This is a genomic window from Reyranella sp., from assembly GCF_052439685.1.
In the GTDB taxonomy this organism is placed as follows: Bacteria; Pseudomonadota; Alphaproteobacteria; order Reyranellales; family Reyranellaceae; genus Reyranella.
The window spans coordinates 112640-167558 of record NZ_JBQVQG010000002.1; the positions used below are offsets into that span (position 1 = coordinate 112640).

The window sequence follows — 54919 nt, forward strand, 5'->3', positions numbered from 1 at the left end:
TCGCGATCGCGGGTATCGCCAGCACCATTCCCGACTATCCTGCCGGCGTCGCCGAATCGATGATCAGGAACGACTTCGCCTGGGCGTCGGAAAACCGGGCGCGCATTCTCGCGGAGTGGACGAAGCGCTACGAGGGCAAGGCCGCACGGAAGTGATCAGGCGGCCTTCTTGCCCTGGCCGATCTTGGACTCCGTGCCATTGAGCAGGCGCGCGATGTTCTCGTGGTGTCGCGCCCACACGAGCGGTACCAGCAGGGTGAGCAGCATCGCCGCGCGCGGATCGGTCAGGAACCAGGCGGCGATCGCGGCGACCACCACGCTGAGCAGAGCGGCCAGCGAGGAGTAGCGGAAGGCGGCGGCCAGCACTAGCCAGGCGGCGCAGGCGATGGCGCCGACCGGCCACGAAAGGCCCCACATGACTCCGAGCGTCGTCGCGACGCCCTTGCCGCCCTTGAAGCCCAGCCAGACCGGGAACATGTGACCCAGCACGGCGCCCGCAGCGGCGCCAACCGCGGGAAGCTGCCCCACCTGGTCGGCGATCAGCACGGCCGCGACGCCCTTCAGGGCATCGAAGAGCAGGGTGGCGGCGGCCAGGCCCTTGCGCCCGGTTCGGAGCACGTTGGTCGCGCCGATATTGCCGGAGCCGACGTTGCGGATGTCGCCCAGCCCGGCCGCGCGCGTCAGCAGCAGCCCGAAGGGGATCGAGCCCATCAGGTAGCCCATCAGGAAAGGGCCGGCCATCAGGATCAGGGTCGAAATCATCGCCGCGTCCTACGGGCTGAGCAGCCTGCAGTTCGTCGAGTCGACATAGGCCGTGGTCGGCGGTCCGATCAGTTCCGTTGAGATCTGTTCGCCAGGCTGGATCAACACCGGGCCGTAATAGGCGTCCTCCAGTGCGCGACTGCCGTTCATGAAGGTGCAGACCGCCTGGGTTTCGACCGCGCGCTGGATGTTGGATTTCAGCACGATCGTGACCTGCCAGTAGCGCGACGGCCCGTAGGTCAGGTTGTTGGCGCCGATGGTGACCAGCGGCTGAGGCGTCGCGAAATTCGGCACAGGCCGCGGTCCGCTGCGTCGGGCCTGAGGCTGGGGCTTCGGACCCATCGCCTCCGGGGGCCGGTAGGTCGACCGGCTGGGATCGAACGCCGCGTTGGGATCGTAGGGCGCCGGCCCGGTGGATGGCGGCGCGCCGAGCGGCTGGGGACTGCCAAGCGTCGCCGTGCCGCCACCAGGCACGGCCAGGGGCTGCGGTGACAGCGGCGCGCCGCTGATCGAGGAGCCGGTGCTCGGCATCGGCGAAAGGGGTGTCGGGGTTGCCTGCAGCGGCGTCGGCGTCGGGACGGGGGCCGCCGCAGGCGCGGAGGCCGGAGCCTGCACGCCGCCGACCTGGGTTTGCAGGCGGTCGTAGCAGGACAGCCGCGCCTGGGTTTCGGTCATCTCGCTGCAGATCTGGATATGGCGTGTCAACGCATCCAGAAGGTCGTCACGCGACCCGCCGCGCTGCTGGGCCTGTGCCGTGCCGGCGAGCGCGACAGAGGCGACGCCGAGAAGAAGTGAGTGCCGAAGCATCATCGGTTCCCCGTTTGAAAGACGAAACGACCATATCAGACCAAATGGCCGATTGAAGGCGGCCGTCAGGCGAAAGCGGCCGCCGTCGTGAAGCTGTCGTCGCGGTAAATAGTCCGCCCGCCGACGATCGTCGCCAGGACCCGGCCCTGCACCGGGCGCTCGTCGAACGGCGAGTTCTTGGTCTTGCTCCAGAGATCGTCGCGATCGATTTTCCAGGCGTAGTCCGCCTCGAACAGGACCAGATCCGCCGGCGCCCCCTTGGCGAGCCTGCCGGCGGGCAGGCCGAACAACGACGCCGGTTTGGACGAGAGGAGCTGGAACAGCCGCGGCAGGGTGAGATGGCCGGCGTGGACCAGTTCGAGCGAGATCGGCAGCAGGGTCTCAAGCCCGATGCCACCCGGTTCCGCCTGGGCGAAGGGCACGCGCTTGCTGTCCTGGTCCTGCGGCCGGTGATCGGAGACGATCGCGTCGATCGTGCCGTCCTTCAGCCCTTCCACGATGGCGAGCCGGTCCTTCTCGGCCCGCAGCGGCGGCACCAGCTTGCCGAAGGTGCGATAGTCGCCGACCGCGAGGTCGTTCAGTGCGAAGTAGGGTGCGGCGGTATCGCAGGTGATCTTGAGGCCGCGCGCCTTTGCGGCGGCGATCACCTCGACCGACTCCGCCGTTGAGATCTTGGTGAGGTGCATGCGACCGCCGGTCATCTCGGCCAGCCGGATGTCGCGCTCGACCATCATCACCTCCGCGAGCGGCGGGCTGCCCGACAGGCCCAGGCGCGTCGCCATCGCGCCGCTGGTCATGGTGCCGCCCGACAGCGCAGGCTCCTGCGGCAGGTGGACGATCAGCGCATCGAAGGTCTTGGCGTAGTAGAGCGCCCGTCGCATGACCTGGGCATTGGCGACGGCATGATCTGCATCGGTGAACGCCACGGCGCCGGCCTCGGCGAGCAGGCCGATCTCGGCGAGTTCCTTGCCTTCGAGGCCCACGGTCAGCGCGCCGTAGGCGTACATGTTGGCGAGCTTCACCTGGCGGGCACGGCGCGCCACGAACTCGATCAGCGAGGCGTCGTCAAACGGCGGCTCGGTGTCGGGCAGCAGCACCATCGAGGTGATGCCGCCCACCGCCGCCGCGGTGCCAGCGCTTTCCAGAGTCTCCTTGTGCTCCTCGCCGGGCTCGCCCGTGTGCACGCGCGTGTCGACGAGGCCGGGCGCGAGATAGTGCCCGCGGCAGTCGACCGACTGGATGCCGTAAGGTGCGCCGGAGGCGAAGAGGTTGGGACCGAAGTCGGCGATCTTGCCGTCGCTGATCAGGACCGCACCGAGATACTCGGTGTTTCCGGTCGGATCGACGATGCGGGCGTTGATGTAGGCGGTCGAGCCGGCATGCGGCGGCGCGGTCTTGTCGATCTTTCCGCTCACGCGACGGCTCCGAACTGGTTGCGCTGTCCGCCGATCAGGGCATCGAGACAGGCCATGCGAACGGTCACGCCCATCTCGACCTGCTCGTGGATGACGCTGCGGTCGAGATCGTCGGCGACTTCCGAGTCGATTTCGACGCCGCGGTTCATCGGGCCGGGGTGCATGATCAGCGCATCGGGCTTGGCATATTGCAGCTTGGCGCGGTCGAGGCCGAAGAAATGGAAGTATTCGCTGATCGAGGGGACGAACGAGCCCTGCATCCGCTCTGTCTGCAGGCGCAGCATCATGACGATGTCGACGTCCTTGAGGCCGGTTTTCATGCTGTAATGCACCTCGACGCCCATTTTCTCGACGTCGGTCGGCATCAGGGTCGGCGGACCAACGACCCGAACGCGGGCACCCATGATCTGCAGAAGGTGGATGTTCGAGCGGGCCACCCGGCTGTGCATGATGTCGCCGCAGATCGCCACGAGAAGACCTTCGAGGCTGCCGCGTCGTCGTCGGATGGTGAGCGCGTCGAGCAGCGCTTGTGTGGGATGCTCGTGCTGGCCGTCGCCGGCGTTGATGACAGCGCAGTTGACCTTCTGCGACAGGAGATTGACGGCGCCGGATTCGTGGTGGCGCACGACGATGGCGTCGGGCCGCATGGCGTTCAGCGTCATCGCCGTGTCGAGCAGGGTCTCGCCCTTGCGCACGGAGGAGGTGGCGACATCCATGTTGATGACGTCGGCGCCGAGCCGCTTGGCGGCGACCTCGAAACTCGTCCGCGTGCGCGTCGAATTCTCGAAGAACAGGTTCATGATCGTGCGGCCGGCGAGCCTGTCGCGCCGCTTGTCCACGGACCTGTTCTGGTCGATGTAGGTTTCAGATAGGTCAAGCAAGCCCGAAATCGTTTCAGGCGAAAGACCTTCGATGCCGAGAAGGTGGGGCAACCTCGGCACGCCCGCGCGATTGTTTGTCACTAAAGCGCGACGTTAAGCACGCACGCACGGCGCTCGCAAGGAAGCGTTTTGGTGGATAACCGACGAGCCCGAAATCAGGCGGTCGGGCGCGGCCCCGTATAGCGCGCACGAGGCCTTATAAGCGCACCGTGTGCGGCTTGCTCGATGGCGTGCGCGATCCAACCGACGGTGCGTCCAAGAAGGAACAGGGCCAGCGCCGACTCCTTCGGCAGACCGAGGACGCGGGCCAGTGTGACCGTCGCGAAGTCGACGTTCGGCTTGCGATCGATCTGCTGCTCGACGGCGGTTGCCACGCGTTCGGCGAAGGCCAGTTCTGCGGAGCCGGGGACGAGCTCCCGCATCATGACGAAGAGGGCGACGGCCCGGACGTCGCCGTCCGGATAGAGCCGGTGACCGAAGCCAGGGATGTAGACACGCTCGCTCACCCGGCGTGCGATCTCGGCGTCGATGTCGGGCACTTCCGCAAGATCGGCAAGAAGACCCGCCACGCGGCGCGTCAGGCCACCGTGACGCGGACCGTTGATCGCCACCAGGCCTGCCATCGTCGAGGCATAGAGGTTGGCGCCCGTCGAGGCGACGACTCGCGCGGCGAAGGCGGAGGCGTTGAACTCGTGATCGGCCGACAGGACGAGCGCGGCCCGGATCAGCGGCGCGTGCTCGGTCGAGACGTTCCACGCCGCAGCGACCTGCTCGTGGACGGGGCGATCGGACAGAGGCTGGCCAGCTACAGCCGCCGCCAGCAGCCGCAGGATGCGCACGCCGGTCTCCAGCATGGCGGTGCGATCCTCGACCCAGCTCGGATGATCCCAGCGCGACGCGGCAGGGAGGAGGACGAGGCAGGCATCGACAGGTGGCAGGGCCGACGCGGCCTGCCAGGCACTTCGGAGTGCGGCCGACAGGGGTGGCAGGTTGCGGGCGGCGAAAGGCCGGTCGTCGCAGTCCCACAGCAACTGGGCGACCTGTTCGAGCGAGTTGTTGCGCGCCAGCCGCGCCGCGTCCTGGCCACGATAGAAGAGGCGGCCGTTCTCGATCAGCGTCAGGGAGGATTCAAGCACGGGCGTGCCGAAGTCGAGCGCATTGGCGGCGATCGACTCCGCCTTGCGCCCGACGTCGCGGCGACGTTTGAGCTGGGCGACGTCGTCGGCCCTGTAGCGCCGCTCACGCTGGCCGTTCGTGCCTTCCGAGCGCAGCAGGCCGCGGCTGACATAGGCGTAAAGGGTCGCCGCCGAAACGCCCAGACGCTGCGCCGCTTCCCTGGAGGTGAGCCATTCGATTGCCATGTCTTAGTATGTATTAATTCAGTCAATATTGACAATACATTGCCTCGATCGAATGTTGGGCCCGAACAGCAAGGGGATTTGCGATGCTGCAGACACGGGTGGACAGCGGGCTCGACGGTGTGATCGTGGCCGATACGGTGATGAGCGAGGTGGACGGGGAGGCCGGCCGGCTGATCGTCCGCGGGCAGGCGATCGAGGACCTCGTTCGGACGCGCGGCTTCGAGGGCGTCGCCGCGCTGCTCTGGGCAGGCTTCGCCGTGGGCGGCGGAGACGAGGCGGCGGTGCGGGCGGGGATGGCGGCGGCACGCGTGCGCGCCTTCGCGGATGTCCCGAAGCTGCTCACGGCAGCCGCCGGCCTGAACCCGGTGGAGGGGCTGCGGGTCGGCCTCGGCATGCTGGCCGATTCGAATCCGATACCGCACCATTATCTCGTCTGCGGCGCGCTGCCGGTCTTCCTCGCGGCATTGCTTCGGACAGCCGACTCCAAGCCGGCCCTGGCGCCCGATCCGACGCTCACGACGGCGCAGGATCTCCTGCGCATGATCCGGGGCAGCCGCGCCGACGAGGCCTTCGAAAAGGGTCTCGATACCTATCTCGCGACGGTGACCGATCACGGCTTCAACGCCTCGACCTTCACGGCAAGGGTCGTCGCCTCGACGCGAGCGGGGCTGATCTCGTCGGTGCTGGCGGCGCTCTGCGCCCTGAAGGGTCCGCTGCATGGGGGCGCGCCGGGGCCGGTGCTCGACATGTTCGACGAGATCGGATCGCCCGACCGCGCCGAAGCGTGGCTCGACGATGCCTTCTCCAAGGGCACGCGCCTGATGGGCTTCGGCCATCGCGTCTACAAGAAGCGCGATCCGCGGGCCGATGTGTTGAAGAACGCGGTGGCGGCGCTGCCGCAGACGGCAGGCCGCCTGGCCTTCGCGGTCGAGGTCGAGCGCAGCGCCATCGCCTCGCTGCGCAAGCACAAGCCGAAGCAGCGGCTCGACACCAATGTCGAATACTACACGGCACTCCTGCTGGAAGCGCTCGATATGCCGCGCAGTGCGTTCACCGCCTTGTTCGCGGTCGGTCGCGCAGCGGGCTGGTGCGCACACATTTTCGAGCAGGAGAAGGGCGGGCGCCTGATCCGGCCTCAGTCGACCTATGTCGGACCGCGACCGGACTGAGCCTCAAGCGCGACGCACGGTGGTGCCGCGCCAGGTTCGGGCGCGGGTTCCGGTGGCGTCGAACACCCAGAGAATCACGTCGGCGCCGCCCGACGTGAAGGTGGCCGTGAAATACCGTCGCCAGAAGCTGTCGTCGGCGTGGGCGAACAAAGCCTCCGTCCCGAGCTGGTTCGGCCGCACCGTCAGACTCGCCGAACGCGGCAGGGCGCGCGCATCGGCCGAACGCAGCAAGGCCACGCCGTTCGTCAACGGGCCGAAGAACATCGTCTCGCCCACCTCGTCCGTCTGCATCGGCCCGCCATCGATACGAAGCCACACGGCGGGCCTGTCGTCGACGCGGCGGACAGCGAATTCAACCGCAAAGGGTGTGGCGTCGCCGAATTCCTCTCGCGGCGACGCGGGTGGCGGGAAGATATCCTCCAGCGGGATCGAGCGGTAGAAGCGGGCGCTGCCCGCGTAGGTGCCGAGCCAGTCGGTCCATTGAACGGGTTGAGCGTGCGCACGCGTCGTGGCGAGCAGCAGGCCGGAGGCGGCCAGTGCGTGCCGCCGGGTGATCATGAGCGCGTGATCCTAACCGGCAAGGGCGGGCTGCTCCTCGTAGGTGGCAAAGAACCGGCGACCCGAACCGCGCTGGTTCTCGTAGATCGAGCCCTGGTGATCGGCTGCTGGCAGGGGCATGCGCACCGGGGCGGGGCGCACGCGCGGCTCGATCGTGGGCTCGCCCAGCACCATGCGGCTGTTGAACTCGTCGAAGTCGGCGACGCCCATCAGGGGCCAGGCATCGGCAGCCGCATATTCGTGTAGCAGGAGGCGGCGCTGGCGATTGGAGCGGTTGAGCGCCGAACCATGGACCAGCCGCGCATGATGGATGGTCATCGAACCGGCCGGGCCCATCAGTGGGACGGCCTTCGTGACATCGACGCCGGCCGCCTGCGGATCGAACGCGCCACAGAAGCGGCCATTGGCGTGATGGTCGTGGACCGGGCCGTGATGGCTGCCCGGGACAACCATCAGCGGCCCGTTGGCCTCGTCACAATCGTCGAGATAGATGCCGGTCGCCAGCACGTCGTCGTTGCTGTGCGGATAGAACGCCCAGTCCTGGTGCCATTCGACCGGCGAGCCATAGCCCGCCGACTTCATGTTGAGTTTGCCGCCGTGCAGGCGGATCGACGGACCGATGAGCTGCGCGAGGAGGGACGTGATCCTGGGGTCTCGCGCGAGCGCACCGAAGAAAGCGTGACGCTTGAAGAGCGCGGGCTTCAAGCGGCGCACTCTCGGCATGGTGGCGCTGTGGCTGGGCTCCAGATCGTAGAGTTCGTCGTTGGTCGAGACACCGCGCGCCTCCGCGACCAGCCGGTCGGTGAGCGCGCGCAGTTCGGCGAGCTGCTCTCCCTCGATCAGGCGAGGGATCACGAGATAGCCGTCGCGGCGGTAGGTCTCGATTTGAGGATCGGTCAGCATGCGGAAAACATAGCACGCGATGGCCGCATCATCGATAATCGCGGCATGACGAGCCGCGCCCTTTTCCCGACCCTGGTCTATCGCGAGTCGCTGGTCGACCGGCGCTGGCCGCGTTTCAACCAGGATCTCGCCGACGAGTGCCAGTCACTGGCGGCGTCGGACGCGGCGGGGCAGCGGTGGTCGGCACGGCACTATCTCGGCGGCTATACCTCCTATGGCTCACTCGACCGTCTGCACCTCGTCTCCTCGCTGTTCGACCGGCTGCGCCGTCGTATCGACCCGCATGTGAAGAGCTTCGCGCGCGACCTCCACTACGATCTTTCCGGGCGGACACTCGCGATGACGGATTGCTGGGCCAACCTCATGCCGGCCGGCACCGTCCACTCCATGCATATCCATCCGACCTCGTTCGTCAGCGGCACCTATTACGTGTCGGTGCCGAAGGGCGCGGGGGCGATCAAGTTCGAAGATCCCCGGCTCGGCTACCAGATGGCGGCGCCGCCGCGGCGCGTCGATGCGCCGGAGGCCTATCGCGCCTTCGTGAGTATTGCGGCGCATGGGGGCGATCTGGTGCTGTTCGAAAGCTGGCTGCGCCATGAGGTGCCGCCGGCGCACTTCTCCGGCGAACGCATCTCGATTAGCTTCAATTATGCCTGCCAGCCGAAGGCCGGCCGCTGAAGGAACGACGATGCGCCTCCTTGCCCTGGTCCTTCTTCTCGTTTCCGCTGGCCTGTCGACCGCGCAGGCCGACGAGCTGCCGATCTTCGACGCGCATATGCACTACAGCCACGACGCCTGGTCGGTCGTACCACCCCGGGAAGTGGTCGAGATCCTGAAGAAGGCGGGCATCAAGCGCGCCATGGTGTCGAGCTCGAACAACGAAGGCACCAAGATGCTGCAGGAGGTGGCGCCGGACATGATCGTGCCGGAGCTGCGGCCCTATCGTTCGCGCGGCGAGATCTCGACCTGGGCCAGGGACCCCACCCTGATCCCGTATCTCGAGGACCTGCTGTCGAAGCGCCAGTACAGGGCGATCGGCGAGTTCCACATCTATGGCGCCGATGCCGACCTGCCCAATGTGCGCCGGGTGGTGGAGCTCGCGAAACAGTACGGGCTCTACCTTCATTCGCATTCGGATGCGGATGCCGTGACGCGGCATTTCCGGCAGGACCCGAACGCCAAGGTCCTGTGGGCGCATTCGGGCTTCGAGCGTTCGGAGAAGGTGGGGGAGATGCTGCGCCGCTATCCGACCCTGTGGTGCGATCTCGCCTTTCTGTCGGCGCACGTCTCCAACGGCAAGGTGGTGCCCGGCTGGCGCGAACTGTTCATCGAGTTTCCCGACCGCTTCGTTCTGGGCAGCGATACCTTCACGCCGGAGCGCTGGCACTATGTGGTCGAGAATGCGCGCTGGTCGCGGCAGTGGCTCTCGGACCTGCCTCCCGCCGTCGCGCGCAAGATCGCATACGAGAATGGCGACCGGTTGTTCGGAAGCGGCCCGTGAGATTCGTCGCGGCTTTGCTGGGAGTTTTTCTGGCGACGCCGGCCTTGGGAGATTGTCCGCTCGATCTCGGCCGTGGCACCGGTTGGGTCGTCTTTTCCGGTCAGTATCTGATGGCTTTCCGGCCCGATCCGCTGCGCATCGAAGTGGGCGAGCCGTTCGCGCTGATCGTCAATGTGTGCACCCGGAGCGGCGATTCCGCCGAGTTGCTGGCCGTGGATGCCAACATGCCCGAGCATCGACATGGCATGAACTACCGCGCCAGCATCGTGGACAGGGGGGATGGCCGCTTCAGGGCCGAGGGGCTCGTGTTTCATATGCCCGGCCGCTGGGAGATCACCTTCGACGTGCGAGGGGGCGAGGATAGCGAGCGCCTGACGCACGACATCATCCTCAAGTGATCGTGCGGGCGCTGCTGGTGCTGCTCATGGCGCCGGTGCTCGCGGCAGGCACGATCGGCGTTCAGGCGCAGCAGCTGCTCGACTGGTCGCCCGACGAGATCAGGGCGATCGGGCAGCACGGCCCGTGGCCACCACCGACGGCGCGCGATCCCTCGAACCGGGTATCGGGCACGCCCGCCGGGATCGCGCTGGGCGAGCGCCTGTTCGACGAGCCGCGCCTGTCGGGTGACGGACGCATGAGCTGTGCCTCCTGCCATCAAGCCGGTCGCGAGTGGAGCGACGGTCTCGCCAGGGCGCGGGGAACGGTCGAGCTCGACCGTCGCACGCCCTCGCTGTGGAACATCGGCTATCTCCACTGGTTCGGTTGGGATGGCGCAGGCGATTCCCTGTGGGCTCAGACCATCCGGCCCTTGCTCGACCCGAGGGAAATGAACGGCGGTCCGACGCGGGTCGCCGAGCTGTTGCGCGGCGATGCTGCACTTGCGTGTGGCTATGAAAGAGCCTTCGGCAGCAAGCCCGGTACCGACGACGAGCGATTGCTGGTCGATGCCGCCAAGGCGCTGGCGGCTTTCCAGGCGACACTGGTGAGCCCGCGCACACCGTTCGATGAATTCCGCGATGCTCTGGTGGACGGCGATGGCGATCGCGCGTCGCGCTATCCGCTGGCGGCGCAACGCGGTCTCCGACTGTTCATCGGCGACGCCAATTGCAATCTCTGCCATCTCGGGCCGCGCTTCACGAGCGGCGAGTTCGGTGACATCGGCATCCCGTTCTTCGTCAGACCGGGAGAAGTCGATCCCGGTCGCCTCGGCGGGTTGCAGCGCCTGTCAGTCAGTCCGTTCAACCTGCTCGGCAAGTACAATGACGATGCAACCGGCAGCAGCACCCGCCGTGTACGGCATGTAAAGCGGCAACATTCCAATTTCGGAGAGTTCCGTGTGCCCGGCCTGCGCCAGGTAGGTCGAGCCGGCCCCTATATGCACAATGGCAGCCTCGCGACGCTCGAAGACGTCGTGAGGCACTATTCGGAGGTAAGTCCCGATCGACTCCACAGCGACGGCACCCCGCTGGTGCGGCCACTCGGCTTGGCGCAGCAGCAGAGCGCGGATCTCGTGGCGTTTCTCCGCTCGCTCGACGCCGAGCCACCATCGCGTTCGGTTCCAGCGTCGCTTTGTCCTTAAGGGGCCGGCGCCGGGAAGCGATGGCTGGGTTTCACTTTTGTTTGATGAGAAATGACTCCAGCTTCTTACCGCTCTTGAGTGCGGCCGTGAGCCATCTCGGCCGATTGCCGCGACCAGCCCAGGTTTCGGCGGCGTTCTTCGGATTGCGATAAAGCGGCGCAAGCTCTCTTCCTTTGAGCGGATGCGTCTTGCCCCGGCGCTCAACGCCGTTCTTGCCTGGGACCGTTCCACGAATTTCGGAAATGGCCTCTATCAACTTCATGCGCTGCTTTGAGATGCGTGTTTCGATCTCTGCATCAATCTGCGCACGCATCACGACCAAATCATCAAAGGCCATCGACTTTATCTTCATGCTTACCAGCCCTCTGTCATTGCGTAAGTCACGAATGAAGTACGCGCGAAGAGCGAGCAGTGCAATATGATTGCCTACATTAAGCCTGCCCTGATCATGCAAAGATTTTTGCTGCAATATTGTGGCGATCGCAGTTTGTTTGATCAATGTCAGCGCAATCGCGCGATCAGACTTTCGAGGATCCAGGCCGCTGCTGCCGCATCAACACGTTCGGCGCGCTTGGAGCGTGTCATGTCGTAGTCGTCGATCATGCCGCGTGTCACCGCGGCGGTGCTGAGCCTCTCGTCCTGGAAGACGATCGGCAGGGCGGCAAGTGATGGTGCGCCGTGATTCTGGATGTTCGTCACGAATTGACGCACTGACTGGCAGCGCGGACCTTCGGTGCCGTCCATGTTGAGCGGGAGACCGACCACAAGCGCCGCGGCCTCGTGTTTGCGCGCGAGTTCGCCGAGGGTGGCGAGATCCGCCGCCAGCTTCGTGCGCTTCAGGGTGGTGAGAGGGGTCGCGAGCATTCGCATCACGTCTGACGTCGCGATACCGATCGTCTTGGTGCCGAGATCGAGCGCCATCAACCGGCCGTCGCGGACGAGCAGTGCTTTGAGTTCGGGCAAGTCAACGAGCGGCATTCTCAAAGCACCTTGCCTGTAAGCCAGGCCTCGGCATGCTCGGCAGCACGCTCCCAGCCCGGTTGACCGAGGACCCAGTGTCCCTGGCCGTCAAACTCGACATAGTCGGAAACATGGTCGAACCGCTTTGCGGTTCGCCGCACCACGTCAGGCGGCACCAGCCTGTCCCGTTCAGCGGCGACGAAGAGCAGGGGGACGGTCACGCACCGCGGATCGACGGTCGCCGCCTTCACCCGGTCGAACCAGGGCAGGGCGATCTCCAGCAAAGCCCGTCCCGATTCGTGGACGAATGCCGAATGCTCTTTCACACCCATCGCGCGATCCGCCGTATTAAAAGTGTAGGAAAGTGCTTCGCCGAGGGTTGCCCTGTGCGGTTTCCGCCACCAGCCCCAGCGCGCCTGGATCCGGGCGAAGGCCAGCAGATTGGACGGCCTGATCGCAAGGACGCTCGCGGGCGGGGCAGGGGTGAGCAGGACGCCAGCCCGGGCGAGACCCTTGGCGCACAGGAGGAGCGCCAGCAATCCGCCCATCGAGTGGCCGATGACCACGGGCTTTTCCGGCAAAGCGACGATCGTCCGCTCCAGATCGGCGACATAATCGAGGAGGCTCGTTTCGCCAAGTGCTTCCGGCGGCGCGTCCGGCGGTACATCATGGTGACGGAGCGAGTGTGCAATCGTATGCCAGCCACGTCCCTCCAGGAACGGCCGCCAATGATGCCACACCGCGGATGTTCCCCACATACCGTGAATCAGGACTGCCAAGCGGGCCATTGACAAGGTTATAAGGCGTGAAGCGGAGCGGGTCGACACGGCCCCGATGGAAAGGTGTTCGGACAAGGTGACAGATACTCTCTACGCCATTCTCGCGATCTCGATCGTCCTCACCGTCGTCAGTCTGCTGGTGCCGCTCGCCGAACGCTTTCGACTGCCACACACGGTGCTGCTGGCCATTGCCGGCATGGGCATGGGCTTTCTCGGTTCGTGGATCATAAGCCGCGGCATAAACCTTGGGGTCCTGACCGACGCCTTCGTAGGCCTCGACAAGCTCGAGGTCGGCACCGAGGTCTTCCTTCCTCTCTTCCTGCCGCCGCTATTGTTCACGGCCGGCCTCACGATCGACGTCCGGCGCCTGATGGACGAGATCCACGCCGTGCTCCTGCTGGCGGTGGTCGCGGTGCTCGTCTGCATCGCCTGCGTGGCGGGGGTGGTTCATTTTGCGACCGGCATCGATATCGTGGTCTGCCTCCTGCTCGGCGCTGTCGTCTCGACGACAGATCCGGCGGCGGTCATCGGCATCTTCCGCGACGTCGGCGCTCCCAAGAGACTGTCGATTCTCGCGGAAGGCGAGTCGCTGTTGAACGACGCCGTGGCCATCGCGGCCTTCGGCCTGTTCATGGGCATCCTGGTCGCGCGGGCCTCGGGCGATTCCGCCATGCCGGCCGATGCCACATCGGCCGTCGGCGTTTTCCTGCGCGAGTTCGTCGGCGGCCTCATGCTGGGTTTCGCCATGGCCCGAGTGGCCATGATGATCCTGCCGCGACTGGGTGATTCCGATGCCGCAATCGCCTCGGTCACGTTGAGCCTGACCTATCTCAGCTTCATCGTGGCGGATCGCTACATCCACGTTTCCGGCGTCGTTTCGGTGGTGATGGCTGCGCTCACCGTGGCGGCCTACGGTCCGACACATCTTCACCCCCGGCAATGGACGGCGTTGCGCCAGGTCTGGGCCCAACTCGAGTTCTGGGCCAACTGTCTCATCTTCGTGTTGGCCTCGATGATCGCGGCCGACGTGCTGCTCAAGATCAACTGGCTCTACATCTGGGGGGTTATGGCCGTCGCCGTGGGCGCCTTCTCGGCCCGCGCGCTCGTCGTGTTCGGCATGTTTCCGATCCTCGAGACCCTCAAGCTCGTGCAGCCGGTCAACCGCCGCTACAAGACGATCCTGGTCTGGGGAGGCTTGCGCGGCGCGGTGACGATCGTCCTGGCCATGGTCGCGGCCGGCCACCAGCAGCTCCCCGAGGAGACCCGGGACTTCATTGCCATCTCGGCCGTCCTGTTCGTGCTGTTTACCCTGTTCGTGAACGCAACGACCCTCGGCCTCGTGATGCACACGTTCGGGCTGGACAAGCTCAGCCGCCTCGAACTGGCGCTTCGCGATCGGGTCCTCGCACTCTCGCGCATCAACGTCGACAGGCATCTCAAGGACATCATCCGTCAACACAACGAGCGGACGGACGGCTTTGCCGTCGATCCCGCCTCGGCAGGCGACCCGGCCGTGGAACCGGTGCCACCCGACCTGGCGCTCGACCTGGAGGAGAGGGTCAAGATTGGCCTGGTGACGCTCTGCACGCGGGAAAAGGAACTCTATCTCGAGCTGTTCCAGCAGCAGATCCTGTCGCGCCGCATGGTGGCGATCCTGGCGGCGAATGCCGACCGCCTGATCGACACGGTGCGTGACAAGGGCGTGCAGGGCTACGAGGAGTGGCTGGAGGAGATATCCAAGCCGAATTACGGCTTCCGCATTGCCCTCTGGCTCCACCGTCGGTTCGGGCTGGAGCGCGTGCTGACGGATCGTCTGGCCGACCGGTTCGAGATCCTGATGGTGTCGCTCAGCGTATTGGGCGAACTCGCCGTGTTCAATGCGAATTCCATCGCCGACCTGCTGGAACGCGACGCCGAGAAGCGCCTCGCGGCCCTGATCGCCGCCCGCCAGTCGGGTGTGGAGGGCGCGCTCAAGGCGCTCTCGCTGCAGTATCCGGGCTATTCGGAATCGGTGCAGCAGCGTCAGCTCGAACGCGCTGCGATCCGCTTCGAGGCAGAGGAGTATGTTCGCCGGCTGCACGAGGGCATCATCAGCCGTGAGGTCTACAACGACCTCCGGGACAAGCTCGCCGAGCGGCGCAGTGCGGTGAGCCAGCGTCCGGCGCTGGACCTCGGCCTCGAATTGCAGGCCATGATCGGCCGCGTGTCGCTGTTCGCGGCGCTCGACCGGGAGACCATCGTTCAGGTCGGCCGGCGGCTGCGTGCGCTCGTCGCCTTTCCAGGGGAGAAGATCATCCGGGTCGGCGGGCCGTCCGATGCCATGTACTTCGTCGCCGCGGGCGAGGTTACCGTCCATGTGCGGGGACTGCAGATCACGCTGAAGGAAGGCGACTTCTTCGGCGAGATGGGGCTCCTGAGTTCCCAGCCGCGTAATGCCGACGTGGTCGCCAACGGTTATTGCCACCTGCTGGTCCTCTATAAGAAGGACTTCGACCAGCTGCTGTCGCGCAAGCCCGAGGTGCGGGCGGCGATCGAGGAAGTGGCGGCCCGCCGCGCCTGATGCGGCCCCGACGGTTCGGTTGCCCGCGAAGGGCAAACCGGCTACCAACCGCGAATATTGCTTTGTTTCTGGGCGTTTTGGAGTGCTGTGATGTCGCTCGACAAGGAGACCGTGGCGCGGATCGCGCGACTGGCCCGTCTGAAGGTTCCTGAGGAGGAGCTGGCGCCGCTGGCCGGCGAGCTTTCGGGCATTTTTGCCTGGATCGAGCAGTTGAACGAAGTCGATACCAACAATGTCGAGCCGATGTCGTCCGTCTCCGACGTCACGCTACCCATGCGCGCGGACAAGGTCACCGACGGCGGCATCGCGGCCAAGGTGCTGGCCAATGCGCCGGGTGGCGCGGTCTTCATCGATCCGTCGGACAAGAATGCCGGTGGCTTCTTCACCGTTCCGAAGGTGCTGGAGTAGACGATGGCCGCTCTTACCGATCTCACGATCGCCCAGCTCACCTCGACGCTGGCCCAGAAGGAAGCGAGCGCCGTTGAGGTGGCCGATGCGCACCTCGCGAAGCTCGACGAGCATCGCGCGCTCAACGCCTTCATCACCGAGACGCCGGACAAGGCCCGCGAGATGGCCAAGGCCTCCGACGCCCGCCGGGCCAAGGGCGAGGCGGGCCTGCTCGAGGGCGTGCCGCTCGCGATCAAGGACCTGTTCTGCACCGAGGGCGTGCAAACGACTGCAGCGTCCAACATCCTCAAGGGTTTCGTGCCTCAGTATGAGAGCACGGTGACGGCGAACCTTTGGAAGTCGGGCGCGGTGATGGTCGGCAAGACCAACCTCGACGAATTCGCGATGGGCTCCTCGAACATGACCAGCCATTTCGGCGGCGTCGAGAATCCGTGGAAGCGCAAGGGCGACAACCGCAAGCTGGTGCCGGGCGGCTCGTCCGGCGGCTCGGCGGCGGCCGTCGCTGCCTACATGGTGCCGGGCAGCACGGGGACGGACACCGGCGGCTCGATCCGTCAGCCGGCGGCCTTCTGCGGCATTGTCGGCCTGAAGCCGACCTATGGCCGTTGCTCGCGCTGGGGCGTCGTGGCCTTCGCAAGCTCGCTCGACCAGCCGGGCCCGTTCGCGCGGACGGTCGAGGACACGGCGCTGCTGCTGCAGGCCATGTCGGGCCACGACCCGAAGGATTCGACCTCGGCGCCGCTGCCGGTGCCGGACTTCGCCGCCGCGGCGCGCAATCCCGACATCAGGGGCATGAAGGTCGGAATTCCGAAGGAGTACCGGGTCGACGGAACGTCCGACGAGATCGTGGCGCTGTGGGCCAAGGGTATGGAGATGCTCAAGGCCGCCGGGGCGGAGCCGGTCGAAGTCTCGCTGCCGCACACCAAATACGCCCTGCCGGCCTATTACATCGTAGCGCCGGCGGAGTGCTCGTCGAACTTGGCACGTTATGACGGCGTCCGCTTCGGCCTGCGCGTACCGGGCAAGGACCTGACCGAGTTGTATGAGAACACGCGCGGCGCCGGCTTCGGCAAGGAAACCCGCCGCCGCATCCTGATCGGCACCTACGTTCTGTCGGCCGGATATTACGACGCCTATTACAAGAAGGCGCAGCAGATCCGGGCGCTGATCGCGCGCGACTTCAAGCAGGCCTTCGAGACGTGCGACGTGCTGCTGACGCCGACCGCGCCGACGGCGGCCTTTGCGGCCGGTGAGCAGATGGATGATCCGGTGAGCATGTACCTCAACGACATGTTCACCATCCCCGCGTCGATGGCCGGCCTGCCGGGTATCTCGGTGCCGGCGGGACTCGACAAGGACGGGCTGCCGCTCGGGCTGCAGCTTATCGGCCGTTCCTTCGACGAAGAGACGTTGCTGCGTGCTGCGGCAGCGCTCGAGAAAGCGGCCGCCTTCGGCGCGAGGCCTGCCGGATATTGAGCGCGCGGCGGCGACAGGGCCGCCGTCACATGCCAGTCTTCCCTCAAGAAGCCGTCACGCCTCGAATAGGCGGACGGAAGAACGAGGGGGATTGCAAATGAACACGAAGACGGGTCCGGCGCGCCGCGCCCTTCTGGCAGGGGCCGTCGCGGCACCCTTTCTGATGGCCTCGGCCCGCGCCCAGGCTTGACCCGCCCGGTCGATCACCCTGGTCGTTCCTTTTGCGCCCGGCGGCGGGACCGACACCTTTGCCCGTCCTTTCGCGGCCAAGTTGTCCCAGGAACTCGGACAGCAGGTCGTGATCGACAACCGGGCCGGCGCGGGCGGGACCGTGGGCGCAGCTATGGTCGCCAAGGCGAAGCCCGACGGTTACACGTTCCTGCTGGGCTCCGTGCACCACGCCGTCGCGGTCACGGCCTACAAGCAGTTGTCGTACGACCTGCTGAAGGACCTGGCGCCGGTCACCAGCGTCGCCTCCGTCCCCGACGTTCTGGTCGTCTATCCCGGGATACCCGCCAACACGCTCCAGGCGTTCATTGCCTACTGCAAGGCCAACCCGGGCAAGGTGAACTACGGCTCGGCCGGACTGGGCACGACCCGCCATCTCGCGGGCGAGATCTTCAATGCGAAGACCGGCGCCGGCATGACGCACGTTCCCTACAAGGGATCGGGGCCGGCAACGGCGGCCCTGATCAGCGGCGAGGTCACGGCGGTCTTCGAGGGGCTCGGCAGCGCGGCGCCCTACATCCGCAGCGGCAAGGCACGGGCACTGGCAGTGTTCGCGGCCGAGCGCTCGCCGGCCTTTCCCGAGATCCCGACGGCCGCGGAGGCCGGCCTGCCAGGTTTCGAATCGCTTTCGTGGTACGGGCTGTGGGCGCCGGCGGGCACCGATGCCGCCGTCATCGCCCGCATGCAGGCCGCGGTCTCGACCGCGTTCGCCTCGGCCGACCTGAAGAAGATCTGGGGCGAGCAGGGAGCCGCCCCGGGCGGCGCGCCGACTGCGCGCTTCGCCGCATTCGTCCGGGAAGAGATCGGCAAGTGGGGCAAGGTGGTCCGCGACGGGAACATCACCATCGAATGAGGCGCCAGCCGATGGAACGACGTGGCGTCTCGATCGGATCGCAGGGCGAGAAGCCGGCCCTGCTTCGGGCCGTATGGCGGCATTTCAGCCCGACGTTCCTCTCGTCGCGCCGCCAGTTGCGTTAGACTTCGGGAAACACCGGAGGAACGAACATGGCGGACTTCGATCTCGTAGTGCGTGGCGGCAACGTGGCGGACGGCACGGGAGCCGCGATCAGGGAAGCAGATGTCGCGGTCCAGGACGGCAAGATCGCCGCCGTCGGCAAGGTGAGCGGACAGGGCAGGGAGGAGATCGACGCCAAGGGCATGCTGGTCACGCCCGGTTTCGTCGACATCCATACCCACTATGACGGCCAGGCCACCTGGGATTCCTACCTGCAGCCTTCGAGCTGGCACGGCGTCACCACGGCTGTGATGGGCAATTGCGGCGTGGGTTTCGCGCCGGTGAAGATCGAGGACCGCCAGCGCCTGATCGAGCTGATGGAAGGCGTCGAGGACATTCCCGGCGCGGCGCTCGACGAGGGCCTCAACTGGTCGTGGGAATCGTTCGGCCAGTATCTCGATGCTCTCGATGCCAGGCCGCGTGACATGGATCTCGGCGCGCAGCTGCCGCACGGTGCGCTGCGCGTCTTCGTGATGGGCGAGCGCGCTGCCCAGCTCGAGGAGGCGACTTCGGAGGAGGTGGCGCAGATGCGCGCGCTGACGGCGCAGGCCATGCGCGACGGCGCCATCGGCTTCTCGACCTCGCGCACGCTGAACCATCGCACGGTCAAGGGCGATCCGACGCCGTCGCTGCGTGCTTCGGAAGAGGAGCTGCTCGGCATCGCGCTCGGCATGAAAGATGCCGGCCGCGGCGTCATCGAGTTCATCTCCGACTTCAATACGCCCAATCCCGAGAGCGAGTTCGAGATGCTCGACCGGCTGCTCACCGCGTCGGGGCGTCCGTTCTCGGTGTCGCTGGCCCAGCGGCACTCGCGTCCCGATGGCTGGCGTCGCCTGCTCGGGTTGGTCGAGGGACTGGTCGCCAAGGGCCACAGCGCCAAGGCGCAGGTTGCGCCGCGGCCGATCGGCGTGCTGCAGGGGCTGCAGGCGAGCCGCATCCCGTTCTCGATGTGCGCGGCCTATAAGGAGATCCAGCACAAGTCGGTTGAGGAGCGGCTCGCGATCATGCGCGATCCATCCTTCCGCGCCCGCATCCTGAAGGAGAGCAACGAGCCGCTGCGCTCGGAGATGGCGGCGCGCCTCACCGACTTCGACCGCATGTTCCCGCTGGGCGATCCGCCCAACTACGAGCCACCGCAGGAGAGCTCGTTCGGCGCCCGCGCCGCACGCGAGGGCCGCGATCCGCGCGAGCTGATCTACGACTATCTGATCGAGGGCGAGGGCCGGAACTTCATCTTCGCGCCGTTCGCGAACTACGCCGCCTACAATCTCGACTGCTGCAGCGAGATGATGCAGAGCCCGCACACGCTGATCGGCCTCGGCGATGGCGGCGCGCATGTCGGCCTGATCTCCGACGGCTCCTATCCGACTTACCTGCTGCAGCACTGGGGCCGCGACCGCAAGCAGGGCAGGCTCGACGTGTCGTGGCTGGTGAAGCGCCACACGCAGGATAATGCGAAGGCCGTCGGCCTTGGCGACCGTGGCGTCGTCGCGGTCGGCAAGAAGGCCGACCTCAATGTCATCGACTTCGACAGGCTGCGCGTCGAAGCGCCGATCATGAAGTGGGACCTGCCGGCCGGCGGCAAACGCCTGCTGCAGCGCGCGACGGGTTACCGGGCGACGATCGTGAACGGTCAAGTCACGTATCGTGACGGCGAGGCGACGGGTGCCTTGCCGGGGCGTCTCGTGCGCGGCGCGCAGGCCGGCTGAGCGGCCCGCGCGCAATCGGCATCGAGGGGCGATCAGTCGCCCTTGATGTCGTTGTCCTTGATGACCTTGAACCAGCGCTCCTGTTCGCTCTTCTGGTAGGCGGCGAACTCCTCGGGCGAGGTCGTCAGGATTTCCATGTTGAACTGGTCGATGAACTTCTGCGTAACGTCGGGCGCGAGCACCGCCTTCTTGATCTCGGCATGCATGCGGTCGACGATCGGGCGCGGGGTGCCGGTCGGCGCATAGACGCCCCACCAGGAGTAGGAAGGGAAGGCCTTCACGCCCTGTTCGATCAGGGTCGGCGTATCGGGCAGCGCCGGGGTGCGCTTCTCACCGGTGACGGCGAGCGCACGCACCTTGTTGGCGCGGATATGCGGACTGAAGGAGGTCAGGCTGCCGATCGCGACGTCGGTCACGCCGGCCAGTATGTCCTGGTTGAGCGGTCCGCCGCCCTTGTAGGGGATCAGGTTCAGGTCGACGCCGTTCTCTTTCTTGATGAGCGTCATCAGCACCAGCGCCTGGCTGGCGCCGAGCACGCCGACATTGACCTTGCCCGGCCGCGCCTTGGCGTCGGCGATCACCTCGGCAAAGGTCTTGTAGGGTCGGTCGGGATGGGCGCAGATGGCCTGCGGTGTGCGGCCGATCAGCATGACGTTGAAGAGTTCCGAATCCTTGTAGGGCAGGCTGGGCGCGAAAGCGGGATTGAGGATGTGGCTGTCGAAAGTCAGCATCCAGGTCTGGCCGTCGGGCGGTGCCTTGGCGGCGATCGCCGAGCCGACCGCTCCGGTGCCACCCGGCTTGTTGTCGATGAGGATGTTCCACCCCGTATTCTCGATCATCTTGGCTTGGATGATGCGTGCGACCGGATCGGTCGAGCCGCCCGGCGGGAAGGGGACGATGATCCTGAGGGCCCCCTTGGGCCAGTCGGCCGCGCCCTGGGCACGGACAAGGCTGGGTGCGCCCAGCGCGGCGGCGGCAGTGCCGACCAGCAGCGTACGGCGATTGAACGTGGTCATGGAATTCTCCCTGTAGATACGTCTTGTTTTGGGCGATCCCCGGCGGCGACCGCTCCTTGTCCAAGCTTTTACTTCAGCTGCTTCAAAGACGGAAAGGACGATGTTGTGCCGGAAATGCGGCGGGCCAATGGGCGCGCCGGCGGCCTGGCTGGACTTCCGATTTTTTTGCCAAGCGACGCGTCATTGGCTATTTAGCCCCCATGTCGCTCATCAAAGGTGAAACCGGCGAGTGGGAGATCGTTCTGGGGCTGGAAGTCCATGCCCAGGTGATTTCCGACGCCAAACTCTTCTCCGGCGCGCCGACCACGTTCGGAGCCGATCCCAACACGCAGGTGTCGCTGGTTGACGCCGCCATGCCCGGCATGCTGCCCGTGATCAACGAGCGCTGTGTGGAGCAGGCGATCCGGACCGGTCTCGGCCTCAATGCCAAGATCAACCTGCGCTCCATCTTCGACCGCAAGAATTACTTCTACCAGGACCTGCCGCAGGGCTACCAGATCTCGCAGTACAAGGATCCGATCGTGGGCGAGGGCGTGGTCGAGATCGATCTCGACGGCGGCGTCACCAAGAAGATCGGTATCGAGCGGCTGCATCTTGAGCAGGACGCGGGCAAGAGCATGCACGATCAGCATCCCAGCCAGACCTATGTCGACCTGAACCGGTCGGGCGTGGCGCTGATGGAGATCGTCAGCCGGCCCGACATGCGGTCGGCCGACGAGGCGGCGGCATATCTCACCAAGCTGCGCTCGATCGTTCGCTATCTGGGCACCTGCGACGGCAACATGGATGAGGGCTCCATGCGCTGCGACGTCAACGTGTCGGTGCGTCGGCCGGGCGGCGAGTTGGGCACGCGCTGCGAGATCAAGAACGTGAACTCGATCCGCTTCGTGAAGCAGGCGATCGAGTACGAGGCGCGCCGCCAGGTCGAGGTGATCGAAGGTGGCGGTACGATCAAGCAGGAAACCCGGAACTTCGATCCGGGGCGCGGCGAGACGCGTTCGTCGCGTTCGAAGGAAGACGCGCAGGACTATCGCTACTTCCCCGATCCAGACCTCCTGCCGCTGATCTTCACGCAGGACTATGTCGACCAGATCCGCGCGACTCTGCCGGAGCTGCCCGACGCGCGGAAGAACCGCTACATCAAGGATTACGGTCTCTCCCCCTATGACGCGGGCGTTTTGACGGCCGAGAAGGCCACGGCCGAGTTCTTCGAAGCCGTCGCCAGGGGCCGCGATGCCAAGCAGGCCGCCAATCTGGTGACCGGCGATTTCTTCGCCATGCTGAACCGTCGAGGCGCCACCTTCGAGACCTCGCCGATCAGCGCCGCCAACCTCGGCAAGCTGCTCGACCTGCAGGCGGACGGCACCATCTCCGGCCGCATCGCCAAGGATCTGTTCGTCGCCATGGAGGAGACGGGCAAGGACCCGGCCGTCCTGGTCGAAGAACGCGGGCTGAAGCAGGTGACGGACACCGGCGCGATCGAGGCCGCCATCAAGGCGGTGATCGACGCCAACCCCGGCCAGCTCGCGGCCTACAAGGCCAAGCCGACCCTGTTCGGCTGGTTCGTCGGCCAGGTCATGAAGTCGACCGGCGGCAAGGCCAATCCGAAGGTCGTGAACGAGCTGCTCAAGAAGGCGCTCGACGCCTGACGTCGGCATCGGTCCCCGGTGCGCCCGGTTCGGCCATTTCCGGGCCGCTCCCGGGGCGCCGCGGCGTCTGCGGTTTGGCCGGCGTCTGGACGTCCGAGCCTCGGGCCTTCGCCCGCTGTTCGGCGGGACGGGTGGCTCTCGTCAGGTTGAAGGCCGTGTTGATCAATCCGACATGGCTGAAGGCTTGCGGAAAGTTGCCGACGAGTCGGCGATTCTTGCTGTCGTACTCCTCCGCCAGGAGGCCCAGGTCGTTGCGGGTGGCGAGGAGCCGGTCGAACAGGAAGCGGGCATCCTCGTCGCGGCCAATGGAAATATAAGCGTCGGCAAGCCAGAAACTGCAGGCTAGGAACGCACCTTCGCCAGCGTCCAGCCCGTCGTCGGTGGAGGCGGTATCGTAACGCATGACGAAGCCATCGACGAGGAGTTCGCGTTCGATGGCCTCGACGGTACCGACATAGCGCGCATCGCTCGCCTCGACGAAGCCCACCTGGGCCAGGAGCAGCAGGCTCGCATCGAGGGTCGTCTCGCCATAGGCGGCACGGAACGTGTTGCGCGCCGGGTCGAACCCTCGCTCCCATATTTCGGCGCGGATCGCGTCGCGCGTGTTGCGCCACCGTTCGTGCGGGCCCGTCAATCCATGGCGTTCGACCGCCCGGATCGCGCGGTCGAATACCACCCAGGCCATGACCTTTGAGTAGGTGAAATGGAGGGGAGGCCCTCGCGTCTCCCAGATGCCGTAATCGGGATTCCGCCACGACCGTTCGACGTGGTTCACCAGCTGGAGCTGCAGCGCCCAGCCACTTTCGGTCGGGGCGAGTGCCCCCTCGCGCGCCTGTTCGAACGTGTCCATCAGCTCGCCATAGACGTCGAGCTGGAACTGACCGTGCGCGGCGTTCCCGATGCGCACCGGCTTCGACTCGAGATAGCCCGGGAGCCAGTCGACTTCCCATTCAGTCAACCGACGCTCACCCATCAGCCCATACATGATCTGCATGTCGGCCGGATTGCCGGCGACGGCGCGCTGGAGCCAGTCGCGCCACGCCGTTGCCTCGTCGTAGACACCGGCATTCATCAGGGCGAGCAAAGTCAGGGTCGAATCGCGAATCCAGCAGAAACGGTAATCCCAGTTTCGCCCACCGCCGACCTGCTCTGGCAGCGAGGTCGTGGGGGCCGCCACGATGCCGCCGCTGGGCGCATAGGTCAGCGCCTTCAAGGTGATGAGGGAGCGCTCGATGGCTTCGGAGTGCAACCCGTCAGTCCTCGTGGCATCGGTCCATTCGCGCCAGAAATCCTCGCAGTCGGTCAACGCCCCATGGCAGTCGATTGGCGGTGGCACAGGCAGGTGAGAGGGTGCGTAGCTCAGCGTAAACGGCACGGTCTGTCCCGCCTTGACCATGAACATGGCGGAAGTCTTGAAGTTCTCGCCCCATGTCACGACGGGCGTGCGCAGGATCACCATGTCGGGGCCGGCCACCGCCCTGAGGGCTCCATCCTCGAGGCGACTCACCCACGGAACCGTGGCGCCGTATCCGAAGCGGAGGGTGAGTTCCATGCACATCGGCACTTCGCCCTCGTCTCCACGCACAAGGCGAACGAGGTCGGAGGTGTTCCCGCGCGGCAACATGAAGTCGATCAGCGTGACCGCTCCGTCGTCCGTCCGGAAGGTGGTCTCGAGAATGAGCGTGTTGGTTCGATAGCGGCGCGTCACCTCGACGTTTCCGCACGAGGCCGCGATCAGCCACCGCCCGTTGGAGGGTTTGCCGAGAAGTGCGGCGAAGCAAGCATCCGAATCGAAGCGGGGCCAGCAGAGCCAGTCGATCGAACCATCGAGGCCGACCAGGGCGGCGGTCTGGCAATCGCCGATCAGCCCGTAGCTCTCGATCGGTGCGCTCATGAGCCGGCTGGCTCGAACTCTACCATGACCTTGATGTCACCGTTGCGGCGCTCGAAGGCCTCGCGCCAATCCGTCAGCGGAATCCGGCGCGTCAGCAGTCCCGCCAGCCAGGCGGGATCCGCGGCCGCCAGAGCACTCGCGCCAATCTCATAGTGGCGCCGATTGGCGTTGACCGAGCCGAAAACGACGTCGTTCTGCAACACCATGCTTCGGTTGAAGTTACCGGAGTCGAAGGGCAAGGTCCGCCCCCCGCTCGAGACGCCGGTCAGGCAGACGATGCCGTTGCGGCCGCCGGCGCCGCACATCACGTCGATCACGAGTTGCGGTGCTCCGGTACATTCGATCACGATGTCGACGGCGAGATCCTTGGGCAGCTCCCGCGTATGATAAGTGCCTCCGAGGGCCCGCGTTAAGTCTACCTTTGGCCCGTCCTCGGCGCGATCGAGCACGTGCAGGTCGAGCCCACGTTGCGCGGCCATGAGGGCCGCCAGCAATCCCACGGGTCCGGCTCCGGTGATCAGCGCGCTCTTCGGCTGCCAGCTGCGGGTCCGTTCGCCGATGCGATAGATGTGATCCCACGCTTTGGCGAGAACGCTGGCCGGTTCGAGGAGTACACCGAGCGTACCGAGGCGCGGAGCGACCTTCACGGCGTAGTCTGGCTCGAGCAGAAACCGCTCGGCGCCGTAGCCGTCCAGCGACTTGATTCCACGCTCGACATAGCGGCCGTTGAGACACATGTCCCACTCGCCGGCGCCACACGCCCGACAGGGGAGGGGATCGGGGCGTCTGACGATGCCGACGACATGGTCTCCGACCGCGAAGCCCGACCCCGCCGGCGCCTGCAGGACCCGGCCCAGCGATTCATGTCCCAGGACGAGGCGTTCGTTGCTCTCAGGCGCCCAGCCGTAGCTACCGGAGATGATTTCGCGGTCGGTGCCGCAGATCCCCAGCGCGATCGCCTGAACCAGCAGTTGATCGGCACGAACGTCTGGTTCCGGCCGTTCCTCCAATTGTACTGAGCCCGCTACACCGGGTTCGACGGTTATGACTTTCAAGACGGCTCGTCCCTGGCTGGACACTGGCGGATCAGAAGGGAACGATGGCGCGGTCGTCCGGTTCCCCGTCGAAGATCCGCCAACGTCTCAGTCAGATCGGAGAAAAGATGAGCGCGAAGATCTACGCCATGACCTGCGGCCGCCTCGTGGGCCGCCTGAAGGACATGATCGAAGGCGAAGACGGGCAGGTCGCGCTGCCCATTCCATCCTACCTGATCGAGCATCCGAAGGGTCGGGCAGTGTTCGACACCGGTATGCATCCGCAATGCCGGACGGACGCGGCCGGCCGCATGGGCGCCAGCGTGGCGCGGATATTCGGCTTCGAGCAATACGGGCCCGAGGACGACGTGAAGTCACGCCTCGAATCGATCGACCGCGATCCCGGCCGGGTCGACTTCATCGTCAACAGCCACCTGCATTTCGACCATGCCGGCGGCAACGAGCTGGTGCCCAATGCCACGGTCGTGGTGCAGAAGCGCGAATGGCAGGCCGCGCAGGATCCCGAACTGGCGGCCAAAGTCGGCTTCTTCCGCGCCGACTTCGACCATGGGCATCCGGTGAGGCAGGTCGACGGCGAGCACGACCTGTTCGGCGATGGCTCCGTGGTCTGTATCCCGACCTACGGACACACGCCCGGGCATCAATCGCTCAAGGTGCGAACCGAGGCGGGCGAGATCGTGATCACGGGCGACGCCTGCTACTTCTGCCGGACCTTGCGCGAACGGCGCCTGCCGCGCTTCGTCTACGACCGCGAGCAGATGCTGGCCTCGCTCGACCGGCTCGAAGCTCTGGAGAGAGGCGGCGCACGCCTGTTCTTCGGGCACGATCCCGAATTCTGGAAGGACGTGCCGCAGGCGCCCGTCCCGGTGTTCTGAGCGCCCGCGCGTCAGTTCTGCGGGATGAACTCGATCATGAGGCCCCCGGTCTGTTCCGGTGCCACGAGAACCCGATCTCCCTCGGCGAGGGCGAAGGGCACGTTGTTGGCGCTGAGCAGACCCTGCAGCGGGCGCGCGCGTTCGATGGCGATGGCCGCACCGACGACGACGGGGAGTTCGGTCGGCGGCATCATTTCGAGCGCCTTGTATTCAAGCTGGAACGCGAGCGGCGACCAGATCAGCAGTTCGACGGAACCTGCCTTCACCATGGTGCAACCGTCGAAAATCTCCTCGACGGTGGCGCCCCAAGCGGCCTTCAGCGCCTTGGCGGTGTCGGTGGGCTTTTCGGCGATGGCGTGGATGGCCATCATGCCCAGCGCGCCGTTGGGATGAACGATCCATTCCGGCTCCATGAAGGCATCCGGCGTCTCATGCTTCACGGGGAACCAGGGAAGGGGGCCGCCGCTCTCGCCGACCACGACACCGGCATCGACCTCGAAACCGTCCTCGGTTTCCCAGGCATGCGTGCGCTCTTCGCCCTCGAGTTCGGCGACGTTCAGCGCCAGTGAAATCAGTGCTGGGTGCCCCTGGAGAAGCTCGACGTAATTCGGCACGTCGTCGCTGTCGGGCTGGAAGCAGATGCAGCGCGGCTCGACCCCGTCCGGTGTCAGATTGAACCCGATCTGGCCCAGCCGGGCTGCGGTATCCGCAGGGTCCGAGACGGTCAAGGAAAGGTGATCGATATCGCGCGCTGAAATTTTCATGCTCGCTCATATAGGGTTACCCCCACCTCGCTCAAGTGCGATGCTGGGAGGCCTGTATCTCTGGAGGGATCGATCCATGTCGAAGATGACGCTTTACGGTATCTGGCTGAGCGGCCCGACCTACAAGGCAGGGCTCGCGCTCTCGCTGATGGGGCAGCCGTTCGCCTACAAGCATGTCGACCTGCGGGCCGGCGCGCACAAGCAGCCGGACTATCTCGCCATCAACCGTTTCGGCCAGGTGCCGGCGCTGGTCGACGGCGATCTGAAGCTCTGCCAGTCGGGCTCGATCCTGCTCTATCTCGCCGACAAGTTCGGCAAGATGGGCGGCAAGACGGCCGAGGAGAAGGCACGGGTGCGCGAGTGGCTGTTCTGGGAGTTCGACCGGCTGGCCTCCAACATCTATCGCCCGCGCGCGATCAAGCGTGGCTTCATGAAGGCCGACGACAACGTCCACCAGATGTACGTCAACCAGGCGGGTGACGCACTGAAGGTGCTCGACGCCGCGCTCGCCAAGTCGGAGTTCCTGGTCGGCAGCGAGCCCACGATCGCCGATGTCGCGGTCTATGGCGACGTGGCCTATGCGGAGGAAGGCGCTATCGATCTCGCACCCTATGCCAACGTGAAGGCGTGGATGGGTCGGGTCGAGAAGCTGCCCGGTTTCAAGAAGTACGAGGACGTGCTGCCGAAGCAGGACGCGGCCTGAGCGACCCTTGGATCAGGCGGACAGCGTCTTCTGCACGGCGCCGGCCGCCTGGTCCATCATCGCGCCGACGATTGGCGCGAGCTCGTCTGGCAGCAGGTCGATCGTCCAGACCAGCCGGTTGCCTTCTGGTCCCGCGGGAAAGACTTCCAGCGCGGCGTTGTAGTGGCTGGCACGGCCGTCGACGACGGCATAGACCAGCCGCCGGCCCTGCGTCTGGCGATTTTCGGACGTGATCGGCCCTCACGCCATCGCCGTCATCTCTTCCCAGCTTTCTTCGACGCTCTTGCGCTCAAGGTCGCGCGTGATGAATACCAGCCGGGACCGGCGGTCTTCGTCGGGCCAGCGGGCGAGCAGAGTGGGCGGATGGAAAGTGCGGTGAACGCCGTGGATCACCAGCGGCCGCTCCTCGCCCACCACGGCGAGAACGCCCTTCACACGGAGCAGCCGGTCGCCCCACGCCGCGCGCACGGCCATCAGCCAGCGATTGAAAAGATCCCAGTCCAGCGGCTCGTCGAAGGTGAGGCAGAACGAGGCGATGTGCGCATCGTGCCGTGACCGGTCGTGGTGATGGGTATGATTCGCATGATCGTGAGCCTCGGCGTTCAGCCATGCCTGCACCTTGACGCTCTTGCCCGAAGGATCGAACGGGCCTGAGTCGAACAGAAGAGCTGGATCGACGTCGCCCTGCACGATCTCGAAGAGAGAAGCGCCGGGATTGAGCCCGGTCAGGCGTGAGCGCAGGCCGGCGCTGGCAGCGATCTCGGCGAGGTCGGTCTTGCTGATCAGCAGGCGGTCGGCGACGGCCGCCTGCTTCACGGCCTCCGGATGTTCGTCGAGTTGTCGCGCGCCGTTCACCGCGTCGACGGTCGTCACGACGCCATCGAGCCGGTAGTCGTGGCTGATCATCGGATGATTGAGCAGGAGCTGCAGGATCGGCGCAGGGTCGGCAAGGCCCGTCGTTTCCAGGAGCACCCGGTCGAAGGGCGGGATCTCGTCCTTTGCGCGGCGGCGGGCGATATCGCGCAGGGTTTTGTCCAGATCGCCCTGGATGGTGCAGCATACGCAGCCCGATTGCAGCAGCACCATGTCGCCGCCGACCTGCTCGATGAAGAGATGGTCGAGCCCGACCTCGCCGAATTCGTTCACCAGCACCAGGCTGCGGGCCATGCGCGGGTCGCCGAGCACGCGGTTGAGAAGGGTGGTCTTGCCGCTGCCGAGGAAGCCGGTGATCAGCGTCACCGGCAGACGCTCCGCCGACTTGTCGGGATCGAACAGGCTCATCGGTGACGCCTTCACATCTGCATATGTAACAAAGTAACGATGCCGCTTCCGCTTGACGATGCAACCTGAGGGTATGACGCTTTCCAGATCAACAAGGAAAAGGAGGAGCGTCCATGGACTCGAGATATCTTCAGGACAAGGAACACCTCAAGCAGCCGCAGGCGATCGACGAGGACCGCCGTTCGTTCCTGACGGCCGGCCTGCTCGGCGGTGCGGTCGCCGCGGGTACGCTGGCGGCCGGGGTCGCGCATGCGCAGCAGGTCGCCCAGGCACCGGCGCTATCGGATAAGGTCTGGTGGCCGCATCCGAAGTGGGGCAAGGACGACCAGGCTGGCGCCTCCAACTACATGACGCCGGCGAAGGTCCTCGACGCGGTGAAGTGGATCAAGGACGGCAAGGTCTACCGCATCGGCCGCATCTACGAATCGGCCATGCCGAAGTTCGGCGAGCGCGCCTTTACCTTGCGCATTCCCGGCAGCCCGACCGGTGGACCCTTCGGTATCAACAAGCTCGTCTACAACGACGAGTATCTATCGACGGAGATCGGCCAGACCGGAACGCAGTTCGACGGGCTGGCGCACATCGGCATCCAGATGGGCAAGGACGGCGACAAGAACGAGATGCGTTACTACAACGGCATCACCGACCAGGAAATGAACAGCGCCACGGGCATGAAGAAGCTCGGCATCGAGAACGTGAAGCCGTTCTTCACGCGCGGACACCTGTTCGACGTCGAGGCGGTCAAAGGCGGCATGATTGAAGCCGGCCAGGAAATCACCATCGCCGACCTGAAGGCTGCGCTGCAGAAGCAGAACATGCAGGAAGCCGACATCAAGGAAGGCGATGCCGTGTTCTTCAATACCGGCTGGGGCAAGCTCTGGATGAGGAACAACGACAAGTTCAACGGCGGTGAACCCGGCATCGGGCTCGAGGCCGCCAAGTGGTTCATCGACAAGGGTATCGCGCTCACCGGTGCCGACACCTGGGGCACCGAGGTCGTGCCCAATCCGAACAAGGATCTGGCGTTCCCGGTCCATGCCGAACTGATCACCAAGAACGGCATCTTCAACCACGAGAACCTGGATTTCGCCGGGCTGATCGCGGACGGCAAGTACCAGTTCGCCTACATCTTCTCGCCCGCCCCCATCAGGGGCGCGACGGGGTCGAATGGCGGACCCATCGCCGTGACCTGATCAGCGGCCGAAGGAGCGTGCGCTAAGCAGGGTAGTCGCCGGCGGCGAACTTCGACTTGGCATGCGTGCGGCTCAGCTTGCCGGAGGAGGTGCGGGGCAGGCCGGGTTGGCGCTTGATCAGGACGACACGGCCGTCGACTCCGGCGGCTTCCTTGACAGCCTGCTTTATGTCGCCCACCAGCGCCTCGCGTTCCGCGGGTTCGCTCGGATAGGCCTGAACGATGACCACGACGGTCTCGCTATCGCCGTCTTCGATCGAGAAGGCGCAGGCGTCGCCGCGGCCGACCTGCGGCAACGACTCGACCGCCCACTCGATGTCCTGCGGCCAGATGTTGCGGCCGTTCACGATGATCAGGTCCTTGGCGCGGCCGGTGATCACCAGCTCGCCCTTGTGCCAGTAGCCGAGATCGCCGGTGTCGAGCCAGCCGTCGCGAAGCACGCGCGCGGTTTCCTCGCTCTTCTGGAAGTAGCCCGGCATGACGCTGGGGCCGTGGACAAACAGGCGGCCGACATGGCGTTCGCCGAGAGGCCTGCCGTGCTCGTCGCGGATTTCGACGCTGTGTCCGGCCATCACCTTGCCGCAGACGACGAAATCACGCGATCGGCCCGACTGCGGATCGGTAAAGCTGTCGATTTTGACGCCGCCGAACGACGCGCCGAAGCTCAGGCCGACACAGACCTCGGCCATGCCGTAGCTCGGCATGAAGGCACGCTCGTCGAAGCCCGCCGCCTTGAAGGCCTCGGTGAAGCGCCGCAGGACGGGAAGTTGGATCATGTCGGCACCGACGCCGGCGAGACGCACGCTCGACAGGTCGAGTTCGCCTACCGGTGCAGTCAGCGCGCGCCGCGTCAGGAGGTCGTAGCCGAAGCTCGGACTGTAGGTGATCGTGGCGCGGCGCCGCGAGATCAGGGAAAGCCACTGCATCGGCCGCCGGGCGAAGTCACGGGGCGCCAGCAGGTCGACGCTGCGCTGCGCGCACATCGGCGCCAGGATGAACCCGATCAGGCCCATGTCGTGATAGAGCGGCAGCCAGCTCACGCCGGAATCGTTCTCGTCGAGTCCCTGGGCGGAGATCGAGCCGTCGATGTTCGCCATGAGCTGGTCCTGGCGGATGTCGACGCCGAGGGGCGCACGGGTGCTGCCGGAGGAGAACTGCACGTAGCAGGCCATGCCGGCGCCGAGCGGCTGCAGTTCGACCTTGGCCTCGGGAAGGGCGGTGAAGATTTCCATGCCACCGGCGAAGCGCGCGGTCGTGCCTTCGGCGGCGCTGCGGGCGAACTCTACCAGCTCGTCCGGGGCCAGCACGCCCACGGCCTGCGCCGCGGTGATCTGCTTCCTGAGCTGGAAGATGTAGTGCGCCTTGGCGCCGAGCCCGACCGGCACTGGCACGGGAACAGGGACGATGCCGGCATACTGGCAGCCGAAGAAGGCGACACAGAAGCCCGGCCAGGTGTCGGCAATGAGGATGAGCCGGTCGCCCGGCTCGATTCCGGCGCCGATCAGGCGGCGGGCGAACGACAGTGCCTCGGCACGGAGATGCCGGTAGGGCAGGCGGCTCAGGAGCTTGCCGCGGGCATCGAAGAAGTTGAAGCCGGTCTCGCCACGGGCGGCATAGTCGAGCGCCTCGGTCAGGCTGGCGAAGCCACCGCGGCGGAAGGGCAGCGAGACGTTATGGGTCGGGGTCGGGACCGTGACCCAGCGATCCGGGCTCGAGTGCAGGGTGGATGCATAGCGTTGCATGCGCCCGGCGGGCCCATCGGCCGGGGTGGCATTTGAAAGAAGCGCAGGCAGGATTCCACGGATCGACGTCATCGGACGATCTCCCAAACGGTTCGCACTAAGCGCGTCACCGCTCGGTTGACCGTCCCGTTGGATCATCCCGTCCATCGGAAGAGCGACGCTATCGCCGGCAGGTCTTCTGGCTCGCGGGTCGCAGCTCCTGCCCGTCTTCCCAGACCGAAGTCCAGTGACATATGGGCTCTCGCTCGCCGCTTACAGCTGCGGGTACAGCTGCCGATTGGCTCCAAAGGGAGCGGCACGGCATTCCCTGTTAGCCTCCGGTTAAGGAGGACCGTCGATAGGCTCTGGTTAAGCTTGCGCTCGCCCTCGGTCAATTGCTTTGATGCTTCAAATATCGGGAGGAGACTGCAAAATGTCGATGATTCGGATGGCCGCCGCGGCGGCGCTTGGCATGGCCCTGGCCTGGCCGGCTGCGGCCCAGGGTATTCCCAAGGTGCAATCCCCGGAAGAGGTGGGGTTTCTCTCGACGCGCCTGAAGCGTCTCAGCGACCGGCTGAACGAGGGAGTGAAAAATAACGAACTGCCCGGCGCCGTCGTGCTGATCGCCCGCAACGGCAAGATCGTGATGTTCGAATCCTATGGCTTCCGCGACAAGGAGGCCAAAGTCGCGATGACCAACGACACGATCTTCCGCATCGCTTCCATGACCAAGCCGATCGTCACTCTGGCGGCGATGATGCTGATGGAGGAGGGCAAGCTCACGCTCGCCGATCGCGTGTCGACCTACATTCCGGCCTTCGCCGACACCAAGGTCGCGGTCCCGAAGAAGAAGGACGACGGCACCACGGAGATGGTGCTGGAGCCGCAGTTCCGGCCGATGACGGTGCATGACCTTATGCGGCACACGTCGGGCCTGACCTATGGCGCGGTGGGTGCCAATCCGGTGAAGCAGTCCTATCTCGACATGAAGGTCGCCGACCGCAGCCAGACCAACGCCGAGATGGCCGACAAGCTGGGCAAGCTCGCGCTGCTCTATCAGCCGGGCACGACCTGGGAATACTCTATGTCGACCGACGTTCTGGGCAGGGTCGTCGAGGTCGCTTCCGGTATGCCGCTCGACAAGTTCATCGAGGAGCGCATCACCAAGCCGCTCAAGATGGGCGATACCGGCTTCGAGGCGAGTGCTGACAAGAAGGCACGCGGAGCCCGGCCGATGAAGGAGGGGCCGAAGAACGAACTGCCGGCGATTCCCGACGTCACCGAGAAGTTCACCTGGCGCTCGGGCGGCGGCGGCATGGTCTCGACGGCGGCCGACTATGCCCGCTTTCTGCAGATGTTCGCGAATGGCGGCCAGCTCGACGGCGTGCGCCTGGTCTCACGCAAGACGATCGACCTGATGACTGCCGACGCGCTGCCGCCGGACATCAAGATGGGCGCCGATATGTTCCGCTTCGAGGCGCTCGAGCCGAGCGCGCGGATGGGGCAGGGGTTCGGCCTCGGCTTCGCGGTGCGCAACGTGCAGGGTGTCAATCCGCTGCCGGGCTCGCCTAACGACTATTACTGGGGCGGCGCCTACGGCACCTACTTCTGGCACGATCCACGGGAGCGCCTGTATGTCGTTTTCATGATGCAATCGCCCCAGGCTCGTCTGCGCTACCGCTTCCTGATGCGGGACCTCGTCTACCAGGCGATGGTGAATTAGCCGCCTTGACGCTCCGCCACCGGACAACCACGTTGGCGGAGCCCAACGTGAGAGGGCGGGAGGCAAGTCATGCAGCAGCAGGAACGCGATCTGATCTCGGGTCTGTTCGATCGGTTGAAGCCGTTCGAATCGCAACCGCGCGATGGTGAGGTCGAACAGTTCATTTGGGGCCTGGCGGCGAAGCAGCCCGCTTCCGCCTATCTGCTTGTGCAGACCGTGCTGGTGCAGGAGCAGGCGCTCAAGGCCGCGCAGGACCGCATCGCCGAACTGGAGGCGAAGGTCGCTGCCGCGCCGCAGCCGGAGGCCGGTTTCCTGACCAGCGCACCGAAGATCGGCCCATGGGGCGCGCCGCGCTCATCGGTGCCTCAAACACAGGCGGCTCCGGCTCCGGCGCCGGGGGGCTCGATGGTTCCGTCCTCGCGCTCGCCCTTGCAGGCCGCCGTCTCACCGCAGCAACAGCCCGCAGCGGGCGGGAGCTTCCTGCGCACGGCCATGATGACTGCGGCGGGCGTGGCCGGCGGCGCGCTGCTGTTCGAAGGCATCCGCGGTCTGATGGGTAGCAACCCGTTCGGGCAGCAACAGGCCGCCATGGGCGGCACCACGCCGCCGGAACTGCTCCCGCCCGATGCGGCGCCAGAGCAGCAGGCCTTCGCCGACGATCAGGCGGGGGCGGGGGACTACGATACCGCAGTGGTGGACGATGGCGGCTTCGGCGGCGGCGACGACGATAGCTGGGCCTGAAGACCGGCGGACTGATGTGAATTCAACAAACGGGGGACCGAGGAGATGATCGAGCTTCACACGTGGGGCACGCCGAACGGCCGCAAGGTCTCAATCATGCTCGAAGAGTGCGAACTGCCCTATAGCGTGCACAAGATCGACATCTCCAAGGGCGAGCAGCACAAGCCCGAGTTCCTGCGCATCAGTCCGAACAACCGCATCCCCGCCATCGTCGATCCCGACGGTCCGGGCGGCAAGCCGTACAGCCTGTTCGAGTCTGGCGCGATCCTGATCTACCTCGCCGACAAGACGAAGAAGTTCCTGCCCGCCGACGGGGCCAGGCGCTACGATTCGATCCAGTGGCTGATGTGGCAGATGGGCGGCTTCGGCCCGATGCTCGGCCAGGCTCACCACTTCCTGCGCGCGGCGCCGTCGAAGATCGAATACGGCATCAAGCGCTATGTCGACGAGGCCAAGCGGCTCTATGGCGTCCTCGACAAGCAGCTCGCCGGCAACGCCTTCGTGGCTGGTGAAGAGTACACGATCGCCGACATGTCGATCTTCCCGTGGGCGGCGCGTCACGAGTGGCATACCGTGAACCTCGACGAGTTCCCCAACGTGAAGCGCTGGTACGACATCGTGAACGCCCGGCCTGCCGTCACCAAGGGCATGGCCGTTCCGTACCTCAACTAGGATGTTGAGCGGATCCTGGCGTGGCGCGCTCGGGGCGGCCTTGCTCTGCCCGGCGCTCTTCGCCTGTGCACAGCCCGGAGCGGCTCCGGTTTGCGCCGCTCCGCTGAAAGCGGCTGTCGAAGTGAACCTCTATTTCGGCCGCGACAAGCCGGTGGGTGGGGAGGTGAGCGACGCGGAATGGGCATCGTTTCTCGCCGACACCGTGACGCCGCAGTTTCCGTCCGGCCTCACGGTAATCGACGCGCGCGGACAGCATCGCGATCCGGCAGGCGTCATCGGATCGGAGCGTACGAAGCTCGTGGTCGTCGTCGTCTTCGATGCGCCGGCGCACCGGGCGAGGGTCGCCTCGATCGTCGAGACCTACACGAAGCGGTTCGGTCAGCACGAGGTGTTCCGGGTCGAGCAGCCGGTCTGCGCCGGCTGACGCATTCGCCGGAGCGCGCTACATTTCCGATGGATTCCCTTTGAGGAGTGTCAACCCATGAGCAACGACGTCAAGGAACGCAAGAAAGCCGCGCTGGCGACGCCGACCGATCTCGGCGAGAACGCCACCAAGGATCTGAGCGGCGGCTTGAACATCCTGCTGGCCGACGTGGCCGCGCTCTACTGGAAGACCAAGAACTTCCACTGGCACATGTCGGGCCCGAACTTTCGCGACTACCACCTGCTGCTCGACGAGCAGGCGACCGAGATCGATGCCATGACCGACGTGATCGCCGAGCGCGTACGCAAGCTCGGCGGCACGACACTGCGGTCGATCGGCCATATTTCCCGCCTGCAGCGCGTGCTCGACAACGATGCCGACTATGTGACGCCGCTCGACATGCTCGCGGAGCTGCGCGACGACAACAAGCAGCTCTGCGTCCACATGCGCACGCTCCACGAGCTCTGCGACGAGCATGGCGACATCGCCACGGCGAGCCTGATCGAGAACTGGATCGACGAGACCGAGAAGCGCGTCTGGTTCCTGTTCGAGACGACGCGCCGCACCGAGGGGTGAGGCGAGGGGCTGAGACGGGCGCCTACGGGCGCTCGGCCCAGCCGATCATCTTGCCGATGAAGGCGTCGCAGGCATCCATCTGCGACTTCGCGACGAATTCGTTGGGCTGGTGGGCCTGCGAGATGTCGCCCGGTCCGCAGATCACGGTCGGGATGCCGTGACTGCGGAAGATGCCGGCCTCGGTGCCATAGGGCACGGCATAGGTGCGATTGCCGCCGGTCCACTGCAGGGCGAGCTTGGCGGCTTCCTCGTTCTCCTGCGGCATCAGGCCGGGCACGAAGGAGCGGCGCTTCAGCTTGATGTCGGCGTCGGGATGCTTGGCCTTCATCTTCGGCAGCAGCAACTCCGCGACATAGGCCTCGGCGCGGCGCTGCACTTCCCACGGATCGTCGCCGGGCAGGGTGCGGTAGCCCCAATTCAAGGTGCACTCGCGCGCGAGGATGTTGCCGGCCGTGCCGCCGGTCACGATGCCGACGTTGATCGTCGTGTGGCCCGGCACCGTGTCGATGTCGGTCCGCTTGCGCCCGGCCAGCTCGACCTGCAACTCGTTCAGCCAGTGGATGAAGTCGCCGGCGAAGTGGATCGCGCTGACGCCGAGATGCGTCATGGAAGAGTGGGCCTCGACGCCGGTGAAGGTGGCGATGATGCCGCCGCCGGCATTCTGCGCGTTGACGACGCCCATCATGGTGGGCTCGCCCACGATCACGGCCTGTGGCCGCGGCACGTTGCCCACCAGTTTCTCGACCAGCGAATGCGCGCCGAGGCAGCCGATTTCCTCGTCGTAGCTGAAGGCGAAATGCATCGGCACCTTGAGCTTTGCCTTCTTGAGCGCCGGCACATGGGCGAGGCAGGCGGCGATGAAGCCCTTCATGTCGCAGGTACCGCGCCCGTAGAGGTTGCCGTCGGCTTTCTCCGTCAGCGTCCACGGATCGGTCTCCCAGGCCTGTCCGTCGACCGGCACCACGTCGGTGTGGCCCGACAGGACGATGCCTCCCTCGGCCTCGGGACCGACCGAGGCGAACAGGTTGGCTTTGGTGCCTTCTTCGTTGGGGACCAGCGTGCTCCGGATGCCGTGCTCGTCCAGATAACCCTGGATGTACTTGATCAGGTCGAGATTGGAGTTGCGCGAGGTGGTGTCGAACGCCACCAGGCGCTGGAGCATGTCGATGGAGCTGGAAGTCATGGTCGCAGCGTCGCACGCTTCAGGCCACCACGCCAAGAGCCTGTAAATCCTTGAGAAATCCCGACCTCGTTTGACACTCCCGAGCCCGAACGCTAGAACCGCCCAGCATCCGTCGTGGTTATGGTCGCCGGGGTCTTAACGGGTCTGCGGAGGGGTGGCCGAGTGGCCGAAGGCGGCGGTTTGCTAAACCGTTATAGGGAGATAATCCCTATCGTGGGTTCGAATCCCATCCCCTCCGCCATTACCTGACCGATCGAATGGTTTCCCGGCTTTGGCGAGGACGCTGAAGCGTCTGGCGTCTCCGGGCGGTCGCAGCGGGGCTCCCATCCTAGCTTGCTTTTCAAAGCGCCGGTTTTGCACCCCACCAATCGCGTCGTGGCATGGACTTCGTCGCAATGAACGGATGACTGCGCTGACTATCCGGGAAATCCCGGATAAAAAGAGAGACGGAATGACAAGGCAGCGGAGTCTTCTATGCTCAGGGGCGCGACTCTACCGATTCTCGATCACGAGCTGGCAGATGACGAGATTGAATGGATGAAGGCCGTATATGCGGATTTCAGCAAGGCCCGCGCCGCAGCCGGTCCCGAATTCAATCCCAAAGACGCCTTGCGCGCCATCCTGGCTCGCACGGAGTATCATTTCTCCGCCGTGCCGGATTTGACCGGACCCGGCCCGTGGCGTCTGGGCCAGAACCGGCACGGACGTGGTGTCGCCGCGGTGTTTCTGCGGAAAGTCGAGCTGCATACACACATTGCCAGCCGTACCGATCAGTTCCCGATGTATGTCGTGGGCGAGGCGGACGGTTTTTCCATCGACGAGAATGGCAAGCCTGTGGTGACGCCGGTGATTGACGGCGGCCATTTCCACAACGCGCCCGGCGCGCCGCACGCCTTCCTGCCGAAAGTCGGTGTGCCCAAGCCGGACAACTGGGAAATCGCCTTCATCGCGATCACGCCGCGCAACCTGAAGGAAGACACGCACCGCGTCTCGGACGAGGTGCGTGCGCTGTATAAACAAGTTGTCGGTCAGGACGCCCCTCTGGGCGTTTGAGGAGGACAAGCCACTTGCAAGTGACCCGCCGCGTCATTATCGCGACCACAGCTCTCGCCGCTGCCTATCCGGCTGGCGCGCAAACCCGAGGAAAAGCCATGACGACCGAAAGCGGCCTGAAAATCATCGACACCACCGTTGGTACGGGCGCGAGTCCCAAGACCGGCCAGACCTGTGTCATGCACTACACGGGATGGCTCTACGAAGGCGACGTGAAAGGCAAGAAGTTCGATTCTTCCGTCGATCGCGGCTCGCCTTTCGAATTTCCCATCGGCATGCAGCGAGTCATCGGCGGCTGGGACGAGGGTGTCGCAACCATGAAGGTCGGCGGCAAGCGAACGCTGATCATTCCGCCGCACCTTGGTTATGGAGCGCGCGGCGCTGGCGGCGTCATTCCGCCCAACGCTACGCTGATGTTCGACGTCGAGCTGCTGGCGATCAAGTAAGCATCGTCTGCGTGTCCAGCTGCTTCGAGACGGCGCTGGTGGAATGGCGTGAAGATCGGGCCTGGGCCGACGGCGTCACTCGAATGCCCTCCGGTGAATAGTCGCGGGGTCTTCACGGGGCTGCGGAGAGGTGGCCGAGTGGCCGAAGGCGGCGGTTTGCTAAACCGTTATACGGGGATAACCCGTATCGTGGGTTCGAATCCCATCCTCTCCGCCATTACTCAGAGCCCAATGAAATCAAGATTTCATTGAGGTCTCACAACACGCCGCAGAAGATTGTTCCCCACTGGGAGGGTTGTCTGCTTCCAGCCTTGTGCTTGGCGGCGTCTATTGTGAAGCCATCGCTCACAACGCTTTGGACTTCGGATCGATCTTCGATTGGTCGTTCATTGGCGGGAGCGCATCAGCGCCCGCAAACCGCATCTATCAGCCTTCTGGGCTTCAACGTGCGAACCCTATTGAAGCTATCGCCCTTCAAGAAGAACGAAGACTTCTGTCGGGGAACCAGACTGTGCCATCCAAGCAGGGCGTCCAGTGATGGGCGGCTCCTGAGTTGAGTCGAGAATTCCTGCTTAAAGGAACAACGGGCTTTGCGCGGTGCGGACCGTATCGACCACTTGAGAGAGAGTAGAATTTGATCGACCGGGCCATGACACGAACTGCTGTATCAGACAGGCCGGATTGGATCTGAGTTACTAGCAGCTCTCTCCGTGGCGCGTCGGGCAAGGAATGCACTGGCACATCGCGGCAGCCACCCCTCGCGAGATGAGGCCCATGCTGCCGACCGATCCGTGATCGCACACTTGGCGGCGAGCAGATCCAGTGAAGCGCCCAGGCGGTGTCGGCTGATCCATCGAGACATCGACGACAAAAAGCTATTTACGGAAACATTTTGGGGAGATCGCCGCTGCGATTCAGTGACTTTCCCTCGATGTTCGTTGTTCCAGTGTTACCGCCATGCAAGGTTTTTCGACAGCGCCGGGGGAGATCACATCCGATGACGAGCGGGGGCGAGCATGCGGACCTGATGACGCTCCAGCCCGGTGAGTTCGTCGGTCGCTATCGGATCGTCGAAGTGCTCGGGCAGGGCGGATTCGGAATCACCTATCGGGTGGTCGACGCCGAACTCGACCGTCAGGTCGCCATCAAGGAATACCTCCCCGCGGCTCTCGCTATCCGGCAGGACAGGGTCACCGTGGTGCCGCGCTCGCTGAGTGCCGCCAAAGACCTCGCCTGGGGACTTGAACGCTTCATTGCCGAAGGCCGCACCCTCGCGGCTCTCCATCACGCACCCGGGATCGTGAAAGTGCACGATTACCTTCAGGCGAACGGAACCGCCTATCTCGTCATGGAACTGGTCCAGGGCGAGACGCTGCAGGAGCGTATCGAGCGAAACGGAACACTCGACGCGGCAGCGATCGAGCTGATGCTGCATCCGCTCCTGGACGGGCTCGAGCAGGTCCACGCGGCGGGCTTCCTGCATCGGGATATCAAGCCGGCGAACATTCTCATCGATGCTCGCGGTCGGCCGACCCTCATCGACTTCGGTGCATCTCGGGCCGCGGTCGCAGGGAGGTCGCAGGCGATGACAGCCGTGTTCACACCGGGGTACGCACCGGTCGAGCAGTTCACATCCGCTCCCCAGGGGCCCTGGACGGATATCTACAGTCTTGCTGCCACGCTCTATCACGCGATTGCAGGAGCGCCGCCGCCCAATGCCGTCGACCGCATGCTCGATGACGCCTATGTCGCGCTTGCGACGTCTGCTCGCCCTTTCCGGGCCGCGCTCCTGTCCGGCGTGGACGCCGCCCTGGCGATCCGTTCGGCCGATCGTCCGCAGTCGATCGCAGCCTGGCGGCAGATCCTTTCCGGCGCAAAACCTTCTGCTGCGACCGTGATCATGCCGAGTGCCCGTCCGACCGAGGCTTTGCCTTCGGCCGCGACGCCGATGCTGCCGGCGGCAGGACCGGATCCACCACGAGGCGGACGGCCGATCCATACCGGCATGGCGGTTGCCGCCGGCGCCGCACTTCTACTGGCGGCGGCAGGGAGCTGGTTTGCCTGGGGCCCGGCGACAAAGCCCGTGGCTCTGGCCCCTGTGGCCGCGGTCGCGTCTCCCCCGAAAGCCGGGGACGACGTCCAGCAGCAGCTCGAGCTGGCGCGCAAGGAACAGCGGGAGGCGCAGGAGGAGACTGCACGATTGCGGGCCGCGGCCGAAGCGCGGCAGAAGATGGAGGAGGACGCCGCACTTCGAGCCCGCATCGAGAGTGATGCGCGAGAGAAGGCGGCGACGGATGAGGCCGCCCGGCGACTGGTCGCGGTGGAGACGAATCGGAAGGCCGCAGAGGAAACCGAAGTCGCGTTGGGCCTTGCTGCGCCGGACCGGCAGCGCGTTCAAGTGGCGTTGACGGCACTGGGTTTCCCAACCGGCAGCGTGGACGGCGTGCTCGGGGCGCGCTCGCGCGAGATGATCGCGGCATGGCAGACGAAGAAGGGCAGGGCTGCGACCGGCTACCTGACGCAGGATCAGCAGGCGGCCCTCCTGAGCGATGCCGCCCCGGCCCTGGTCCGCTACGATGAGGAACAGAAGAGGCTTGCGCAGGCTCCCCTGCCGCCTTCCGGATCCGGGTCGCCTCCGGGCGTCCAAGCGACCCCGTCAGTCCCGCAAGGGACCTCACGGATGCAGTGCGAGGGCAGTTTCCGTTCGCAATGGTGCAGGGCCGCCTATCAGGGGTTCCCTGCCAACTGCTGGAACTCGACGATGACGATCAGGAACGGCGTTGTCGCCGACGGGTGGGCATCGTCATCGGATACGACCAAACGCAATGTCGTCACGGGCCGTGTCGACGCAAATGGGAGCGTCGCTCTGACCTACGACGGTCAAGGCCAGCAGACCCACATCAACCAGCGCTTTACGGCAGTCATGTCGGGCAAGGTCGAAGAGGGCGTGCTGCGTGCCGCTGGTCGTGCCGGCGCCGCCGGCCGGGAGTTTTCCGTCACGGTGGCCTGCCGCTGATGATCGCCTCCAGCGCGGCGAGTCCGTCGGTGAGGGCGGCGGGGCCGGGCTGCAGGATCAGCGGCGATTTGATCTCGTGAAGACGGCCGTTTCGCACCGCCGGCAGCGACTCGAAGCCCGGGCGCGCGATGAATTTCTCGCTCTTGAATTTCTTACCGCACCACGAGCCGATGACGATGTCGGGGGCACGGCGGATCACCTCGTCTGGGGTGACGACGCGGTCGCGAGCGGATTTGCAGACAGCCAGTTCCGGAAAGATGTCGTCGCCGCCCGCGGCCTGGACCAGTTCCGAGACCCAGGCAATGCCGGAGATCATGGGCTCGTCCCATTCCTCGAAATATACCTTGGGGCGAGGGGCGGCGCGGCCGGTTCGCCGCCGCGTCGCCTCGACGTTGGCGGCGAGTTCGTCCGCCAGAGTTTTCGCGCGATCCGGGGTGCCGACGAGCGCCCCCAGCAGGCGGATCATATCGAGTATCTCCGCCACCGTGCGCTGATTGAAGGCGTGGACGCTGACGCCGGCGCGGACGAGCGACGCCACAAGCTCGGCCTGCAGGTCGGAGAAGGTGAGAACCAGGTCGGGCTGTAGGGCGAGGATCTTCGGCATGTCGGCCGAGATGAAGGCCGAGACGCGCGGCTTCTCGCGGCGTGCCTGCGGCGGTCGCACCGTGTAGCCGGAAATGCCGACGATCCGGTCCTGCTCGCCCAGCAGGTAAAGCGTCTCGGTGGTTTCTTCGGTCAGGCAGACGATGCGCTCGGGCGGGTACATGATAGCCGGCGAAGGAGCTGGTTTGGGCTGGATCGCAAACTCTGCGGACGTCCCCTACGCCCACAAGTTTGCAATGTCCATGAGCGCGGCATAGTGGCTGAAATGCAGGCTCTTCCCCATGCCGATCGCTTCGGGCCCAAAACTACCGTGGAAGAGCCTTCAACTGTTCGTTGGCCTTCTGCAGTTCTTCGGTTCTCGCGGAACGTTCGGTCTTGAGTTCGCCGACTCGGCGGCTCAAGTACATGCGGCGACGACGGATGAGGCCGGCCGCCTTGCTGTCGGTGCTCCCCTCCAACTCCGCTTTTAGCGACGTGCCTTCCTCCTGAAGTCGGTTCAACTCCGTCTTCAATTCGGCAAGCCTGTCAGTGCAATAATTCTTGGATTGCATCAACTCACGCCGCAACTCGTCAGCCATCACTTCCCCCGATCATTCGGCAACTCACCTAAAAGATACTATGCAAGAATTCTCGGGTCGACCAATGGACAAGGCGACACAAGGCGTGGGCCCTTCACTTTAAGGGGATTGACCGAAAGTATCAGGTCTGTAGGGATTGGCCGCACTGGAAAACAGAAAACAGACCGACAGGAGCGAAACCTCAATGACACAAAAGGCAGCGGCAGCGACCCGGAAGCCGGTCCGTCCCGATCTCGAGGCCGAACTGAACAATCTCGCCATGTCGAAGGAGGCCCAGCCCTTGTTCGATGCGGTCAAGGCGCATATCGCCGAGAACGTCGCGCCGATCCTCGAGGAGTTCAATCGCCTGGGCGAGGGCCGCAAGGATCGCTGGAGCTGGGCGCCAGGCCAGCTGGAGCTGCTCGAGGGCGCCAAGAACAAGGCCAAGGCGTCGGGCCTGTGGAATTTCTTCCTGCCCCATTCCGAGATCGGCCGCGGGCTCACCAACCTCGACTACGCCTATATCGCGGCCGAACTGGGCAAGTATCCGCTGGCGTCGGAGTCGCTGAACTGCTCCGCGCCGGACACTGGCAACATGGAAGTGCTGGAGAAGGTGGGTACGCCGGAGCAGAAGGAGAAGTGGCTGAAGCCGCTGCTGAACGGCGAGATCCGCTCGGCCTATGCGATGACGGAGCCGGGCGTCGCCTCCTCGGACGCCAAGAACATCACCACGCGCGCCGAACTGGTGGGCAACGAGTGGGTGATCAACGGCGAGAAGTATTACATCTCCGGCGCCGGCGATCCGCGCTGCAAGATCATGATCGTCATGGTCAAGACCAGCCCCGATGCCTCGCCGCAGTTCCAGCAATCGCAGATCCTGGTGCCGATGGGCACGCCGGGCCTCGAGATCGTGGGCCCGATGACCGTGTTCGGCCACGACCACGCGCCGCGCGGCCACATGCACCTCAAGTTCAACAACTGCCGGGTGCCCGCCGAGAACATCCTGCTGGGTGAGGGCCGTGGCTTCGAGATCAGCCAGGTCCGCCTCGGACCGGGCCGCATCCATCACTGCATGCGCTCGATCGGCGCAGCCGAGAAGGCCATTGAGCTGATGGTCAAGCGCGGCTCCTCCCGCACCGCCTTCGGCAAGCCGCTGATCCAGCTGGGCAAGAACCTCGAACTCGTCAGCCGCGCGCGCATCGAGATCGAGGCGATGCGCCTCATGGTGCTGAAGGCCGCCAAGGCGATGGACGTGCTGGGCCATCGCGAGGCCCGCGTCTGGATCAGCATGGTCAAGGCGATGGTGCCGGAGAAGGTCTGCCTGATCATCGACCAGGCGATGCAGATCCACGGCGCCACCGGCCTGTCGCAGTGGTCGCCGCTCAGCGAGATGTACGTGAACCAGCGGCACCTCAGGTTCGCCGACGGTCCGGACGAGGTTCATCACATGGTGGTGGGTCGCGCCGAGATGAGCCGTCACTAGAACGATCGGAGCGGGCCCGGCCTTGACAGGTCGGGCCCGGCCCCTTTTGTTGCGGGCGGATGGAGAGACTGGAAGAGCGATGACGGTGACCCGGATTTCCCTGCGAACGGCCCTCGTACTGCTGCCGCTTCTGCTGGGTGGCTGCGAGGCCGCGAGTTCCCTGCGGGCCGCGGGTCTCTCCGATCCGCAGCGGATGAAGAGCATCAACGACGCTTTCGAGGCGCGCGACAACTGCCTGGTCGCGAACATCCACCTGGCCGATGTCTATGCCGGCAGCGCCCAGTCGCTCGCCGCGACGGCCGCAGCCTCCTGCCAGACCCAGACGGACGTCCTGATCTCCTTCAGCAACCCCCAAGGCGATCCGCGGGTCACCGCGGCGATCCAGAAGGATTCGAGCTTCCGGGCGATGGGCTTCGTGCTGAAGGCACGCGGCGAGGGCTGACGAGCGGCTAGACCCGCCGCCACATCGGCGCGCGCTTCCGTACCGGATCGAGCAGCGACCAGTCGCCCTGTTCGACGACATGACCCTTGGGGAAGGGCGAGCGCGGCTCCTGGCCCAGCGCGCGCATCACGCGGTCGTCGCGGTAGTAGCAGAGCAGCACCACGCGATTGAGCGCGAAGAGCGGCGTACCGCCCTCCTGCTTGAAACGCAGCGCGACTTCGGGTCGGCGCTCGGACGCGAGCTCGGCGAACGCGCCGCCGGACAGCTCCCTCAACTGCTTCAGCGCGATCTGCGCGTCCGCGGTATCCCTTTCCAGGCTCTTCAGGATATCAGCGAAGATCAGCGCGTCATCGGCCCCCGGCACGCCATGGGTCCTGCTCGCGGGGATCATAATGCCGGCCAGGAGGCGCAGGTCGTGGGCTTCGGCGTCCGTCAGGGTTCCGTAGGTCATGTCCATGGCCTCAGTCGAAGAGCGTGGCGTCGGCGAGACGCCGCTTGATGTTGTCGGCGATGTAGAGCGCCAGCGCCTGGATGGTCGAGGTCGGGTTCACGCCGCCCGAAGTGACCCAGATGCTGCCATCGACGATGAACAGGTTCTTCACATCGTGGCTGCGGCCCCATTCGTTGACCACCGACCGCTCGGGATCGGTGCCCATGCGCGCCGTGCCCATGAGGTGCCAGCCGGCATTGAGCATCGGCGCCTCGCCGCCGATGTTCCTGGCGCCGGCTGCCTCGAGAATCTCCTTCGAGCGCGCGACGCCGTGGTCGATCATCTTCTTCGTGTTTTCGCCCAGCGTGTAGTCGATCCGGGGGGCGGGGATGCCGTTGCTGTCCTTCAGCACCGGATCGAGCGTCACCCTGTTGTGCTCTTCGGGCAGGTCCTCGCAGATCGCGGAGAGGCCGAGCTTGCGATTGACGATGGTGCGATAGACGTCGTGATGCGCCTCGCCCCAGGGCAGGAAGCCGCGCGCGGTATTGGTGATCGCATCGACGATCGTGCCGGCGCCGCGGTGAAGCTGCAGCGTATAGCCGCGCACGAAGCCGCGCGACGGGTCGGTCTCGTAGAACTCCTTGCTCCAAAGCGGAAGCTGCGCGCCGGTATTGCCGTCGATCGGCTCGTCGACATAGCCGTAGGTGTGGGCGAAAGGATGGAACATCAGGTTCCGGCCGACCAGCCCGCTCGAATTGGCGATGCCGTTGGGGAAGCGGCCGGACACCGAGTTCAGCAGCAGGCGCGGCGTGCCGATGCCGTTGCAGGCGACGATGACCATCTCGGCCGGCTGGAAATGCTCCTTGCCGTCGGCATCGTAGTAGATCACGCCGTTCGCCAGACCGTCGGGGCCGAGCGTCACCTCGCGGACCCGCGCGCGCGTGCGCAGCTCGACCCCCGCCCGGATCGCATGCGGCCAATAGGTGACGTCGGCACTGGCCTTGGCGCCCTGGGCGCAACCGGGTGTGCAATGGCCGAGATTGATGCAGGGCGCCCGACCGTCATACTCGACGGTGGCGATGGCCGAATCCGATGGCCACCAGTGCCAGCCCAGTTTGTTCAGCGTCTCGCCGAAGCGCTTGCCGGTCTTCCCCAGCGCCACGGGGGGCATCGGCGGCACGTGGTGGGGATAGGCGGGGTCACCCTCGAGGCCGGCGACGCCGGTCATGCGGTCGTTCTCGGTGAAGTACGGTTCCAAGGTCGCATAGTCGACCGGCCAATCGTCGGCGACGCCGTCTAGCGTTTTCACCCGGAAATCCGAGGGATGCAGGCGCGGATAATGCGCCGTGTACATGATGGTGCTGCCGCCGACGCCATTGAAGTTCACGACCTGGATCGGCGAGGTGCCGTTATTGATCGGATAGTCGGTCTCGCGCGCCCGGCGGTTGGGGTTGATGGCAAAGTCGCCGAACAGGCGGGCCTCCCAGTCGCGCCCATTGGTCGGGTAGTCCGTGGGCTTCACCCAGTCGCCCTGCTCGAGGCAGAGGATCCGCATCTTCGTTTCGGCGAGGCTCCAGGCCACCGCCGCCCCCGAAGCCCCGGAACCGATGATCAGGACGTCGACCTTTTCGTGCATGGCGTTCTTCCGTTAGCGGGCGAGATGCTGGCTGATGGCATGGGCGACCAGGGCGTGACCGCCCGCCGTCCAGTGTCCATCGTTGGCAAAATAGTAGGACAGGGGAGACCCTTGTGCCTCGAGGACGGGCTGAAGGTCCAGAACATCGATGCCGCGCCTCTGCAGGGCGACCGTGAAAGCGGTGTTGACCCGTTCCTCGACAGATCGATCGTCACCCATCCAGAGAGCGCGCGACGGGATGAGCACCACGGTCATGCGGTACTGCTCCGCGATCTTCTCGAGCTCGTTGGCCGCTCGGTCGATGTTTGCGGGGTCGTACTCGTTGGGGGTAACGCCAAGGCCGCTGGGCTCGGCCCTGGGCGAAAATGCACCCTCGAAGGCCCTCGATGCGAGCAGGTAGAGCGCCGAATGCCGCGTCAGCCAGGCTCCGAGGGGCGAGCCGCTGGCCGGGGACGGCATGGCCCGCCCGGCGGCCTGAAGATCCTTTTCCATGTCGACGATGACGACGACGCGGCCGGCTCTGGAGCCGAGCTGTTTGGCGTAGGCCAGCAGGGCGGCATAGCCCTCGATGTCGGTGGGCGTCGCGAGATTGAAGGTCCGCCGGCCGCTCAGGACCTGGAGCTGGTCGGAGAAGCGGTCCTGGGCTTCGACGCCCCAGCCCCAGGCGAAAGCGTCGCCCACGACGACGATATCGTCGGCTCCGGCCGTCGCCACGTCGTTCACGTCGCGTAACCCATGCGAATTGATCCGGACGGCGACGTCGTAGTCGCCGGCCTCGGAAATCTGGCGGGTCTGCGTTTCCGGCTGGGCGAGCAGAAGCGGTCCTGCAGAGTAACTGAATTCGACCTGGCTGGACGGGGCGAAGGTCGGGAAGAACAGGCGGACGAAGCCCTCTGCGAGGCCGAGACCGGCGACGAGCCCGGCCGCGATCAGCAGGGCGCCAAGGGCGAGCCGTCTCCGGCGGGCGGTTTCGGATCGTGGATTCTGGGGGCTGGCTTCGGCGCTCATGTTCGCGCAAGACTGGCGTGAGTTGATCAGCGAGGAAAGAGCCTTCCCATGCCGGATACCACCCTTGCACGGCCTGCAGCCGCCATGACCGAGCATTTCGACGTCCTGATCGTCGGCGCCGGCATCTCCGGCATCGGCGGCGCGTATCATCTGACCCACCAGATGCCCGACCGCAGCTTCGTCATCCTGGAGACGCAGGAGAGCTTCGGCGGCACGTGGCTCACCCACAAATATCCCGGCATTCGCTCCGACAGCGACCTCCACACGTTCGGCTATCGCTTCAAGCCGTGGAAGGGCAAGCCGATCGCGACCTCCCAGGAGATCAAGACCTACATGGGCGAGGTCATCGAGGAGAACGACCTCGCGCGGCACATCCGCTACCGGCATCGCATCGAATCCGCCACCTGGTCGAGCGAGGACAATCGCTGGACCATCGACGGCGTGCGAACCGATACAGGAGAGGCGGTCCGCTTCACCGCCAACTTCCTGTGGATGTGCCAGGGTTACTACCGCCACTCCGTGGGCTACACGCCGGAATGGCAGGGCATGGACTCCTTCAAGGGCCGGATCGTCCATCCGCAGACTTGGCCGGAGGACCTCGATTACACGGGCAAGAAGATCGTCGTGATCGGCTCGGGTGCGACGGCCGCCACGGTCATCCCGGCGATGGCCGACAAGGCGGAGCACGTCACCATGCTCCAGCGCTCGCCGACCTATTTCATCCCGGGCCGCAACGCTATCGAACTGGCCGAGACGCTGCGCCAGCTCGAGGTCGACGAGGAATGGATCCACGAGATCGTGCGCCGCAAGATCCTGCATGATCAGTCGGTGTTCACCCGGCGCGCGTTCGAGGAGTCGGACAAGGTGCGGAGCGAGCTGCTGGCCGGCGTCCGCGCCCATGTCGGGCCGGACTTTCCGCTGGAGCCGCATTTCACGCCGAGATACCGGCCCTGGCAGCAGCGCATCGCCTTCGTGCCCGACGGCGACCTCTTCAAGGCGATCCGCGCCGGCAAGGCCTCGGTCGAGACCGACGAAATCGACCGCTTCGTGCCGGAGGGCATCCTGCTCAAGTCGGGCAAGGTGCTCGAGGCCGACATCATCGTGACGGCGACGGGCTTCGACCTGTCAGTGATGGGCGACATCGCCTTCGCAGTGGACGGCAAGCCGGTCGACTTCGCCGACACGGTGACCTATCGCGGCATGATGTTCACCGGCGTGCCCAACATGATCTGGGTGTTCGGCTATTTCCGCGCGAGCTGGACCTTGCGCGCCGACCTGGTCGGCGACTTCGTCTGCCGGCTGCTGGATCACATGGACAAGCACCAGACCCGCAAAGTCGAGGTCGCCTTGCGCCCGGAGGACAAGGACATGGCCTTGTTGCCCTGGATCGATCCGGAGAACTTCAATCCGGGCTACATGATGCGCGGCATGCATCTGCTGCCCAAGCGCGGCGACAAGCCCGAGTGGCAACACACCCAGGATTACTGGAACGAGAAGAACGTCTTCCCGGCCATCGATCTCGACGACCGCGCGTTCGTCTACGGCTGATCGCTTCGCATCGATCTGAGGCTCGGGGGAGCGGGATGAGTCAGGGCAACACGCGCCGGGTCATTGCGGCCGGCGCGATCGGCAACGTGCTGGAATGGTACGATTTCGCGGTCTACGGCTACTTCGCCGCCGCGATCGGCCGCGCCTTCTTTCCCAGCGAGGATCCGGTCGCGCAGGTTCTGTCGGCCTTCGGCATCTTCGCGGTCGGCTTCCTCATGCGGCCGATCGGCGGGGCGGTCATCGGGGCGATCGGCGACCGGCTCGGCCGCCGCGCGGCGCTCACCTTTTCCGTGGCTGCCATGGCCGTCCCGACTTTCCTGGTCGGCGTATTGCCCGACTACCAGACGCTGGGCATCGCGGCGCCGATCCTGCTCACGTTCCTGCGCATGGTGCAGGGCCTGTCGGTCGGCGGCGAATACACGACCTCCATTATCTTCATCATCGAGCAGTCGCCGCCCAATCGGCGGGCATTCGTCGGAGCGCTGGGCTGCTGCGGTGCCGTGGGCGGCATTCTGCTCGGCTCGGCCACCGGCGCGCTGCTCGCTTCTGTCATGTCGGAACAGGCACTCGAAAGCTGGGGCTGGCGGGTGCCATTCCTGCTCGGGCTGCTGGTGGGCATTGCCGGCGTCGTGTTGCGCCGACACGTCCATGAATCGCCACGCACGGCAACGGCCAAGTCGCCGCTCCTCGATACGATACGCAACCATGGCCCGTTGCTGGCCAGGCTGGCCGCGCTCTCGGTCTTCAACTCGGTCGGCTTCTATCTGATGTTCGTCTACATCGTGAGCTGGCTGCAGTTCGCCGACGACATCGCGCCGGCGACGGCGCTGGGGATCAACTCGACCAGCATGGCCCTGATGCTGCCGGTGATGGTGCTGATGGGCTGGCTGTCCGATCGATATGGCAGGCGCCCTGTAATGCTGGGTGCTGCGGCGCTGGGCTTCGCGGGCGCGCTGCCCTTCTTCTGGCTGATGCACCAGGGCCAACCTGAACTCGTCCTGCTGGGACAGTTCGGCTTCGTGGTGGCCATCGGCGCCTTCATCGGCGGCCAGCCGGCCCTGATGGTCGAGGCGGTGCCGGCTGCGATCCGTTGCACCGCCATCGCGCTGGGCTACAACGTGACCCTCGGCATCCTCGGTGGCTTCAGCCCGCTGGTCGCCACCTGGCTGGTCCATCGGACCGAGAACGACTACAGCCCCGCCTTCATGATCATGGCGGCCGCTGCGGTTTCGTTCGCGGCCATCCTGAAGTTCGACGAGACCTACAGGCTGAAGCTTCAGACGGCCTAGAGAAGGGTGACACCGGTTCGAGCGTCTGCCGCTTTTGCGACGTCGTTCTGGCTTCCATCTGATTTGACGGCTGGAAGCAGGGCGATGCCGTCCCCGCTGCGCGTTGCGGCTTTGTGCAGGCCGAGCCGACGCCATCCGCGATGTGCCTGCACCGATCTCGGCGGTATCCAGCCACCGAATACCCGAGAATGGCTACCCGGGCGTGTTCGCTTCGTTGGTTTTCGATTATTTCGCTTTCACTGCTTGACGATGTGCCCGGGGCGCAGCGTTGCAACGAGCCCCCGATCGATGTGGAGGCGAAAGCTGTCCGCGGTGCCGAGTCACGCAACGGAATCGATCAACCCATCAAGGGGAGATTCCTTTCGATCCTTTTCAAATCATGACACTCCAGCGTTGGCCCGGGAATACAGGACTACCGAAGGACCACTTTCGTCTCTCCGTGAAGCGGGGAGAAGCTACGGATCGCGTCGGGCACGACAAGCTCCGGTCGGGCGAAGGTCGACTGGAGCTGCACGAGTTCGTTCGGCGAATCGAGGACCTGCGCAAGCTCGTCGAGCATGGGCAGTTCCTCTTCCGGCAGTGCGTCGATCGGTGTTCGGTCGGCCACGCCCCAATAGTCCCAGGGAAGCATCTCGACCTTGTTGAGTGCGGCGAGGTCCCGCATCAGGCTTCCGCGGATGAACCAAAGGCCTTGGATATCGATGCTCGGAACACCGAACCGGTCGGGCGCGACCTTCCCGTCGCGGGCAAGGCGCCAGCCGTCGGCAGCGACGACGAACTGGTCGCGCTCCAGGTCCAGCGGATTGGCGGTCACGCCCAGCCTCCCTTTCACGACTGGATCGACGTTCGGATCGACGAGCACCCAACGTCTCTGCGCTTCGTTCCAGTATTCGCAGACGCAATGGTCGCTGTACGTGTCCGGCTTGCCGGAGAAGTATGTCGCGAAGCCGAAGCGCAATCGAGCCGGCACGCCCCCGTGGCGAAGCATCGAACAGAGAAGGAGTGCGTAGTCCCGGCAACTGCCGACGAAGCGCGCGCCCGGTTCGCGCGACGTATCGAGTGGTCGATCATCCTTCTCGATCAGCCGTCGGTAGATGTCGGAGGCATAGCGGGTGTCGACCTCGCCGAGCCGTATCCGTCCGTCGAGTTCCAGCGCGTACAGCCCGATGAAATCCTTGTCGATCAGGAGGCCCTGGACGATCGCGGCAAGCGCCTCGATATCGGACGGCAGGTCGATATCGAGTGGCGTGCGCTCGCCCGCATCGGTCGTTGCACTCTGTGCACTGTAGTAGGCAAGAGCGGCTGGTCGCATCTCCGGCTTACTGCAGCTTGATGCCGGCTTCGGCGATCAGCTTGCCGAGCAATTCGCGCTGGCCGGCGATCCAGCTCTTGAACTGGGCCGGCGTGTTGGCGACGAGATCGGCGCCGGTCGGATCGAGCCGTTCCTTGACCTTCGGGTCCTTGATCGCCTCGGCCACGACGGCCTGCATGCGATCGACCAGGGCCGGCGGCGTGCCGGTGGCGGCGAACAGGCCGTTCCAGTCGTTGAGGTCGAAGCCCGGATAGCCGCTCTCGGCGAGGGTCGGCACGTCGGGGAAGGCGACGGAGCGCTTGAGGCTGGTGACGGCCAGCACACGCGCGCGGCCCGCAGCGACCGGCGGGCGGATCGAATTGGTGGTGATGATCACTGAATCGATGGCGCCGGCCCCGATGTCGCGCGCGGCGTCGGCACCGCCGCGATAGGGCACGTGGATCAGCTTGATGCCAGCCCGGCGCTGCAGTTCCTCGCCGGCCATGTGGGCCATGCCGGCCGCCGGCGGGGTTCCGTAGCTGATGGTGCCGGGCTTGGCCTTGGCTGCGGCGATGAATTCCTGAATGGTCTTCGAGGGGAAGTCCTGCTTCACGGCGACGACCTGCGGGAAGCTTGCCATCTGGGTGACCGGCACCCAGGTCTGCGCATAGTCGAAGGGCAGGTCCTTCATCAGCAGCGGGTTGGTGATCTGGTTGGCGGCGTCGACCAGAAAGGTCTGGCCGTCCCGCGGCGCCTGAAGAACGGCATTTGCCGCCACGACGGCATTGCCACCGGTGCGGTTGTCGATGATCACCTGCTGGCCGATGATCTCGGCCACGCGTACGCCGATGTTGCGCGCCACCGTGTCGGCCGCGCCGCCGGCCGCGAAGGCCACGACCCAGCGGACGGGGCCCTTGGGCCAGTCGCCCTGGGCGAAACCCTCGCGGGCGATGAAGGGGGCCGCGAGGCCCCCCGCGAGGATGCTGCGTCTTGAAACTCGGCTCATGTCTTGGATTCCAGCAGTTCGGGCACCACCCAGAGCGCGGGCTCGCCGCGGGCAACTCTCTGGACGTTGTCGAAGCCGTTGCGCAGGCGGGTGATGTTGCTCTCGAAGGTGGGGCCGGCGAGATGCGCGGTCAGGATGACATTGTCGAGCTTGAGGAGCGGATTGTCCGGCGGGGTCGGCTCCTCGTCGAACACGTCGAGACCGGCGCCGAACAGGTTGCCGGCGGAGAGGGCGGCGATCATCGCCTTCTCGTCGATCACGGGGCCACGCGAGGTGTTCACGATGATCGCCGACTTCTTCATGGCGGCGAGCTCGTCCTTGCCGATCATGTGGCGGGTCGAGGCGTTCAGCGGCACGTGCAGCGAGACGATGTCGGAGTGCTTCAGGATCTCGGGCAGCAGGCGGAAGCGGACGCCGAGCGCGTCTTCCTCTTCCTCCTTGAGGCGGGCGATGTCGTAGTAGTGGACGGTCATGCCGAAGGCGAGCGCCAGCTTGGCAACCTTCTTACCGATCGTGCCGAGGCCGATGATGCCCAGCACGCGGTTGCGAACCTCGTGGACGGTAGGCGGGGAGTTGCCGTGCCAGCGGCCGGCCGTGACGTTGTTGTGCTGGGTGATCAGCCGGCGCGATACTGACAGCATCAGGAGCATCGCGTGTTCCGAGACGGCGACCGAGTTGGCACCGCCATTGGCGCACAGCGGAACGCCGCTCGCGCGCGCCGCCTCGAGGTCGGCGCGGTCGTAACCGGCGCTCAGCATCTGGATCAGCTTGAGGTTCGGCGCATCCTTGAAGAGCTGCGGCGTCACATACTGCTGGATGAATCCCACGAAATAGTGGGTGCCGGGCAGGGCGGCCTTCTGCTCCGGTGAATTGTGCAGCGCCTTGACGATCTCGTAGCCCTTGGGGGCGAGGTCGTCGACCATGGACAGGGTGTCCTTGGGCCCCACGACGAGTACGCGTTCAACCATAACCATTCTCCTCAGACGACTTTCTCGAGTTTCTGCAACGAGCGCAGGTATTTCGGCACCGGAGTGCCGGGGAAGGTGCTCGGCCAGTTGGTGTAGCTTACCTCACCAACATAGATGTCGCCGCGCGAGTCCACGGCCAGCCCGTGCGGCGACAGGAACCGGCCGGCCTGTTCGCCGGGGCCGTCCTGGCCGCCCAGCCGGGCCAGCGTCTTGCCCTTGGCGTCGACGATCGACAGGCGAGGGCCGAGATTGGTGTGTTTGCTATTGACTGGCATGCCGGGCCCCAGCTCACCGATGATGAAGGTCGGGTTCTTCGCGCCGCCGCAGCAATAGAGCGCACAAGGCCGGTGCATGTTGTTCCACTGCGCTTCGTACCTGCCGTCGCCGTCGAATACCTGCACGCGATGGTTCTCACGGTCGGCGACATAGACCCAGCCGTCGGCGTCAGTGGCGATGTTGTGCGGAATGTTGAATTCGCCCGGATCGGTGCCGGTCGTGCCCCAGCACATCAGGTGCTTGCCATCGGGCGAATATTTGTGGACCCGGCTGTTGCCGTAGCCGTCGGAGACGTAGATCTCGCCCTTGGGCGAGAGGGCGGTGTGGG

Annotated in this window: 53 protein-coding genes, 2 tRNA genes and 1 riboswitch (2 of these 56 cut by a window edge); of the genes, 29 read left to right on the forward strand and 26 right to left on the reverse strand. The window is 65.4% G+C overall.

Annotated elements, in window-relative coordinates; all coding sequences use genetic code 11:
- A protein-coding gene (locus ACT6UX_RS03640) for a putative 2-aminoethylphosphonate ABC transporter substrate-binding protein (RefSeq protein ID WP_444773781.1) crosses the window boundary here: on the forward strand, positions 1-155 show its final stretch. 859 nt of this gene lie to the left of the window's left edge; only the last 155 of its 1014 coding nucleotides appear in the window; its start codon lies off the left edge, out of view; its stop codon occupies positions 153-155.
- Here the strand turns inward: ACT6UX_RS03640 and plsY are convergent, their stop codons facing one another.
- The 5 genes from plsY to ACT6UX_RS03665 all read right to left on the reverse strand — a co-directional run bounded on the left by plsY (position 156) and on the right by ACT6UX_RS03665 (position 5225).
- Positions 156-761, reverse strand: a complete 606-nt coding sequence (gene plsY, locus ACT6UX_RS03645) for a glycerol-3-phosphate 1-O-acyltransferase PlsY (RefSeq protein WP_444773782.1) — start codon at positions 759-761, stop codon at positions 156-158.
- 9 nt (positions 762-770) lie between these two features.
- Complete coding sequence (locus tag ACT6UX_RS03650) at positions 771-1568, reverse strand: hypothetical protein (RefSeq protein WP_444773783.1); 798 nt, start codon at positions 1566-1568, stop codon at positions 771-773.
- A gap of 65 nt (positions 1569-1633) precedes the next feature.
- Complete coding sequence (pyrC, locus tag ACT6UX_RS03655; RefSeq protein ID WP_444773784.1) at positions 1634-2983, reverse strand: dihydroorotase; 1350 nt, start codon at positions 2981-2983, stop codon at positions 1634-1636.
- Positions 2980-3945, reverse strand: coding sequence for an aspartate carbamoyltransferase catalytic subunit (locus ACT6UX_RS03660; protein WP_444773785.1), 966 nt, complete (start codon positions 3943-3945; stop codon positions 2980-2982). Before ACT6UX_RS03660 ends, pyrC begins: the two co-directional genes overlap by 4 nt.
- Before the next feature lie 74 nt (positions 3946-4019).
- Positions 4020-5225 carry a citrate/2-methylcitrate synthase gene (locus ACT6UX_RS03665; protein ID WP_444773786.1) on the reverse strand — a complete coding sequence of 402 codons (1206 nt, stop codon included), beginning with the start codon at positions 5223-5225 and terminating at the stop codon, positions 4020-4022.
- An 83-nt stretch (positions 5226-5308) separates the two neighbouring features.
- Between ACT6UX_RS03665 and ACT6UX_RS03670 the strand changes: the two genes are divergently transcribed.
- The gene (locus tag ACT6UX_RS03670) at positions 5309-6394 is read left to right on the forward strand and encodes a citrate synthase/methylcitrate synthase (RefSeq protein WP_444773787.1); all 1086 of its coding nucleotides are present in this window, start codon (positions 5309-5311) and stop codon (positions 6392-6394) included.
- A 3-nt stretch (positions 6395-6397) separates the two neighbouring features.
- On the opposite strand, the gene ACT6UX_RS03675 is transcribed toward ACT6UX_RS03670, so the two are convergent.
- Positions 6398-6952, reverse strand: coding sequence for a hypothetical protein (locus ACT6UX_RS03675; RefSeq protein WP_444773788.1), 555 nt, complete (start codon positions 6950-6952; stop codon positions 6398-6400).
- Between the two features lie 12 nt (positions 6953-6964).
- Positions 6965-7855 carry a phytanoyl-CoA dioxygenase family protein gene (locus ACT6UX_RS03680; protein WP_444773789.1) on the reverse strand — a complete coding sequence of 297 codons (891 nt, stop codon included), beginning with the start codon at positions 7853-7855 and terminating at the stop codon, positions 6965-6967.
- Positions 7856-7900: 45 nt separating this feature from the next.
- Between ACT6UX_RS03680 and ACT6UX_RS03685 the strand changes: the two genes are divergently transcribed.
- The 4 genes from ACT6UX_RS03685 to ACT6UX_RS03700 are packed head-to-tail and all read left to right on the forward strand — an operon-like array spanning position 7901 to position 10935.
- Entirely contained in the window at positions 7901-8533 is a 633-nt protein-coding gene (locus ACT6UX_RS03685) for a TIGR02466 family protein (protein ID WP_444773790.1), read from the forward strand.
- Between the two features lie 10 nt (positions 8534-8543).
- Positions 8544-9356: an amidohydrolase family protein gene (locus ACT6UX_RS03690; protein WP_444773791.1), complete on the forward strand. Its 813-nt coding sequence runs from the start codon at positions 8544-8546 to the stop codon at positions 9354-9356.
- The gene (locus ACT6UX_RS03695; RefSeq protein WP_444773792.1) at positions 9353-9754 is read left to right on the forward strand and encodes a hypothetical protein; all 402 of its coding nucleotides are present in this window, start codon (positions 9353-9355) and stop codon (positions 9752-9754) included. Before ACT6UX_RS03690 ends, ACT6UX_RS03695 begins: the two co-directional genes overlap by 4 nt.
- Positions 9751-10935 (forward strand): cytochrome-c peroxidase, encoded by a 1185-nt coding sequence (locus ACT6UX_RS03700; protein ID WP_444773793.1) that lies wholly within the window; start codon positions 9751-9753, stop codon positions 10933-10935. Before ACT6UX_RS03695 ends, ACT6UX_RS03700 begins: the two co-directional genes overlap by 4 nt.
- Positions 10936-10966: 31 nt before the next feature.
- Here ACT6UX_RS03700 and ACT6UX_RS03705 read toward each other — a convergent pair whose 3' ends face one another.
- From ACT6UX_RS03705 to ACT6UX_RS03715, 3 genes are read right to left on the reverse strand one after another with little or no spacing between them, the layout of a single operon-like run.
- Complete coding sequence (locus ACT6UX_RS03705) at positions 10967-11434, reverse strand: H-NS histone family protein (protein ID WP_444773794.1); 468 nt, start codon at positions 11432-11434, stop codon at positions 10967-10969.
- Between the two features lie 2 nt (positions 11435-11436).
- Entirely contained in the window at positions 11437-11913 is a 477-nt protein-coding gene (gene ruvX / locus ACT6UX_RS03710) for a Holliday junction resolvase RuvX (protein ID WP_444773795.1), read from the reverse strand.
- A 2-nt stretch (positions 11914-11915) separates the two neighbouring features.
- On the reverse strand, positions 11916-12749 hold the full coding sequence (locus tag ACT6UX_RS03715) for an alpha/beta hydrolase (RefSeq protein WP_444773796.1): 834 nt from the start codon (positions 12747-12749) through the stop codon (positions 11916-11918).
- 1 nt (position 12750) lies between these two features.
- Between ACT6UX_RS03715 and ACT6UX_RS03720 the strand changes: the two genes are divergently transcribed.
- From ACT6UX_RS03720 to ACT6UX_RS03740, 5 genes are all read left to right on the forward strand, one after another.
- Positions 12751-15234, forward strand: coding sequence for a cation:proton antiporter (locus tag ACT6UX_RS03720; RefSeq protein WP_444773797.1), 2484 nt, complete (start codon positions 12751-12753; stop codon positions 15232-15234).
- Between the two features lie 90 nt (positions 15235-15324).
- Positions 15325-15642, forward strand: a complete 318-nt coding sequence (gene gatC / locus ACT6UX_RS03725) for an Asp-tRNA(Asn)/Glu-tRNA(Gln) amidotransferase subunit GatC (RefSeq protein WP_444773798.1) — start codon at positions 15325-15327, stop codon at positions 15640-15642.
- A 3-nt stretch (positions 15643-15645) separates the two neighbouring features.
- Entirely contained in the window at positions 15646-17118 is a 1473-nt protein-coding gene (gene gatA / locus ACT6UX_RS03730) for an Asp-tRNA(Asn)/Glu-tRNA(Gln) amidotransferase subunit GatA (RefSeq protein ID WP_444773799.1), read from the forward strand.
- Positions 17119-17326: 208 nt separating this feature from the next.
- Complete coding sequence (locus tag ACT6UX_RS03735) at positions 17327-18199, forward strand: tripartite tricarboxylate transporter substrate binding protein (protein WP_444774128.1); 873 nt, start codon at positions 17327-17329, stop codon at positions 18197-18199.
- Between the two features lie 152 nt (positions 18200-18351).
- The gene (locus tag ACT6UX_RS03740) at positions 18352-20070 is read left to right on the forward strand and encodes an N-acyl-D-amino-acid deacylase family protein (RefSeq protein ID WP_444773800.1); all 1719 of its coding nucleotides are present in this window, start codon (positions 18352-18354) and stop codon (positions 20068-20070) included.
- A gap of 32 nt (positions 20071-20102) precedes the next feature.
- Here the strand turns inward: ACT6UX_RS03740 and ACT6UX_RS03745 are convergent, their stop codons facing one another.
- A complete protein-coding gene (locus tag ACT6UX_RS03745; protein ID WP_444773801.1) occupies positions 20103-21086 on the reverse strand; it encodes a Bug family tripartite tricarboxylate transporter substrate binding protein in 984 nt (327 codons plus the stop codon).
- A 200-nt stretch (positions 21087-21286) separates the two neighbouring features.
- Between ACT6UX_RS03745 and gatB the strand changes: the two genes are divergently transcribed.
- Complete coding sequence (gene gatB, locus ACT6UX_RS03750) at positions 21287-22735, forward strand: Asp-tRNA(Asn)/Glu-tRNA(Gln) amidotransferase subunit GatB (protein WP_444773802.1); 1449 nt, start codon at positions 21287-21289, stop codon at positions 22733-22735.
- Here the strand turns inward: gatB and ACT6UX_RS03755 are convergent.
- Together ACT6UX_RS03755 and ACT6UX_RS03760 are read right to left on the reverse strand one after the other, a co-directional pair.
- Positions 22713-24629, reverse strand: a complete 1917-nt coding sequence (locus ACT6UX_RS03755; RefSeq protein ID WP_444773803.1) for a glycoside hydrolase family 15 protein — start codon at positions 24627-24629, stop codon at positions 22713-22715. The genes gatB and ACT6UX_RS03755 overlap by 23 nt on opposite strands.
- On the reverse strand, positions 24626-25708 hold the full coding sequence (locus ACT6UX_RS03760; protein WP_444773804.1) for a glucose 1-dehydrogenase: 1083 nt from the start codon (positions 25706-25708) through the stop codon (positions 24626-24628). The genes ACT6UX_RS03755 and ACT6UX_RS03760 overlap by 4 nt, the downstream gene beginning before the upstream one ends.
- Positions 25709-25791: 83 nt before the next feature.
- Between ACT6UX_RS03760 and ACT6UX_RS03765 the strand changes: the two genes are divergently transcribed.
- Positions 25792-26559: an N-acyl homoserine lactonase family protein gene (locus tag ACT6UX_RS03765; RefSeq protein WP_444773805.1), complete on the forward strand. Its 768-nt coding sequence runs from the start codon at positions 25792-25794 to the stop codon at positions 26557-26559.
- Between the two features lie 11 nt (positions 26560-26570).
- Here the strand turns inward: ACT6UX_RS03765 and ACT6UX_RS03770 are convergent, their stop codons facing one another.
- The gene (locus tag ACT6UX_RS03770) at positions 26571-27323 is read right to left on the reverse strand and encodes a hypothetical protein (RefSeq protein ID WP_444773806.1); all 753 of its coding nucleotides are present in this window, start codon (positions 27321-27323) and stop codon (positions 26571-26573) included.
- Positions 27324-27399: 76 nt separating this feature from the next.
- Here ACT6UX_RS03770 and ACT6UX_RS03775 point away from each other — a divergent pair, with 76 nt between their 5' ends.
- Positions 27400-28026 carry a glutathione S-transferase family protein gene (locus ACT6UX_RS03775; protein ID WP_444773807.1) on the forward strand — a complete coding sequence of 209 codons (627 nt, stop codon included), beginning with the start codon at positions 27400-27402 and terminating at the stop codon, positions 28024-28026.
- 240 nt (positions 28027-28266) lie between these two features.
- Here the strand turns inward: ACT6UX_RS03775 and ACT6UX_RS03780 are convergent, their stop codons facing one another.
- Complete coding sequence (locus tag ACT6UX_RS03780) at positions 28267-29307, reverse strand: CobW family GTP-binding protein (RefSeq protein WP_444773808.1); 1041 nt, start codon at positions 29305-29307, stop codon at positions 28267-28269.
- Positions 29308-29420: 113 nt separating this feature from the next.
- Here ACT6UX_RS03780 and ACT6UX_RS03785 point away from each other — a divergent pair, with 113 nt between their 5' ends.
- The gene (locus tag ACT6UX_RS03785; protein ID WP_444773809.1) at positions 29421-30500 is read left to right on the forward strand and encodes a cyclase family protein; all 1080 of its coding nucleotides are present in this window, start codon (positions 29421-29423) and stop codon (positions 30498-30500) included.
- Between the two features lie 22 nt (positions 30501-30522).
- Here the strand turns inward: ACT6UX_RS03785 and ACT6UX_RS03790 are convergent, their stop codons facing one another.
- Positions 30523-32313 (reverse strand): fatty acyl-AMP ligase, encoded by a 1791-nt coding sequence (locus ACT6UX_RS03790; RefSeq protein WP_444773810.1) that lies wholly within the window; start codon positions 32311-32313, stop codon positions 30523-30525.
- Positions 32314-32392: 79 nt separating this feature from the next.
- Positions 32393-32592, reverse strand: a riboswitch (cobalamin riboswitch).
- A 61-nt stretch (positions 32593-32653) separates the two neighbouring features.
- Here ACT6UX_RS03790 and ACT6UX_RS03795 point away from each other — a divergent pair.
- The 5 genes from ACT6UX_RS03795 (at position 32654) to ACT6UX_RS03815 (ending at position 36356) form a co-directional block, all read left to right on the forward strand.
- A complete protein-coding gene (locus tag ACT6UX_RS03795) occupies positions 32654-33943 on the forward strand; it encodes a serine hydrolase domain-containing protein (protein WP_444773811.1) in 1290 nt (429 codons plus the stop codon).
- 69 nt (positions 33944-34012) lie between these two features.
- Positions 34013-34684: a DUF2076 domain-containing protein gene (locus ACT6UX_RS03800; RefSeq protein ID WP_444773812.1), complete on the forward strand. Its 672-nt coding sequence runs from the start codon at positions 34013-34015 to the stop codon at positions 34682-34684.
- 45 nt (positions 34685-34729) lie between these two features.
- Positions 34730-35356 carry a glutathione S-transferase family protein gene (locus ACT6UX_RS03805; protein ID WP_444773813.1) on the forward strand — a complete coding sequence of 209 codons (627 nt, stop codon included), beginning with the start codon at positions 34730-34732 and terminating at the stop codon, positions 35354-35356.
- A gap of 121 nt (positions 35357-35477) precedes the next feature.
- Entirely contained in the window at positions 35478-35780 is a 303-nt protein-coding gene (locus tag ACT6UX_RS03810) for a DUF3574 domain-containing protein (RefSeq protein ID WP_444773814.1), read from the forward strand.
- Between the two features lie 57 nt (positions 35781-35837).
- On the forward strand, positions 35838-36356 hold the full coding sequence (locus ACT6UX_RS03815; protein ID WP_444773815.1) for a Dps family protein: 519 nt from the start codon (positions 35838-35840) through the stop codon (positions 36354-36356).
- 22 nt (positions 36357-36378) lie between these two features.
- Here ACT6UX_RS03815 and argE read toward each other — a convergent pair whose 3' ends face one another.
- Positions 36379-37539 (reverse strand): acetylornithine deacetylase, encoded by a 1161-nt coding sequence (gene argE, locus ACT6UX_RS03820; RefSeq protein WP_444773816.1) that lies wholly within the window; start codon positions 37537-37539, stop codon positions 36379-36381.
- Positions 37540-37687: 148 nt separating this feature from the next.
- On the opposite strand from argE, the gene ACT6UX_RS03825 reads away from it, so the two are divergent.
- From ACT6UX_RS03825 to ACT6UX_RS03845, 5 genes are all read left to right on the forward strand, one after another.
- Positions 37688-37780: transfer RNA gene (locus ACT6UX_RS03825), tRNA-Ser, on the forward strand.
- Positions 37781-38013: 233 nt separating this feature from the next.
- A complete protein-coding gene (locus ACT6UX_RS03830) occupies positions 38014-38592 on the forward strand; it encodes a hypothetical protein (protein ID WP_444773817.1) in 579 nt (192 codons plus the stop codon).
- Positions 38593-38606: 14 nt separating this feature from the next.
- Positions 38607-39038, forward strand: coding sequence for an FKBP-type peptidyl-prolyl cis-trans isomerase (locus tag ACT6UX_RS03835; RefSeq protein ID WP_444773818.1), 432 nt, complete (start codon positions 38607-38609; stop codon positions 39036-39038).
- A 124-nt stretch (positions 39039-39162) separates the two neighbouring features.
- Positions 39163-39255: transfer RNA gene (locus tag ACT6UX_RS03840), tRNA-Ser, on the forward strand.
- A 780-nt stretch (positions 39256-40035) separates the two neighbouring features.
- Positions 40036-42054, forward strand: coding sequence for a protein kinase domain-containing protein (locus tag ACT6UX_RS03845; RefSeq protein ID WP_444773819.1), 2019 nt, complete (start codon positions 40036-40038; stop codon positions 42052-42054).
- Here ACT6UX_RS03845 and ACT6UX_RS03850 read toward each other — a convergent pair.
- Positions 42035-42820, reverse strand: coding sequence for a cobalamin-binding protein (locus ACT6UX_RS03850; RefSeq protein ID WP_444773820.1), 786 nt, complete (start codon positions 42818-42820; stop codon positions 42035-42037). The genes ACT6UX_RS03845 and ACT6UX_RS03850 overlap by 20 nt on opposite strands.
- A gap of 142 nt (positions 42821-42962) precedes the next feature.
- Entirely contained in the window at positions 42963-43235 is a 273-nt protein-coding gene (locus ACT6UX_RS03855) for a hypothetical protein (RefSeq protein ID WP_444773821.1), read from the reverse strand.
- A gap of 184 nt (positions 43236-43419) precedes the next feature.
- On the opposite strand from ACT6UX_RS03855, the gene ACT6UX_RS03860 reads away from it, so the two are divergent.
- Positions 43420-44697, forward strand: a complete 1278-nt coding sequence (locus ACT6UX_RS03860; protein WP_444773822.1) for an acyl-CoA dehydrogenase family protein — start codon at positions 43420-43422, stop codon at positions 44695-44697.
- A gap of 79 nt (positions 44698-44776) precedes the next feature.
- Positions 44777-45139 carry a hypothetical protein gene (locus ACT6UX_RS03865; RefSeq protein WP_444773823.1) on the forward strand — a complete coding sequence of 121 codons (363 nt, stop codon included), beginning with the start codon at positions 44777-44779 and terminating at the stop codon, positions 45137-45139.
- A gap of 7 nt (positions 45140-45146) precedes the next feature.
- Here ACT6UX_RS03865 and ACT6UX_RS03870 read toward each other — a convergent pair whose 3' ends face one another.
- The 3 genes from ACT6UX_RS03870 to ACT6UX_RS03880 are packed head-to-tail and all read right to left on the reverse strand — an operon-like array spanning position 45147 to position 48213.
- Entirely contained in the window at positions 45147-45590 is a 444-nt protein-coding gene (locus ACT6UX_RS03870) for a hypothetical protein (RefSeq protein ID WP_444773824.1), read from the reverse strand.
- A gap of 10 nt (positions 45591-45600) precedes the next feature.
- A complete protein-coding gene (locus tag ACT6UX_RS03875; RefSeq protein ID WP_444773825.1) occupies positions 45601-47205 on the reverse strand; it encodes a GMC family oxidoreductase in 1605 nt (534 codons plus the stop codon).
- A 12-nt stretch (positions 47206-47217) separates the two neighbouring features.
- Positions 47218-48213, reverse strand: a complete 996-nt coding sequence (locus ACT6UX_RS03880) for an alginate O-acetyltransferase AlgX-related protein (RefSeq protein ID WP_444773826.1) — start codon at positions 48211-48213, stop codon at positions 47218-47220.
- A 48-nt stretch (positions 48214-48261) separates the two neighbouring features.
- Between ACT6UX_RS03880 and ACT6UX_RS03885 the strand changes: the two genes are divergently transcribed.
- On the forward strand, positions 48262-49761 hold the full coding sequence (locus tag ACT6UX_RS03885; protein ID WP_444773827.1) for a flavin-containing monooxygenase: 1500 nt from the start codon (positions 48262-48264) through the stop codon (positions 49759-49761).
- A gap of 35 nt (positions 49762-49796) precedes the next feature.
- Complete coding sequence (locus tag ACT6UX_RS03890; RefSeq protein WP_444773828.1) at positions 49797-51050, forward strand: MFS transporter; 1254 nt, start codon at positions 49797-49799, stop codon at positions 51048-51050.
- Between the two features lie 412 nt (positions 51051-51462).
- Here ACT6UX_RS03890 and ACT6UX_RS03895 read toward each other — a convergent pair whose 3' ends face one another.
- The 4 genes in view from ACT6UX_RS03895 to ACT6UX_RS03910 are tightly spaced (at most 11 nt apart) and all read right to left on the reverse strand, a layout consistent with a single transcriptional unit that may run on beyond the window.
- On the reverse strand, positions 51463-52362 hold the full coding sequence (locus ACT6UX_RS03895) for a transglutaminase-like domain-containing protein (protein WP_444773829.1): 900 nt from the start codon (positions 52360-52362) through the stop codon (positions 51463-51465).
- Between the two features lie 7 nt (positions 52363-52369).
- On the reverse strand, positions 52370-53347 hold the full coding sequence (locus ACT6UX_RS03900; RefSeq protein WP_444773830.1) for a Bug family tripartite tricarboxylate transporter substrate binding protein: 978 nt from the start codon (positions 53345-53347) through the stop codon (positions 52370-52372).
- Positions 53344-54315, reverse strand: coding sequence for an NAD(P)-dependent oxidoreductase (locus ACT6UX_RS03905; protein ID WP_444773831.1), 972 nt, complete (start codon positions 54313-54315; stop codon positions 53344-53346). The genes ACT6UX_RS03900 and ACT6UX_RS03905 overlap by 4 nt, the downstream gene beginning before the upstream one ends.
- Before the next feature lie 11 nt (positions 54316-54326).
- On the reverse strand, positions 54327-54919 hold the 3' portion of the coding sequence (locus ACT6UX_RS03910; protein ID WP_444773832.1) for a peptidyl-alpha-hydroxyglycine alpha-amidating lyase family protein. 373 nt of this gene lie beyond the right edge of the window; only the last 593 of its 966 coding nucleotides appear in the window; its start codon lies beyond the right edge, outside the window — the gene reads right to left on this strand; its stop codon occupies positions 54327-54329.

What these genes read in the sequence shown, in the direction of transcription:
- ACT6UX_RS03670 (WP_444773787.1), top strand. Translation starts at nt 5,309, where the DNA reads ATGCTGCAGACACGGGTGGACAGCGGGCTCGACGGTGTGATCGTGGCC.
- ACT6UX_RS03675 (WP_444773788.1), bottom strand. Translation starts at nt 6,952, where the DNA reads ATGATCACCCGGCGGCACGCACTGGCCGCCTCCGGCCTGCTGCTCGCC.
- ACT6UX_RS03765 (WP_444773805.1), top strand. Translation starts at nt 25,792, where the DNA reads ATGAGCGCGAAGATCTACGCCATGACCTGCGGCCGCCTCGTGGGCCGC.
- plsY (WP_444773782.1), bottom strand. Translation starts at nt 761, where the DNA reads ATGATTTCGACCCTGATCCTGATGGCCGGCCCTTTCCTGATGGGCTAC.
- ACT6UX_RS03865 (WP_444773823.1), top strand. Translation starts at nt 44,777, where the DNA reads ATGACGGTGACCCGGATTTCCCTGCGAACGGCCCTCGTACTGCTGCCG.
- ACT6UX_RS03890 (WP_444773828.1), top strand. Translation starts at nt 49,797, where the DNA reads ATGAGTCAGGGCAACACGCGCCGGGTCATTGCGGCCGGCGCGATCGGC.
- ACT6UX_RS03770 (WP_444773806.1), bottom strand. Translation starts at nt 27,323, where the DNA reads ATGAAAATTTCAGCGCGCGATATCGATCACCTTTCCTTGACCGTCTCG.
- ACT6UX_RS03850 (WP_444773820.1), bottom strand. Translation starts at nt 42,820, where the DNA reads ATGTACCCGCCCGAGCGCATCGTCTGCCTGACCGAAGAAACCACCGAG.
- ruvX (WP_444773795.1), bottom strand. Translation starts at nt 11,913, where the DNA reads ATGCCGCTCGTTGACTTGCCCGAACTCAAAGCACTGCTCGTCCGCGAC.
- ACT6UX_RS03800 (WP_444773812.1), top strand. Translation starts at nt 34,013, where the DNA reads ATGCAGCAGCAGGAACGCGATCTGATCTCGGGTCTGTTCGATCGGTTG.
- ACT6UX_RS03830 (WP_444773817.1), top strand. Translation starts at nt 38,014, where the DNA reads ATGCTCAGGGGCGCGACTCTACCGATTCTCGATCACGAGCTGGCAGAT.
- ACT6UX_RS03860 (WP_444773822.1), top strand. Translation starts at nt 43,420, where the DNA reads ATGACACAAAAGGCAGCGGCAGCGACCCGGAAGCCGGTCCGTCCCGAT.
- ACT6UX_RS03845 (WP_444773819.1), top strand. Translation starts at nt 40,036, where the DNA reads ATGACGAGCGGGGGCGAGCATGCGGACCTGATGACGCTCCAGCCCGGT.
- gatA (WP_444773799.1), top strand. Translation starts at nt 15,646, where the DNA reads ATGGCCGCTCTTACCGATCTCACGATCGCCCAGCTCACCTCGACGCTG.
- ACT6UX_RS03795 (WP_444773811.1), top strand. Translation starts at nt 32,654, where the DNA reads ATGTCGATGATTCGGATGGCCGCCGCGGCGGCGCTTGGCATGGCCCTG.
- ACT6UX_RS03900 (WP_444773830.1), bottom strand. Translation starts at nt 53,347, where the DNA reads ATGAGCCGAGTTTCAAGACGCAGCATCCTCGCGGGGGGCCTCGCGGCC.
- ACT6UX_RS03790 (WP_444773810.1), bottom strand. Translation starts at nt 32,313, where the DNA reads ATGACGTCGATCCGTGGAATCCTGCCTGCGCTTCTTTCAAATGCCACC.
- ACT6UX_RS03855 (WP_444773821.1), bottom strand. Translation starts at nt 43,235, where the DNA reads ATGGCTGACGAGTTGCGGCGTGAGTTGATGCAATCCAAGAATTATTGC.
- ACT6UX_RS03905 (WP_444773831.1), bottom strand. Translation starts at nt 54,315, where the DNA reads ATGGTTGAACGCGTACTCGTCGTGGGGCCCAAGGACACCCTGTCCATG.
- gatB (WP_444773802.1), top strand. Translation starts at nt 21,287, where the DNA reads ATGTCGCTCATCAAAGGTGAAACCGGCGAGTGGGAGATCGTTCTGGGG.
- ACT6UX_RS03885 (WP_444773827.1), top strand. Translation starts at nt 48,262, where the DNA reads ATGCCGGATACCACCCTTGCACGGCCTGCAGCCGCCATGACCGAGCAT.
- ACT6UX_RS03805 (WP_444773813.1), top strand. Translation starts at nt 34,730, where the DNA reads ATGATCGAGCTTCACACGTGGGGCACGCCGAACGGCCGCAAGGTCTCA.
- ACT6UX_RS03780 (WP_444773808.1), bottom strand. Translation starts at nt 29,307, where the DNA reads ATGAGCCTGTTCGATCCCGACAAGTCGGCGGAGCGTCTGCCGGTGACG.
- argE (WP_444773816.1), bottom strand. Translation starts at nt 37,539, where the DNA reads ATGACTTCCAGCTCCATCGACATGCTCCAGCGCCTGGTGGCGTTCGAC.
- ACT6UX_RS03740 (WP_444773800.1), top strand. Translation starts at nt 18,352, where the DNA reads ATGGCGGACTTCGATCTCGTAGTGCGTGGCGGCAACGTGGCGGACGGC.
- ACT6UX_RS03680 (WP_444773789.1), bottom strand. Translation starts at nt 7,855, where the DNA reads ATGCTGACCGATCCTCAAATCGAGACCTACCGCCGCGACGGCTATCTC.
- ACT6UX_RS03745 (WP_444773801.1), bottom strand. Translation starts at nt 21,086, where the DNA reads ATGACCACGTTCAATCGCCGTACGCTGCTGGTCGGCACTGCCGCCGCC.
- ACT6UX_RS03785 (WP_444773809.1), top strand. Translation starts at nt 29,421, where the DNA reads ATGGACTCGAGATATCTTCAGGACAAGGAACACCTCAAGCAGCCGCAG.
- ACT6UX_RS03870 (WP_444773824.1), bottom strand. Translation starts at nt 45,590, where the DNA reads ATGACCTACGGAACCCTGACGGACGCCGAAGCCCACGACCTGCGCCTC.
- ACT6UX_RS03755 (WP_444773803.1), bottom strand. Translation starts at nt 24,629, where the DNA reads ATGAGCGCACCGATCGAGAGCTACGGGCTGATCGGCGATTGCCAGACC.
- ACT6UX_RS03665 (WP_444773786.1), bottom strand. Translation starts at nt 5,225, where the DNA reads ATGGCAATCGAATGGCTCACCTCCAGGGAAGCGGCGCAGCGTCTGGGC.
- ACT6UX_RS03775 (WP_444773807.1), top strand. Translation starts at nt 27,400, where the DNA reads ATGTCGAAGATGACGCTTTACGGTATCTGGCTGAGCGGCCCGACCTAC.
- ACT6UX_RS03815 (WP_444773815.1), top strand. Translation starts at nt 35,838, where the DNA reads ATGAGCAACGACGTCAAGGAACGCAAGAAAGCCGCGCTGGCGACGCCG.
- ACT6UX_RS03685 (WP_444773790.1), top strand. Translation starts at nt 7,901, where the DNA reads ATGACGAGCCGCGCCCTTTTCCCGACCCTGGTCTATCGCGAGTCGCTG.
- ACT6UX_RS03895 (WP_444773829.1), bottom strand. Translation starts at nt 52,362, where the DNA reads ATGCGACCAGCCGCTCTTGCCTACTACAGTGCACAGAGTGCAACGACC.
- ACT6UX_RS03875 (WP_444773825.1), bottom strand. Translation starts at nt 47,205, where the DNA reads ATGCACGAAAAGGTCGACGTCCTGATCATCGGTTCCGGGGCTTCGGGG.
- gatC (WP_444773798.1), top strand. Translation starts at nt 15,325, where the DNA reads ATGTCGCTCGACAAGGAGACCGTGGCGCGGATCGCGCGACTGGCCCGT.
- ACT6UX_RS03880 (WP_444773826.1), bottom strand. Translation starts at nt 48,213, where the DNA reads ATGAGCGCCGAAGCCAGCCCCCAGAATCCACGATCCGAAACCGCCCGC.
- ACT6UX_RS03650 (WP_444773783.1), bottom strand. Translation starts at nt 1,568, where the DNA reads ATGCTTCGGCACTCACTTCTTCTCGGCGTCGCCTCTGTCGCGCTCGCC.
- ACT6UX_RS03690 (WP_444773791.1), top strand. Translation starts at nt 8,544, where the DNA reads ATGCGCCTCCTTGCCCTGGTCCTTCTTCTCGTTTCCGCTGGCCTGTCG.